This window comes from Pseudomonas sp. NPDC087615, from assembly GCF_044743445.1.
Taxonomy (GTDB): Bacteria; Pseudomonadota; Gammaproteobacteria; order Pseudomonadales; family Pseudomonadaceae; genus Aquipseudomonas; species Aquipseudomonas baetica_A.
In genome coordinates this window covers 1-50,854 of sequence record NZ_JBIUWM010000038.1, presented here as the reverse complement: position 1 = coordinate 50,854, position 50,854 = coordinate 1, and the positions used below count along the sequence as shown (strand labels likewise).

General features: G+C 59.7%; 42 protein-coding genes and 1 riboswitch. Of the genes, 8 read left to right on the top strand and 34 right to left on the bottom strand.

All coding sequences use genetic code 11. The annotated features are described in order from the left end of the window. The first annotated feature begins 45 nt into the window (after positions 1–45). Complete coding sequence (locus ACIOU6_RS18880) at positions 46–1,554, top strand: AhpA/YtjB family protein (protein WP_221731212.1); 1,509 nt, start codon at positions 46–48, stop codon at positions 1,552–1,554. 223 nt (positions 1,555–1,777) lie between these two features. Here ACIOU6_RS18880 and ACIOU6_RS18875 read toward each other — a convergent pair whose 3' ends face one another. The 9 genes from ACIOU6_RS18875 to ACIOU6_RS18835 all read right to left on the bottom strand — a co-directional run bounded on the left by ACIOU6_RS18875 (position 1,778) and on the right by ACIOU6_RS18835 (position 11,135). Continuing rightward, on the bottom strand, positions 1,778–2,485 hold the full coding sequence (locus tag ACIOU6_RS18875) for a membrane integrity-associated transporter subunit PqiC (protein WP_401138599.1): 708 nt from the start codon (positions 2,483–2,485) through the stop codon (positions 1,778–1,780). A 176-nt stretch (positions 2,486–2,661) separates the two neighbouring features. Next, a complete protein-coding gene (parC, locus tag ACIOU6_RS18870; RefSeq protein ID WP_401138598.1) occupies positions 2,662–4,926 on the bottom strand; it encodes a DNA topoisomerase IV subunit A in 2,265 nt (754 codons plus the stop codon). A gap of 7 nt (positions 4,927–4,933) precedes the next feature. Continuing rightward, positions 4,934–5,458: a TIGR02281 family clan AA aspartic protease gene (locus ACIOU6_RS18865; protein ID WP_221731215.1), complete on the bottom strand. Its 525-nt coding sequence runs from the start codon at positions 5,456–5,458 to the stop codon at positions 4,934–4,936. Then, positions 5,455–6,444 carry an esterase-like activity of phytase family protein gene (locus ACIOU6_RS18860; protein WP_401138597.1) on the bottom strand — a complete coding sequence of 330 codons (990 nt, stop codon included), beginning with the start codon at positions 6,442–6,444 and terminating at the stop codon, positions 5,455–5,457. The genes ACIOU6_RS18865 and ACIOU6_RS18860 overlap by 4 nt, the downstream gene beginning before the upstream one ends. Then, on the bottom strand, positions 6,444–8,351 hold the full coding sequence (gene parE, locus ACIOU6_RS18855; protein ID WP_221731217.1) for a DNA topoisomerase IV subunit B: 1,908 nt from the start codon (positions 8,349–8,351) through the stop codon (positions 6,444–6,446). The genes ACIOU6_RS18860 and parE overlap by 1 nt, the downstream gene beginning before the upstream one ends. 41 nt (positions 8,352–8,392) lie before the next feature. Further along, positions 8,393–9,001, bottom strand: coding sequence for a YqiA/YcfP family alpha/beta fold hydrolase (locus tag ACIOU6_RS18850; RefSeq protein WP_221731218.1), 609 nt, complete (start codon positions 8,999–9,001; stop codon positions 8,393–8,395). Positions 9,002–9,159: 158 nt separating this feature from the next. Further along, complete coding sequence (gene cpdA, locus ACIOU6_RS18845; RefSeq protein WP_401138596.1) at positions 9,160–9,975, bottom strand: 3',5'-cyclic-AMP phosphodiesterase; 816 nt, start codon at positions 9,973–9,975, stop codon at positions 9,160–9,162. 99 nt (positions 9,976–10,074) lie between these two features. Further along, entirely contained in the window at positions 10,075–10,527 is a 453-nt protein-coding gene (locus ACIOU6_RS18840; RefSeq protein WP_221731220.1) for a DUF1249 domain-containing protein, read from the bottom strand. Further along, positions 10,518–11,135 (bottom strand): NUDIX domain-containing protein, encoded by a 618-nt coding sequence (locus ACIOU6_RS18835; protein WP_339432297.1) that lies wholly within the window; start codon positions 11,133–11,135, stop codon positions 10,518–10,520. Before ACIOU6_RS18835 ends, ACIOU6_RS18840 begins: the two co-directional genes overlap by 10 nt. A 227-nt stretch (positions 11,136–11,362) precedes the next feature. Between ACIOU6_RS18835 and ACIOU6_RS18830 the strand changes: the two genes are divergently transcribed. Then, the gene (locus ACIOU6_RS18830; RefSeq protein ID WP_221731222.1) at positions 11,363–12,109 is read left to right on the top strand and encodes an RsiV family protein; all 747 of its coding nucleotides are present in this window, start codon (positions 11,363–11,365) and stop codon (positions 12,107–12,109) included. On the opposite strand, the gene cytX is transcribed toward ACIOU6_RS18830, so the two are convergent. Together cytX and thiC are read right to left on the bottom strand one after the other, a co-directional pair. Next, entirely contained in the window at positions 12,078–13,370 is a 1,293-nt protein-coding gene (gene cytX / locus ACIOU6_RS18825) for a putative hydroxymethylpyrimidine transporter CytX (RefSeq protein WP_401138595.1), read from the bottom strand. The genes ACIOU6_RS18830 and cytX overlap by 32 nt on opposite strands. A gap of 140 nt (positions 13,371–13,510) precedes the next feature. Beyond that, on the bottom strand, positions 13,511–15,400 hold the full coding sequence (gene thiC, locus ACIOU6_RS18820; protein ID WP_401138594.1) for a phosphomethylpyrimidine synthase ThiC: 1,890 nt from the start codon (positions 15,398–15,400) through the stop codon (positions 13,511–13,513). Between the two features lie 146 nt (positions 15,401–15,546). Continuing rightward, positions 15,547–15,652, bottom strand: a riboswitch (TPP riboswitch). Between the two features lie 204 nt (positions 15,653–15,856). Between thiC and ACIOU6_RS18815 the strand changes: the two genes are divergently transcribed. Further along, positions 15,857–17,290: a TolC family outer membrane protein gene (locus ACIOU6_RS18815; protein WP_401138593.1), complete on the top strand. Its 1,434-nt coding sequence runs from the start codon at positions 15,857–15,859 to the stop codon at positions 17,288–17,290. A gap of 63 nt (positions 17,291–17,353) precedes the next feature. Here the strand turns inward: ACIOU6_RS18815 and waaA are convergent, their stop codons facing one another. Further along, a complete protein-coding gene (waaA, locus tag ACIOU6_RS18810; protein ID WP_221731226.1) occupies positions 17,354–18,628 on the bottom strand; it encodes a lipid IV(A) 3-deoxy-D-manno-octulosonic acid transferase in 1,275 nt (424 codons plus the stop codon). Between the two features lie 11 nt (positions 18,629–18,639). Next, positions 18,640–19,536 (bottom strand): LysR family transcriptional regulator, encoded by an 897-nt coding sequence (locus ACIOU6_RS18805; protein WP_401138592.1) that lies wholly within the window; start codon positions 19,534–19,536, stop codon positions 18,640–18,642. Positions 19,537–19,645: 109 nt separating this feature from the next. On the opposite strand from ACIOU6_RS18805, the gene ACIOU6_RS18800 reads away from it, so the two are divergent. The 4 genes from ACIOU6_RS18800 (at position 19,646) to ACIOU6_RS18785 (ending at position 23,072) form a co-directional block, all read left to right on the top strand. Then, entirely contained in the window at positions 19,646–19,978 is a 333-nt protein-coding gene (locus tag ACIOU6_RS18800) for a multidrug efflux SMR transporter (protein WP_221731228.1), read from the top strand. 112 nt (positions 19,979–20,090) lie between these two features. Beyond that, positions 20,091–21,266, top strand: coding sequence for an FAD-binding oxidoreductase (locus ACIOU6_RS18795; RefSeq protein WP_221731229.1), 1,176 nt, complete (start codon positions 20,091–20,093; stop codon positions 21,264–21,266). After that, on the top strand, positions 21,263–22,075 hold the full coding sequence (locus ACIOU6_RS18790; RefSeq protein WP_401138591.1) for an aldo/keto reductase: 813 nt from the start codon (positions 21,263–21,265) through the stop codon (positions 22,073–22,075). The genes ACIOU6_RS18795 and ACIOU6_RS18790 overlap by 4 nt, the downstream gene beginning before the upstream one ends. Before the next feature lie 31 nt (positions 22,076–22,106). Continuing rightward, the gene (locus tag ACIOU6_RS18785; RefSeq protein ID WP_221731231.1) at positions 22,107–23,072 is read left to right on the top strand and encodes a metal ABC transporter ATPase; all 966 of its coding nucleotides are present in this window, start codon (positions 22,107–22,109) and stop codon (positions 23,070–23,072) included. Between the two features lie 4 nt (positions 23,073–23,076). On the opposite strand, the gene ACIOU6_RS18780 is transcribed toward ACIOU6_RS18785, so the two are convergent. From ACIOU6_RS18780 to msbA, 5 genes are all read right to left on the bottom strand, one after another. Then, positions 23,077–23,877 (bottom strand): hypothetical protein, encoded by an 801-nt coding sequence (locus ACIOU6_RS18780; RefSeq protein WP_221731232.1) that lies wholly within the window; start codon positions 23,875–23,877, stop codon positions 23,077–23,079. A 13-nt stretch (positions 23,878–23,890) separates the two neighbouring features. Next, the gene (locus ACIOU6_RS18775) at positions 23,891–24,577 is read right to left on the bottom strand and encodes a hypothetical protein (protein ID WP_401138590.1); all 687 of its coding nucleotides are present in this window, start codon (positions 24,575–24,577) and stop codon (positions 23,891–23,893) included. Continuing rightward, positions 24,578–25,552 (bottom strand): glycosyltransferase, encoded by a 975-nt coding sequence (locus ACIOU6_RS18770; protein ID WP_221731234.1) that lies wholly within the window; start codon positions 25,550–25,552, stop codon positions 24,578–24,580. A 130-nt stretch (positions 25,553–25,682) separates the two neighbouring features. Then, a complete protein-coding gene (gene hldE / locus ACIOU6_RS18765; protein ID WP_401138589.1) occupies positions 25,683–27,104 on the bottom strand; it encodes a bifunctional D-glycero-beta-D-manno-heptose-7-phosphate kinase/D-glycero-beta-D-manno-heptose 1-phosphate adenylyltransferase HldE in 1,422 nt (473 codons plus the stop codon). Between the two features lie 433 nt (positions 27,105–27,537). After that, entirely contained in the window at positions 27,538–29,340 is a 1,803-nt protein-coding gene (gene msbA, locus ACIOU6_RS18760; RefSeq protein WP_221731236.1) for a lipid A export permease/ATP-binding protein MsbA, read from the bottom strand. Between the two features lie 154 nt (positions 29,341–29,494). On the opposite strand from msbA, the gene ACIOU6_RS18755 reads away from it, so the two are divergent. Beyond that, complete coding sequence (locus tag ACIOU6_RS18755; protein ID WP_401138588.1) at positions 29,495–31,357, top strand: O-antigen ligase family protein; 1,863 nt, start codon at positions 29,495–29,497, stop codon at positions 31,355–31,357. Positions 31,358–31,436: 79 nt separating this feature from the next. On the opposite strand, the gene ACIOU6_RS18750 is transcribed toward ACIOU6_RS18755, so the two are convergent. The 16 genes from ACIOU6_RS18750 to glnE all read right to left on the bottom strand — a co-directional run bounded on the left by ACIOU6_RS18750 (position 31,437) and on the right by glnE (position 50,513). After that, complete coding sequence (locus tag ACIOU6_RS18750) at positions 31,437–32,339, bottom strand: glycosyltransferase (protein WP_221731335.1); 903 nt, start codon at positions 32,337–32,339, stop codon at positions 31,437–31,439. 14 nt (positions 32,340–32,353) lie between these two features. Further along, the gene (locus ACIOU6_RS18745; protein WP_401138587.1) at positions 32,354–33,511 is read right to left on the bottom strand and encodes a glycosyltransferase family 4 protein; all 1,158 of its coding nucleotides are present in this window, start codon (positions 33,509–33,511) and stop codon (positions 32,354–32,356) included. Then, on the bottom strand, positions 33,495–34,391 hold the full coding sequence (locus ACIOU6_RS18740) for a DUF6625 family protein (RefSeq protein WP_401138586.1): 897 nt from the start codon (positions 34,389–34,391) through the stop codon (positions 33,495–33,497). The genes ACIOU6_RS18745 and ACIOU6_RS18740 overlap by 17 nt, the downstream gene beginning before the upstream one ends. 50 nt (positions 34,392–34,441) lie before the next feature. Continuing rightward, the gene (locus tag ACIOU6_RS18735) at positions 34,442–35,872 is read right to left on the bottom strand and encodes a PIG-L deacetylase family protein (protein ID WP_221731239.1); all 1,431 of its coding nucleotides are present in this window, start codon (positions 35,870–35,872) and stop codon (positions 34,442–34,444) included. An 8-nt stretch (positions 35,873–35,880) separates the two neighbouring features. Continuing rightward, a complete protein-coding gene (locus ACIOU6_RS18730) occupies positions 35,881–36,777 on the bottom strand; it encodes an antimicrobial resistance protein Mig-14 (RefSeq protein ID WP_221731240.1) in 897 nt (298 codons plus the stop codon). After that, positions 36,777–37,907, bottom strand: a complete 1,131-nt coding sequence (locus ACIOU6_RS18725; RefSeq protein WP_401138585.1) for a glycosyltransferase — start codon at positions 37,905–37,907, stop codon at positions 36,777–36,779. The genes ACIOU6_RS18730 and ACIOU6_RS18725 overlap by 1 nt, the downstream gene beginning before the upstream one ends. Continuing rightward, positions 37,891–39,648 (bottom strand): carbamoyltransferase, encoded by a 1,758-nt coding sequence (locus ACIOU6_RS18720; protein WP_221731242.1) that lies wholly within the window; start codon positions 39,646–39,648, stop codon positions 37,891–37,893. Before ACIOU6_RS18720 ends, ACIOU6_RS18725 begins: the two co-directional genes overlap by 17 nt. A gap of 172 nt (positions 39,649–39,820) precedes the next feature. Then, positions 39,821–40,156, bottom strand: a complete 336-nt coding sequence (locus tag ACIOU6_RS18715) for a YceK/YidQ family lipoprotein (protein WP_221731243.1) — start codon at positions 40,154–40,156, stop codon at positions 39,821–39,823. Between the two features lie 220 nt (positions 40,157–40,376). Next, positions 40,377–41,828 (bottom strand): lipopolysaccharide kinase InaA family protein, encoded by a 1,452-nt coding sequence (locus tag ACIOU6_RS18710; RefSeq protein ID WP_401138584.1) that lies wholly within the window; start codon positions 41,826–41,828, stop codon positions 40,377–40,379. Next, a complete protein-coding gene (locus ACIOU6_RS18705) occupies positions 41,828–42,580 on the bottom strand; it encodes a lipopolysaccharide kinase InaA family protein (RefSeq protein WP_221731245.1) in 753 nt (250 codons plus the stop codon). Before ACIOU6_RS18705 ends, ACIOU6_RS18710 begins: the two co-directional genes overlap by 1 nt. Beyond that, the gene (locus tag ACIOU6_RS18700) at positions 42,577–43,311 is read right to left on the bottom strand and encodes a lipopolysaccharide kinase InaA family protein (RefSeq protein WP_221731246.1); all 735 of its coding nucleotides are present in this window, start codon (positions 43,309–43,311) and stop codon (positions 42,577–42,579) included. Before ACIOU6_RS18700 ends, ACIOU6_RS18705 begins: the two co-directional genes overlap by 4 nt. Further along, complete coding sequence (rfaP, locus tag ACIOU6_RS18695) at positions 43,311–44,117, bottom strand: lipopolysaccharide core heptose(I) kinase RfaP (protein WP_221731247.1); 807 nt, start codon at positions 44,115–44,117, stop codon at positions 43,311–43,313. The genes ACIOU6_RS18700 and rfaP overlap by 1 nt, the downstream gene beginning before the upstream one ends. Beyond that, a complete protein-coding gene (locus ACIOU6_RS18690; RefSeq protein WP_401138583.1) occupies positions 44,118–45,239 on the bottom strand; it encodes a glycosyltransferase family 4 protein in 1,122 nt (373 codons plus the stop codon). After that, positions 45,239–46,300, bottom strand: a complete 1,062-nt coding sequence (waaC, locus tag ACIOU6_RS18685; protein ID WP_401138582.1) for a lipopolysaccharide heptosyltransferase I — start codon at positions 46,298–46,300, stop codon at positions 45,239–45,241. The genes ACIOU6_RS18690 and waaC overlap by 1 nt, the downstream gene beginning before the upstream one ends. A gap of 1 nt (position 46,301) precedes the next feature. Then, positions 46,302–47,336, bottom strand: coding sequence for a lipopolysaccharide heptosyltransferase II (gene waaF / locus ACIOU6_RS18680; RefSeq protein ID WP_221731250.1), 1,035 nt, complete (start codon positions 47,334–47,336; stop codon positions 46,302–46,304). Between the two features lie 237 nt (positions 47,337–47,573). Then, a complete protein-coding gene (gene glnE, locus ACIOU6_RS18675; protein WP_401138581.1) occupies positions 47,574–50,513 on the bottom strand; it encodes a bifunctional [glutamate--ammonia ligase]-adenylyl-L-tyrosine phosphorylase/[glutamate--ammonia-ligase] adenylyltransferase in 2,940 nt (979 codons plus the stop codon). Positions 50,514–50,854: the final 341 nt, after the last annotated feature.

The following is a 50,854-nucleotide window of genomic DNA, read 5'->3' as shown; positions in this document are numbered from 1 at the left end:
GCCCCAAACTCCGCGTCAACTACCCGGACAAAACACACGACCACACTGAACCGCCCCACGCCAGTTAAAACCGATAACTTCTTCCTGCTGATCTTCCGTGCACTGCGCCACCGCCGTGTACCGATTGCATTGCGCATTGCCAGCCATAACGTGATCCTCGTCGCTCTGGCGCTGGTGATCTATGCCGGCGTGATGGGTTTGCAATTCAAGCAGGCCATGCACGAACAGGCCGATGCGCTGGGCGAAAGCCTGACCACGCAGACCGCCACCTCCGCCACGGAGCTGCTGGTGTCCAACGACATCCTCAGCCTCAACGTGCTGCTCAACAACCTGACCAAGAACAAACTGGTGGCCCACGCCGCCATTTACAGCGTGGATAACCGCATCCTCGCCGAGTCCGGTCAGCGCCCCAAGCACAGCCTGCTGGGCGAAGCCGAGGGCATGTACGAAAGCAAGATCACTTTTCAGGACGTGACCGCCGGGCAACTGCGCATCAGCCTGGACATGGATCAGTTCCAGCAGCCGATGACCATCAGCCTGCAAAGCATGGGCATCTTGAGTGCGATTCTGTTGGCGCTGTCGTTGGCCCTGAGCCTGCGGCTGGGTCGGCACATCTCCACGCCGCTCCTGCAACTGCGCGTATGGCTGCGCCGGATCGATGAGTACACCCCGGGTATCGAGCGTCAGGACGAGATCGGCGATCTGGCCCGTCAGTTACACGCCAACTATGCCCCCGAGCCTGTTGAGCCCGAGCCAGAACCGGAGCCCGAGTTCGAAGACGACGAGACTGAGTTCGAAGTGCGTAACCTGCGCGACCCGAGCTTCGACGAGAGCCGGCCGGTGGCCGCGCAAAAGCCTGCGGCACGCCGGGTGGTCAGCACCGTCGAGGACGATGAGGACGACGACGCCTTCGCCGACCTGCGCGACGAGTCCTTGAATGAAACCGCGCAACCGCCGATTCGCCAGGCCACACCAAGCGTGCCTCAGCACACGGCAGTGCTGGCCGTGCAACTGGGCTCGCAGGAGCAACTGCGCCGTTTGCCTCGGACCCGTCTGGAGGAGTTGCAAAAGCGCTACCGCGATTGCCTCGATCAAGCCGCTTCGCTGTATCAAGGCGAGATCGAAACCCTGAACGATGGCAGCACGCTGATGCTGTTCCACACCGAGGACAGTGGCGACGACTACCTGACCAACGCGATCTGCTGCGGCGAGTTGCTGCGAGCGCTGGGCCATCAGTTGCAGATTGAAGTCGCGGACAGTGGCATTACCCTGCAATTGCAGTTGGGCCTGACACTGGGTGATGAGTTGTTCGGCCTGAGCCAGATTGATCTGCTGCTGACCGATTCGGCCCAGGACGCACTGGCCTTGTCGCAGCACAGCCGCAATTTGCTGCTGGTTGAACGCAAGATCAGTGATGACGCGCTGATCCGTCAGCGTGCACGGATCCGCCCGATCGCCAGTCCCGAGGGGGCGTGCTGTGTCGAGCGGTTGATGGAGCCTTATCCATCGATGCTGGAGCGGCAACTGGCGCGGATGCATGAGCGCCGGGCCTGAGGCCTGATCCCGCTGTAAAGGAGCCCGCAGATGAGTGATTGTCTGCGGGCTTTTTCGTAGTCTGATCCGGCCTCTTCGCGAGCAAGCCCGCTCCCACAGGGGAATTGAAGCCGTGTGGGAGCGGGCTTGCTCGCGAAGGGGCCAGACGCCTAACCACACATTTCCAGACAGCAGACACAACAAAGCCCGCACAAGGCGGGCTTTGTTTTGACTCAAACCAGACTTAGAAGCGGAACACTTCCATATCGGTGCGAATCGGCGAAGCCATCGGGATCTTAGGCTGCTTGTCAGCATCCGAAGGCGCTGCCGGTTTCGGTGCTGGCTTACGCTGCGCCTCGACCACCGGCGGCTGATTGGCCAGTGGTTTGAGCGCCACCGACAGTTGATCGGCCAACCGCTGCAACAGAATCCCTTGTGCCTGAACCTGCGAAGCCGTGCTACCGGCGTGCAGCTCTTGCAGGTGGACGATGCGGTTATCACGCACTCGGCCACGACGGTCGATCAATCGCCATTGCGCATCGAGAATCGCCGGTTGTTTCTCACCGGAGTCCAGACGCGTGATGGTCAGCAATACCTGCGCATCCGGGGTAAAACCCTGAGTGGCCGGTGCCAGCACGACACGTTGGCTGTCCAGATGGCCGGCAACCTGACGCAGCAGCAACTGGTCGATATCCGACGAAAGGCTGCCAGCCCAACGACCATCGGTCGCCGCTTGCAGGCTGCCGTCCGGTTGACGTTGCAGCAGGGTTTCACGTTGCAGGTAGTCGGCGACGACTACCGGGCCCAACAAAACCGCCATGCCTGCGCTTTGCGCAGGCTGAACCGGACTTCCGCTGTCCAGCTGATACAGCGACACCGGCTGGTGTACGCTGCAACCCGCCAGGCCAAGAACGCCGGCGAGCAGGAAAATAAGGGGGCGCAGAGCAGTCATCATCCCGTCCAGGTGGCCGCCACTCGGCTGACCACAGTGAAAATACTCAATAAATATGAAGAACGCTCGGCCACGCCGGCGCTTGAAAGGCCATATCATCCGTGAATATGCGTTCCGACTCCAGCGCCAAAGCGTCGATCTACGCGTTAAATCGTAGATCGAGCGCTCTGGGACGCCTAATTGAGGTTTTCGACGAGCAGCGCATCGACTCGCTGGAAGCCACGCGGCAGTTTATTGCCACGGCGACCACGCTCACCTTTGTAGTGTTCGAGGTCGTCGGCCTTGAGCGACAGAGTCCGTTTTCCGGCCTGCAACACCAGCGTTGCGCCTTCCGCAAGCACGGCGATGTCCGTGACATATTCTTCGCGACTGGCCACGCGCTCACCGGAAATACCGATGATCTTGTTGCCCTTGCCCTTACCTAATTGTGGCAGATCGCTGATTTTGAATATCAGCAGGCGACCTTCGGTCGTGACCGAGGCCAGCCAGTTCTGTTCACGATCGGTCACCGGACGCGGCGCGATCACTTTGGCGTTGTTCGGCAGGCTCAACAGGGCTTTACCGGCCTTGTTCTTGGCTTGCAGGTCTTCGCCTTTGACCACGAATCCGTAACCGGCGTCGGAAGCGATCACGTACAGCGCATCGTCTTCCGGCATCAGCACGCATTCGAACGATGCGCCCGGTGGCGGCGTCAGACGGCCGGTCAACGGCTCGCCCTGGCCACGGGCCGACGGCAACGTGTGCGCGGCGACCGAATAGCTGCGGCCGGTGGAGTCAATAAACACCGCAAACTGGTTGGAGCGCCCCGCTGCCGAGGTCTTGAAGCCATCACCGGCCTTGTACGACAGGCCGGTGGCGTCGATGTCATGACCTTTGGCCGAACGGATCCAGCCTTTTTCCGACAACACGACGGTCACTTTCTCGTTCGGCAGCAGATCGTGCTCGGTCAACGCCTTGGCTTCGGCGCGCTCCACGATTGGCGAGCGGCGGTCGTCGCCGTAGGTTTCGGCGTCCTTGATCAGCTCGGTGCGCACCAGTTTCTTCAACTTGGCTTCGCTGCCCAGCAGCGCTTGCAGCTTGGCTTGTTCCTTGAGCAGTTCGTCCTGCTCGTCGCGCAACTTCATTTCCTCCAGTCGCGCCAATTGACGCAGACGGGTGTCGAGGATGTAGTCAGCTTGAATCTCGCTGAGGGCGAAGCGCTCGATCAGCTTGGCTTTCGGGTGTTCCTCGGTACGAATGATGTGAATCACTTCATCCAGGTTGAGGTAGGCAATCAACAAACCGTCCAACAGGTGCAGTCGACGCTCGACCTTGTCGAGGCGAAATTGCAAACGGCGACGCACGGTCTGCACACGGAATTCCAGCCATTCGACCAGCAAGGCGCGCAGGTTTTTCAGCTGTGGCTTGCCGTCCAGACCGATGATGTTGACGTTGACCCGGTAGGTCGACTCCAACTCGGTGCTGGCGAACAGGTGCTGCATCAGCGCTTCGTGATCGACGCGGCTGTTGACCGGGATAATCACGATGCGGCACGGGTTTTCGTGGTCGGATTCGTCACGCAGGTCGGCGATCTGCGGCGCTTTCGACGGTTTGGCCTGCATCAGCGCGGCGATCTGCTCCAGCACTTTGGCCCCGGAGACCTGATGCGGCAGCGCGGTGACGATGATGTCGCCGTCCTCGACGTGGTACACGGCGCGCATGCGCACCGAGCCCTTGCCGGTTTCGTACATTTTCAGCAGGTCGGCGCGCGGCGTGATGATTTCCGCTTCGGTCGGATAGTCCGGGCCCTGGATGTGTTCACAGAGTTGCTCGACCGTGGCTTTGGGCTCATCGAGCAAGCGCACGCACGCCGTGGCGACTTCGCGCAGGTTGTGCGGCGGTACGTCGGTGGCCATGCCCACGGCGATGCCGGTGGTGCCGTTGAGCAGAATGTTCGGCAGACGCGCCGGCAATACCAGCGGTTCCTGCAGGGTGCCGTCGAAGTTCGGGCCCCAGTCCGCAGTGCCCTGGCCCAGTTCGCTGAGCAGCACTTCGGAATAACGCGACAGGCGAGCCTCGGTGTAACGCATGGCCGCGAAGGACTTGGGATCATCCGGCGCACCCCAGTTACCCTGGCCGTCGACCAGCGTGTAGCGATAGCTGAACGGCTGAGCCATCAGCACCATCGCTTCGTAGCACGCCGAGTCGCCGTGGGGGTGAAACTTACCGAGCACGTCACCGACGGTACGCGCCGATTTCTTGTGTTTGGAGTCAGCGTCCAGCCCCAGTTCGCTCATCGCATAAATGATGCGACGCTGCACCGGTTTCAGGCCATCGCCGATATGCGGCAAGGCACGGTCCATGATCACGTACATGGAGTAGTTGAGGTAGGCACTTTCGGTGAAGTCAGCCAGCGAGCGGCGCTCTACGCCGTCTAAGCTGTCTGCAAGGATGTCGCTCATGCGGGCCTCATCGGTTCGTTGTCTGGCGCAGCAGCATGGTGCCACCGCGCTGAGTAAATTCAAGTTTGTTCAGGGCACTCATGCCGAGCAGCACCTGATCACCCTGCAAACCTGGCGCCACCAGTGCGCGGACGTCCCGCAGCACGATGTCGCCCAGTTGCAGGCGGTCAATTTTTGTACGATAGCCCTGGCTCAGGCCATTGGCCGTGCTCAGGGTCACACCAAAACCCTCTTGCAGCTTCAAACGCTTGGCCAGATCCGCCGGGATCGCCACATCGGTTGCGCCGGTGTCGAGCAGGAATTCCACCGGCTCGCCGTTGATCTGGCCGCTGGCGACAAAATGCCCCTGGGCGTTACCGGCCAGCTTCACTTCGATAAAACCTTCGCCCTGCTGCGAACTTACCACCACGTTCGGATTCTGCTGGCGTTGCTCCCACTGGCCGAAAAACCGCGTGGCCAGAAAAAGCGCAGCGCACCAGGCCAGGATCATCAGCACTCGCCCGGCGCGCTTGCCTGGCGGTTGCTGGCTCATGGCTTGGCGCTCCAGCCACCGTCAGGCGCGGCGAACCGCCAGACGACCGGCCGAACCTCACCGTCGGCACGCGGACCAAAATTATTGTCGACGCCGATCCACGCCCCCTCAGCATCAACGATCAGTGCCTCTTCCAGCCCGTAGCGCTGTGAGTATTGGCGGTTGACCTGCAACAGTTCGGCCGCATACGACCAGCAACGCTCGACCTTGGCGGTCTGCGCATCGCGCCGACAAACCTGGAAAGCGTTGCGCTCAAGGGTAAACAGTTTGCCGTTGAACAACGAAATATCGGAAAAGTCCCGATCGACCGCTTTGGCCTTGGGAAACTGCGGCGGCTGCATCTCCTTGCCACTCTCGCTGAGCAGCACGCAACGGCCGTCGCAATCCCACACCGTCTGCTGGCGCTTGATCTTCAGCAAGCCACGGCTTTGCCGTTCGGCGGCCAGCCACATCTGATCGCCCGCCGGGTTGATCGCCAGGCCTTCGAATATCGCATTGAAATGCAGGAGCATGCCGCTGGCCCGCGCTTCGCGAACCATCATCGGCGAGATCTTCAGCCAGTTGGCCGGGCCGTTGACTGGCACCTGCAACACTGCTGCATGGCCTTCGCTGACGATGTAGCGATTGCCGGCGCTGTCGCAGGTGATGCCTTCGAAATCCAGATCGCCACCCCGGATAAACGACGCCGCCCAGTTGCGCGAACTCAGACCCCATGGCAAACCGCTGTCGGGCACCTTTGGCACATCGATTCGCACTGTTTCGGCCTGCCAGACCTGATCCGCCGTATTGAGCCGATAGATCTGATCGTCATCGCGGTCAGACACCGTCCACAGCTCATTGCCGCACATCGCTAGCCCGGAGAGATTGCCGCCGCGCAGGCCTTCGACCGGATGTTCGGAGAGCAAGCGCAGCTCCTGCGCAGGCTCGGCCGACGCGGTCATCGCACTCAGCAGCAACGCACCCGCCAAGGCCCAGCCAAACCGCATCAGGCCAGCACCTCGGCGAGGTTGCCTTTGGATTCGAGCCAAGCCTTGCGATCACCGGCGCGTTTCTTCGCCAACAGCATGTCCATCATTTCCGAGGTCTGGGCGAAATCTTCGCCCAGCGTCAGTTGCACCAGACGCCGGGTGTTGGGGTCCATGGTGGTTTCACGCAGCTGCGGCGGGTTCATTTCACCCAGACCTTTGAATCGGGTGACCTGTGGTTTGCCGCGTTTCTTCTCGGCCACCAGACGGTCAAGAATCCCATCACGTTCGGCTTCGTCGAGGGCGTAGTAGATCTCTTTGCCGAGGTCGATACGGTACAGCGGCGGCATCGCGACGTAGACGTGACCGGCATCCACCAACGGGCGGAAATGCTGGACGAACAACGCGCAGAGCAAGGTTGCGATGTGCAGGCCGTCAGAGTCGGCGTCGGCGAGGATGCAGATCTTGCCGTAGCGCAACTGGCTCATGTCCGCCGCGCCCGGATCGACACCGATGGCCACGGCAATGTTGTGCACTTCCTGGCTGGCGAGCACTTCGCTGCCGTCGACTTCCCAGGTATTGAGGATCTTGCCGCGCAACGGCAGGATCGCCTGAAACTCTTTGTCCCGGGCTTGTTTGGCGGAACCGCCAGCGGAATCACCTTCGACCAGGAACAGCTCGGAGCGCATCGGGTCCTGCCCGGCGCAGTCAGCCAGTTTGCCCGGCAGTGCCGGCCCTTGGGTGACGCGTTTGCGCTCGACCTTTTTGCTGGCCTTGAGACGACGGCCGGCGTTGTTGATCGCCAGCTCCGCCAGCGCCAGACCGGTTTCCGGGTTGGCGTTAAGCCACAGGCTGAAAGCATCTTTGACCACACCGGAAACGAACGCCGCCGCTTCCCGAGACGAAAGACGCTCTTTGGTCTGGCCGGAGAATTGCGGCTCCTGCATCTTCATCGACAGGACGAAGGCGATGCGTTCCCAGACGTCTTCCGGCGCCAGTTTCACACCGCGCGGCAGCAGGCTGCGGAATTCGCAGAACTCGCGCATCGCATCAAGCAAGCCCTGACGCAAACCATTGACGTGGGTACCGCCCTGCGCCGTCGGGATCAGGTTGACGTAGCTTTCCTGCACCGCGTCGCCACCTTCCGGCAACCACAGCAGGGCCCAGTCGACCGCTTCTTTATTACCGGCGAAAGCGCCGCAGAACGGTTCGTCCGGCAGGCGTTCAAATTCGCTGACCGCGTCGACCAGATAGGAGCGCAAGCCGTCTTCGTAATGCCACTCGACTTTCTCGCCGGTGCCTTTGTCTTCAAAACTGACCAGCAGCCCCGGGCACAGAACGGCCTTGGCCTTGAGGACGTGCTTGAGGCGGCTGATGGAAAATTTCGGTGAATCGAAGTATTTCGGGTCCGGCGCGAAGTACACGCTGGTGCCAGTGTTGCGCTTGCCGACGGTACCGACGATTTCCAGTTCCGAGGCCTTGAAGCCGTCGTTGAAGGTCATCTGGTATTCGTTGCCGTCACGCTTGACGCGAACCCGGACTTCGGTCGACAAGGCGTTGACCACGGAAATACCCACCCCGTGCAGACCGCCGGAGAACTGGTAGTTCTTGTTGGAAAACTTGCCGCCCGCATGGAGCTTGGTGAGGATCAGCTCGACACCTGAAACACCCTCTTCCGGGTGGATGTCGACCGGCATGCCACGGCCGTCGTCGCTGACTTCCAGCGAGTGGTCGGCGTGCAGGATGACCTGTACTGATTTGGCGTGGCCGGCCAGGGCTTCGTCGACACTGTTGTCGATGACTTCCTGGGCGAGGTGGTTCGGCCGACTGGTGTCGGTGTACATGCCGGGGCGTTTGCGCACCGGGTCGAGGCCCGAGAGGACTTCGATGGCGTCGGCGTTATAAGAGCTAGCGCTGGGAGTGGCCATAGGGTCTCGTCGTCAGTCATTCATGAAAGAGGGGCAAGACTTCACAGTGCGGTGAAATCGATTGCCTGATACACATCGGCGCCAATGCCGGCAAAACTCAACAAGGCTGGCAATTGCCCGGCAAAACCCTGGAAACCATGGTCGCCGCCGGCCTGAATGCGCAAGGCACAGGCTCGGTAATAGTGCTGGGCGAGGCGATAATCCAGTGTTTCGTCGCCGGTCTGCAACCACACCTGATACCGCTGCGCATCGTGGGGCGCCGGCACTTCCAGCTCGGCCAGGGCCGTCACATGGTCATGGGTCAATTCCCAGTTTTCATCGGTATACAGGTTTTTCTGCGTTCCCAGATAGCCGTCGAACATCCGATGCGGACTGACGGCCGGGTTGACCAGCAACGCTTTCAGGCCATGGCGCTCGGCCAGGTGAGTCGCATAGTAGCCGCCGAGTGAGCTTCCCACCAGCAGCGGCCGGCCCAGCTCGGCAATCGCTTGCTCCAACTGACCGATGGCTTGGCGCGGATGGTGATGCAGGGCCGGAACCCGCAGTTGCCCGCTCAAACCCAGCCGCTCCATCACCGCGACCAGCTCACAGGCCTTTTTCGAGGCCGGCGCGCTGTTGAAACCGTGGATATAGAGGATCGAACCGGACATTTGAGCTCCCTGAGTGTCGGCGAAAGATAGCGGAGTTTACAGGGAGTCGGGGGGATCGTGGGTGTTTGTAAGGATGCCTTCGCGAGCAAGCCCACTCCCACACAAGGAAAGCATTGCACTGTGAGAGCGGGCTTGCTCGCGAAGGCGTCGGTGCGGCCTCAGTAACCGTTTGAACCGTAATCGACAGTGAAGGCGAAATCAGTGACCCGCTCGACGCCAGTCTCCAGCCGCCCGTCTGGCAACAACCGCAACCAGCGATACCCCGGCGCCTGATCCCCGACCTTGAAGTCTTCACTGCCCGGCTCGAACTGAATGCAGGTCGACGGCGAGGCCAGCAACCTTACGCCATTGCGCTCGCGATCAATCTCCTGATGCACATGCCCCCACAACACGGCGCGGGCCTGTGGAAAACGATCCAGCACCTCGAAAAAAGCCTCGCGATTACGCAAACCGATCGGCTCCATCCACAGGCAGCCAATCGGCACCGGATGATGATGGAAGCACACCAGGTGATGGCGCTCCGGCGCTTCGCTCAACGAGCGGGCCAGCAGTTGCAATTGATCGTCCTGCAAATACCCCGGCACCGACCCCGGCACGGCGGAATCGAGCAAGGTCACGCGCCAGTTGCCGACATCGACCACCGACTCCAGCAGCGCACTCTGCACTGCCGCTTGCGCCATGATCTGCGGTTCGTCGTGATTGCCGGGAATCCAGCGCGCAGGAGCATTGATCTGCGCACTCATCTGGCGAAACTGCTGATACGACGCCAGTGTGCCGTCCTGCGAGATATCCCCGGTGGCCAGCACCAGATCGATCTGCGGTTGCTGCGCCAGCACCAACTCAATGACTTTTTGCAGGCTCTGACGCGTGTTCATGCCCAGCAGCGCACCGTCCGCTTCGGCGAACAGATGGCTGTCGGACAACTGCACCAGCAACGCCGGATCGGCGGTGGTCAACGTGGATACGCTCGGCAAGGCGTTCTCCCAAGGCAAAAGCACGGAATCGGTCAAGTGCCGCAATTATGCTGGGGGATCACTGAAAGAGGAAACCTGTGAACCGGACGCAGTTCACAACTAGCGTACGACTTCGTACTCATGCCCCAAGGCCAGGCAGTGACTCAACCACTCCCCCAGAAACAGATTGAGTTGAGCCTTTTCGTCTGGCTGATGCATCGCGGCGTTCGGGTAAGGATAGATGCCGCGAAAGCGTCGTGCATGTTCAGCGCTGATGACCTCGGCCATGCGCGCGTCGTGATAGACCTGCACTTCCAGTTGCGGCACTGGCAGCCACGGCAGGCTGTGTTCCTGGCGCACCTGCAACGTGGTGGTGTAAGGACAGGTTTGCAGCACTTCAAGGGCCAGCACTCCGAGCATCTGCTCGCCCTGAGTCACGGCGATGCGTCGCGCCTCTGGGTCGTTACGCATGTCCGGCACCAGCCGCATCAGGCGCGCGTAGTTGGCCTCGCAGGCGGCTTGCAGCCCCACGAGGTCGACTCGATAACGATCGCGCAGCTTGTTTACAACCATAACCCCCTCACTTCAGCGCGGTTCAGCGCCAGCCATTGCAGAGCGATAATGCTCGCCGCATTGGCAATACGTCCGTCGCGCACAGCCTGCAAGGCATCTTCAAACGCCCAGACCGTGACGCGGATATCTTCAGCCTCTTCCTCCAGCCCATGCAGGCCGCCGACACCTGCGGTTTCGCAACGCCCCAGATACAAATGCACGAACTCGTTGCTGCCGCCCGGCGACGGGAAATACTTGGTCATCGGCCACAGGGCCTTGATGTCCAGCCCAGCTTCCTCCTGCGCCTCACGGTGAGCAACTTCTTCCGGTTGCTCGTCCTTGTCGATCAGACCAGCGACCAGCTCAACCAACCAAGGGTTGCTGGCCTTGCCCATGGCGCCGACGCGAAATTGCTCGATCAGCACCACTTCGTCGCGCTGCGGATCGTAAGGCAGCATGCAGACCGCATCGTGCCGCACGAACACTTCACGATTGATCTCGCGGCTCATGCCACCCGCGAACAATTCATGGCGCAGATGCAAACGGTCGAGCTTGTAAAAGCCCTCGTAGCATTTTTCGCGCCGCACGATATCGACGGCGGTCGGAATGGCGTTGGCAAAGTCAGTCATGGGCATCCTCTTTTCTGCAAATCCATTACGAGGTTCCTTTTTGTGACATGCAACCTCGACTTCGCGCCATCCTAACGCGCCCGCACCGTTTGATGCAGCCCTTTACCGTCAGCGGGATGGACGGTGGAGGCGAAACCCACTCTAATTAGCTTAGTGGCGAACTGACTGCTTCGGTGAGAGTCGAAGCGGATATCTTTTTGCCTTCCCCTGTTTCAGAAAGGACGCCCATGTCGCTTTTCAAAATTGCCTCCGTGGCCGCCATCGCCCTGACCTTGGGCGCGTGCGCGAGCCTGTTCCAGCCCAACTACCGCACGCCCCTGGAAACCACCCGCGATGCGTCGGAACAGCTCAAGCCTGGGTGTTCCAACCCCGACTGCCCGCTGGTGAATATCGATACCGTACATTTCGCGGCAGAGCCTGCCCTGGACGGCATCATCGAAAAACGCCTGCTGCAAATGACCCGCACCGAACAGAACGCATCGGTGGCGCCGACCCTGGCGGCTTACCGCGAGCAGTTCTTGAATACTGCCGGTCCACGCAACAGCAGCTATCTGCAAGCGAAAGTACGCGAGCAGCATGACGGCTTGGTGATCATCGAATTGTCGAGCTACCTCGACACCGGCGGCGCCCATGGCACACCGGGTCGCGGCTTCATCAACTATTCGCGCCAGCAGCACAAAGTGCTGAACCTGTCGGACATGCTGATGCCGGGTCAGGAAGACGCGTTCTGGAAGGCTGCGCAGGTTGCGCACAACAGTTGGCTGATCAGCACCAAGCTCGATCAGGAAGCGGAATTCGTTTCGAGCTGGCCGTTCAAGAAAACCCCGAACGTGGCGCTGACCTACGGCGCGGTGATCCTCAAGTACGACGTGAGTACCCTCGCGCCTTACGCGCTGGGTCACGTCGAACTGAAGATCCCTTATCCGCGCCTGAACGGCATTCTCAAGCCTGAGCTGTTCCCCGGCCGTAACTGAAAGCCCGACCGAGCACGAGTTGCAGCAACCCTGCCAGCACCAGCGCTGGCAGAGTTGCGCCGACATCCGGATACAGATTCGCCAACAAGTGGTAGGTGCTCACGCCACCGAGCCAGGCCAACAGCGCCGGCCAGCGCAATGCGGCTGACGCGACCTGAGTGCTGCGCTTGCGCAAGATGAAGTGATCCACCAGCACCACGCCGAACAGCGGCGCAAACACCGAGCCGATCAGCAGCAGGAAATTCTGGTATTGCGCCAATGGCGCCAGCAGTGCGATCAGCGTGCAGATCGCGCCGATGGCCAAGGCCAGATGCTCGACTTTCAAGCGCAACAGAATCCCGCTGGACACCGCGGCCGAGTGAATGTCGGCGAACGCGTTTTCCGACTCGTCCAGCAAAATCAGCAACAACGGAATCCCCAGACCGGCGCCAGCCAAGGCCAGCAACAGCGCGTTGACTTCACCACTCGGCGCAAACGCCAATGTGTAAGCGACGCCCAGGCTCATCAGCCAGAAATTGCCGATGAAGAAACCGATGGCGGTGCCGCCGAAGACACTCTTCGCCCGTTTACCGAAACGCGAGTAGTCGGCAATCAGCGGCAACCACGACAGCGGCATCGCGATGGCAATGTCCAAGCCCACGGCGAACGGCATCGAACCATCGCCGGCACGCGCCCAGAGAGCAGCCAGATCAGCCTTGGCGAACAGGTTCCAGGTCAGCCAGAGGCACGCGGCCAACAGCAGCCAAATGCCCCATTTACGCAGGATCTTGCGCACGAACGTCAGCGGCCCGCTGACGGCGAGCAATGTCGCCAGAGCGCCGAAAACCAGCGTCCACAACACCGGGTTCGAAACCAGCGAACCTTCGCTGAACGTACGGGTGCCAAGCAGGCTGGCGGCGTCGCGCATGACGATGATTTCGAACGAGCCCCAACCGATCAGTTGCAGCAAATTGAGTAGCGCCGGCAGGCTGGCGCCTTTGCTGCCCAGGCTAAGTTTCAGCGCGGCCATCGACGACAGGCCAGTGTCGCTGCCGATCACGCCGACCGCGGCCAGCAACAGCACACCGACCAGCGTGCCGAGGAAAATGGCCAGTAGCGAACCGGACAGGCCCAGACCCGGCGCGAGCAATGCGCCGGTCTGCAAAACCATCAGGCCGATGCCTAAGGAAAACCACAGGGAAAACAGATCACGACCGCCGAACACACGCTTGTCGGCGGGCACGGCGAGGTCGGGGGAGTAAGTGCTGGGTTGAATGCTCAAGGGTGTTATCTCAGAGGGACATTTGTTGTTGTGTTGACCGCATTCGCGAGCAGGCTCGCTCCCACAGGAGAATGCATTCCAATGTGGGAGCGAGCCTGCTCGCGAAGGGACCCTTGCAGGCGCCACCTTCTCAGGTCAGATCAAACCTTCTTGTACAGCTGACTGCCTTCCTTCTTGAACCGCTCGGCCTGTTCCGCCAGGCCTCGGGCGACGTCCACGTCGACCGCTTCGATACGCTGGTTGGCCGCGTACTCACGGACTTCCTGAGTGATCTTCATCGAGCAGAATTTCGGCCCGCACATCGAGCAGAAGTGCGCGACCTTCGCCGAGTCCTTCGGCAGCGTTTCATCGTGATACGAACGGGCGGTGTCCGGGTCCAGACCGAGGTTGAACTGGTCTTCCCAACGGAATTCGAAACGCGCCTTGCTCAGAGCGTTGTCGCGGATCTGCGCGCCCGGGTGCCCCTTGGCAAGGTCGGCGGCATGCGCGGCGATCTTGTAGGTGATGATCCCGGTCTTCACGTCATCCTTGTTCGGCAAACCCAAGTGCTCTTTCGGCGTCACGTAGCACAGCATCGCGCAACCGAACCAGCCGATCATCGCCGCACCGATGCCCGAGGTGATGTGGTCGTAGCCCGGCGCGATGTCGGTGGTCAGCGGGCCGAGGGTGTAGAACGGTGCCTCGTCGCAGCACTCGAGCTGCTTGTCCATGTTCTCTTTGATCAACTGCATCGGCACGTGGCCAGGGCCTTCGATCATGGTTTGCACGTCGTGCTTCCAGGCGATTTTGGTCAATTCGCCGAGGGTTTCCAGCTCACCGAACTGCGCTGCGTCGTTGGCGTCGGCAATCGAGCCCGGACGCAGGCCATCGCCGAGCGAGAAGCTGACGTCGTAGGCCTTCATGATTTCGCAGATTTCTTCGAAATGCGTGTAGGCGAAGTTTTCCTTGTGATGCGCCAGGCACCACTTGGCCATGATCGAACCGCCACGGGAGACGATGCCGGTGACGCGCTTGGCGGTCAGTGGCACATAACGCAGCAGGACACCGGCGTGAATGGTGAAGTAGTCGACCCCCTGCTCGGCCTGCTCGATCAGTGTGTCGCGAAACAACTCCCAGGTCAGGTCTTCGGCCGCGCCGCCCACTTTTTCCAAGGCCTGATAGATCGGCACGGTACCAATCGGCACGGGCGAATTACGGATGATCCACTCGCGGGTTTCGTGAATATGTTTGCCGGTGGACAAGTCCATGATGTTGTCCGCGCCCCAGCGAATACCCCAAGTCAGTTTCGCCACTTCTTCTTCGATGGACGAACCCAGGGCGCTGTTGCCGATGTTGCCGTTGATCTTCACCAGGAAGTTACGGCCGATGATCATCGGTTCCAGTTCGGTGTGGTTGATGTTGGCCGGAATGATCGCGCGGCCGCGGGCGATCTCTTCACGGACAAACTCGGGCGTGATGATTTTCGGCACACTGGCGCCAAAGCTATGGCCGGCGTGTTGCTGATCGAGCAAACCGGCCGCACGCGCGACTTCGAGTTTCATGTTTTCGCGGATGGCGACGAATTCCATCTCGGGCGTGATGATGCCTTTGCGCGCGTAGTGCATCTGGGTGACATTGCCGCCGGCCTTGGCGCGACGCGGGTTGTTGACGTGGGCGAAACGCAGCTTGGTCAACTCAGGATCAGCGAGGCGCTCGCGACCGAAGTTCGAACTCAGACCGGCCAGACGCTCGGTGTCGCCACGGTCGTCGATCCAGGCCGAACGCACATCGCCCAAACCTTTACGCACGTCGATCACCACGTTCGGGTCGGTGTACGGACCCGAAGTATCGTAAACGGTGACCGGCGCATTGATCTCGCCGCCGAAGTCGGTCGGGGTCACATCGAGGGTGATTTCGCGCATGGGCACGAGGATGTCCGGGCGTGAGCCCTGAACGTAGACTTTTTGCGAACGGGTGAACGGTTTGACCGATTGCTCGTCGACCTTGGCCGAGTCACTCAGGTTGATCGCGTTTTTTGATTTTGTCGTCATCACGGGCTCTCCAGACAGCATCCAGGCAGTGGATTGTCGGAGCAGAACCTGAAAGGCACGGACGCACCAGGACCGGTGCTGTGCATCGTCGTCGAGCGTTCGATTGTCGAACAATATCCCGGACGAAGCACAAGAGGACTCGCCGGGTGACGAGAAATCTTGTTCCCTACGCAGGCGCTAACCTGATCAGGTTCAACGGGATCCGAAATTATTCGATCTCAGCCTCATAGCAAGGCACCCCGACAAGAACCCGGCCAGTCTAGACACAAGCGGCAAAGAACGCCAACACCGCGGCAAACACCATGATGAATGGCGCAATTGCCGGTGCTTGCAGGATTGTTGCAGCCCCAATGCCCAACTACACTCGCTACGCCATGCTGCGCCTTGACGCTGCATGGGCCGCGCCTTACCTTTGGCGCCCGGATTATTTCCATAATATTTGCTAGGGATCGCCTCATGCTGCGCAAACTTTCACTGGCTCTTGCCGTGTCTTGTGCGTCCAACGCAATGGCCTGGGCAGCAGAAGCGCCCTTGTCGACCAAAACCGATCTGGTCAGCGTCTATCAGGAAGCGGTCGACAACAATGCCGACCTCGCCGCCGCTCGCGCCCAGTACGGTGCACAGAAAGAAGTCGTACCGCAGGCCCGCGCCGGGCTGCTGCCGAACCTGTCCGGTGGGGCAGAAGTCGCCAACGTGCGCACCTCGATCGACCAGCCTTCGGCCACCGCCAGCCGCAGTGCCCATTCCTATCAGGCGACCCTGGCCCAGCCATTGTTCCGCGCTGATCGCTGGTTCCAGTACCAGGCCGCCAAAGACGTCAACGAACAGGCGGCGCTGCAACTGTCTGCCACTGAGCAAAACCTGATCCTTCAATCGGCCGAAAGCTACTTCAACGTGCTGCGCAGCCAGGACAACCTGGCCTCGACCAAAGCGGAAGAAGCGGCGTTCAAGCGCCAACTCGACCAGTCCAACGAGCGCTTCGATGTTGGCCTGTCGGACAAGACGGACGTGCTGCAATCGCAGGCCAGCTACGACACCGCACGGGCCAACCGGATCGTCGCCCAGCGTCAGGTCGATGATGCATTCGAAGCGCTGATCACCCTGACCAACCGTCAGTACAACTCGATTCAGGGCATCGTCCACACGCTGCCGATCCTGCCGCCAGCGCCAAACGACGCCAAGGCCTGGGTCGACACGGCAGCGAAACAGAACCTTAATCTGCTGGCCAGCAACTACGCCGTCAGCTCCGCCGAACAGACCCTGAAGCAACGCAAGGCCGGTCACTTGCCGACCCTCGACGCCGTGGCCAAATACGAAAAAGGTGACAACGACGCCCTCGGGTTCTCCAATCCGAACGCCTTCGGCACGCCGTACCGTGGCAACGTCGAACAGAGCACGCTGGGGCTGCAACTGAACATCCCGATCTACAGCGGCGGGCTGACCAGCTCGCAAGTGCGCCAGTCTTACGAGCAACTGAATCAGAGCGAACAGCAGCGCGAATCCCTGCGCCGGCAAGTCGTCGAGAACACTCGCAACCTGCACCGTGCGGTGAACACCGATGTCGAGCAGGTACAGGCGCGCCGCCAGTCGATCATCTCCAACCAGAGCGCGGTGGAAGCCACGGAAATCGGCTATCAGGTGGGTACACGCAATATCGTCGATGTGCTCGATGCCCAGCGTCAGCTGTACACCTCGGTGCGCAACTACAACAACACCCGCTACGACTACATCCTCGACAACCTGCGCTTGAAGCAGGCAGCAGGCACGTTGAACCCGGGTGACTTGCAGGATCTGACGCGCTATCTGAAAGCCGACTACAACCCGGACAAGGACTTCTTGCCGCCGGATCTGGCCAAGGCTGCTGAGGCGCAGCTCAAGGCGCGGCCTTAAAAAACAAAAGATCACAGCCTGCGACGTGAGCTGTCGCAGGCGGCGATCTTTTTTTGTGTAGGGTTACTTGATCAAGCGCCCCAACCCATCCAACAAACGCTGCAACGCCCCCTGATTGCGGCGCATCACATTCAGCCCCGCCTCAGCCATGCGCTGCGCATCGCGCGGCAGTTCGAACAAGCGCCGCACTTCCACTGCCAGCCCTTCGGCATCATCCACCTCAACCAACGCGCCGGCTTCACGCATCTGCGCGGCGATGTCGAGGAAGTTGAACAGGTGCGGGCCGCTGATTACAGGTTTCGCCAATGCGGCCGGTTCCAGCAGGTTGTGCCCACCGTTCGGCACCAGGCTGCCGCCGACAAATGCACTGTCGGCCAAGGCATAGAGAAACAGCAACTCGCCCATGGTGTCGCCGAGCAGCACCGATGTTTCAGCCGCGACGTTAGCGTCGGTGGAGCGGCGCACCGTGGCGAAGCCTTCGCGCTGGCACAGTTCAAGCACCGAGTTGAAACGCTCCGGATGACGCGGCACCAGAATCAACAGTGCATTCGGATAGCTGGCCAGTAACTGACGATGGGCGTTGAGCACCACTTCGTCTTCGCCTTCGTGAGTGCTGGCGGCGATCCACACCGGACGTTCCAGCGCTTGCCACTGGCCGCGCAATTCGGCAGCGCGCTGCAGCAGTTGCGGGTCGATGGTCAGGTCGAACTTGATCGACCCCGTCACTTCGACCGTTTCAGGACGCGCGCCCAGATCACGGAAGCGCTGGGCTTCCGCTTCGGTCTGCACGGCAAAAAAACTCATCTCGGCGAGCATTGGCGCGGTCAGCTTGCTGAAGCGGCCATAACCCCGGGCCGAACGTTCAGACAATCGCCCATTGGCCAACGCCACTGGAATGCCGCGTTTGGCGCACTGATGAATGTGGTTGGGCCAGAGCTCGGTTTCCATGATCACCGCCAGCTTCGGCTGCGCACGCTCCAGAAAACGCGCTGCGGCACACGGCAAGTCATACGGCAGGTAGCAATGCTGGATGCGCGGTTCGTTGGCGAACAGGGCCTGAATTCGCTCCGAGCCGGTCGGCGTCATGCAGGTCACGGTCATCGGCAATTGTGGATAACGTTGCAGCAAGGCGCGAATCATCGGCGCCGCCGCAATGCTTTCGCCCACCGACACCGCATGCACCCAGATGCCACCGGGTTGCAACGCCGGCATGCCATAGGAGAAACGTTCGCCAATCCGTTTGGCATACGCCGGTGCTTTTCGCGCCCGCAGCCATAGCCGAATCGCCACCAATGGCAGCCCCAGGTAAAACAGCGCGGTGTAGAGAGTTCTATTCATGGCGGCGGAGTTTATCGGCTTTTGTCGCCGATGGCCCGCAAGTGCACGGCAAAACGCTCTGCCAGCCAGCGCGCGGCCGGGCCGAGCGGCTCGTCGCGGCGCCAGACCAACTCGACCACCAGCGCCGGCGGCGTCCATTCGCTGTCGAGCTCGACCATCAAGCCCTGATAGGCCGAATACTGCACGACATGCCGTGGCAACCACGCCCAGCCCAGGTCGCGCACCAGCCACTCGGCCATTACATAGAAGCTGTCGGCGCGCCACACCTGCGGGCTGGCCGGATCGTTGCCGGGGTAAACACTGTTTTGCGTCGACATCAACAGTTGCCGATGTTGCGCCATTTGCTGGCAGGTGACGTAGGACTGCGCCGCCAAGGGATGATTGATCCCGCAGACGGTGACCATCTCCACGCGCCCCAGTACCCGACGTTCCAGTGCCTCGGGGATTTCATCGTGATAGAACAGCAACCCGAGATCGGCGCGGTGCTCCACCAGTTTGCGCGCCACTTCGCCTTGGGCGGCGCTGGTCAGTTGCACTTCCAGGCTGGGGAAATGCTCGGCCAACGCGCCGAAACTCTCCACCAGCGCCTGGTACGGCATCGCCTCATCCTGAGCCACGCGTAATTGCGCCTCCTGGCCGCGCATCATCGCCATGGCCCGACCATTAAGGCGCTCGCATTGCCGCAACACTTCCCGCGCCTCTTCAAGCAGCGCCTCACCCGCTTCGGTGAGGCTGGGTTGACGCCCGCTGCTACGCTGGAACAGGCTGACCCCCAAGTCGTCCTCCAGCATCGCAATCGCGCTGCTGATGGCTGACTGCGCCTTGCGTTGCCGCCGCGCTACGGCGGAGAACGAGCGCTGCTCAGCGACGTCGACAAACACCCGCAACTGATCGAGATTCCACTGCATGCTGATCCACCAACCTATCTCTAGAACAGATAGGTAATGACTTTACCCCATCTGAGGAGTCACTAGAATGCCGCCTCAGCAAGCAACATTTTCCATGAGGATTTGAACCATGAACGCCTACGTCTACCTGGCCATCGCCATTTGCGCCGAAGTGATAGCCACCGTTTCGATGAAGGCGGTCAAAGGCATCAGCACACCCCTGCCACTGATTCTGGTGATTGTTGGCTACAGCATCGCTTTCTGGATGCTGACGCTGGTGGTGCGAACGGTGCCGGTGGGTGTCGCTTACGCCGTTTGGGCCGGAATGGGGATCGTCATGGTCAGTGTCGCGGCGCTGTTCGTTTACGGGCAGAAGCTGGATCTGCCGGCGATGCTGGGGATGGCGTTGATTGTCCTGGGTGTCGTCGTCATCCAGCTCTTCTCGAAAACCGCCGGCCATTAACGCCAACCTCGCTCCCACATTGGTTTTGCGTCAGCCCTGTTGATCATCGACAAATCCCGCTCTTTCCCGAGTCTGTATACTGCGCCCTCGTCTTGAACACTGAGGTCGCTGCATGCCATCCGTTATTTCCACCGACGTTCTGATTGTCGGCGCAGGTGTCGCCGGCCTCTGGCTGAATGCACGCCTGCGTCGTCAGGGTTTTTCGACCGTGCTGGTGGAAAGCGCCAGCCTCGGTGGCGGGCAGAGTCTGAAATCCCAAGGCATCATCCACGGCGGCGCCAAGTACGCGCTGCACGGTGCGCTGACCGGCGCCTCGGAAGCCATCGCCGATATGCCACGGCGCTGGCGTGAAGCGCTGGCGGGTAACGGCGAGCTGGATCTGTCTGGCGTGCGCTTGCTGTCCGAAGCTCACTACCTATGGTCGCCCGGCACCCTCGCCGGCAACCTCACCAGTTTCTTCGCCAGCAAAGCCGTGCGCGGCCGTGTCGATCAGGTCAAAGGCGAACAACTGCCTCCCGCCCTGCAAGACAAGCGTTTCAAGGGCAAGGTCTATCGTCTCGCCGAACTGGTGGTGGATGTGCCGGGCCTGATCCAGCGTCTGGCCGATCTGGCCGGCGATGGCCTATTGGCCGGACGCACCATCGAGCCTCTGCTCGAAGCGGGCGTGCTGGTCGGCCTGAACGTCGACGGTCGCGAAATCCGCGCCCAGCGCATCGTCCTCAGTGCCGGCGCCGGTACCGCTGAACTGCTCACAGCTCTGGGCCTAAGCCAACCGGCCATGCAACGCCGTCCGCTGCACATGATCATCGCCAAAGGTCCGGGTCTGAAACCGCTGTACGCCCACTGCCTGGGCGGTGGCACCAAACCGCGCATCACCGTGACAACCCATCCGGCCGCAGACGGTCAGTGGGTCTGGTACATGGGCGGCGACATCGCCGAAAGCGAAGGCGTGGCTCGAGAACCTGCCGAGCAGATCGCCACGGCGCAAAAAGAAATCGCTCAGTTGTTGCCGTGGATCGACCTCAGCACCACGCAATGGGCGACCTTGCGCGTCGACCGTGCCGAACCGCTGCAAACCGGCCTGACGCGCCCGGACAACGCCTTCCTCGCCGAAGAGGGGCGCCTGTTGGTCGGCTGGCCCACCAAACTGGCGCTCGCACCGGACTTCGCTGATCGCGTGATCGCTTCGCTGCAACGCGACGGTATCCAGCCGCAAGCCGCCGAGCCATTACCGCCGCTGCCGAAACCACTCATGGGCGTTCCGGCCTGGGAGCAACTGCTGCCATGACGATTGCAACCCTGCACGACTTGCTCCGCCCATTGGGCAGCGCGGGCCTGATGGTTTCGCCGTTGGGCCTGGGCACCGTCAAACTCGGCCGTGATCAAGGCGTGAAATACCCCAACGGCTTCCAGATTCCCGACGACGACGACGCGCGCAGGCTGCTCAAACTTTCTCGGGACATGGGCATCAATCTGATCGACACCGCCCCGGCCTATGGGCGCAGCGAAGAACGCCTCGGCCCACTGTTGCGTGGTCAGCGTCAGGACTGGGTGATCGTCAGCAAGGTTGGTGAAGAGTTCGCCAACGGCGAGTCCCGCCACGACTTCAGCGCAGCGCACACCCGGATGTCGGTGGAGCGCAGCCTGCAACGTCTGGAAACCGATTTCATCGATCTGGTGCTGGTGCATTCCGATGGCAACGACATCGCCATCCTTGACCACGAAGAGGTTTACGCCACGCTCGCGGCGCTCAAGGCTGAAGGCAAGATCCGCGGCTTCGGTTTCTCCGGCAAAACCGTCGAAGGCGGTTTGAAAGCACTGGAGCAAGGCGACTGCGCGATGGTCACCTACAATCTGAACGAACAAAACGAGAAGGCTGTCATTGACTATGCTGCTGCTCACGGCAAGGCCATCCTGGTGAAAAAAGCCTTGGCCAGCGGTCACGTTTGCCTGAGCCCGGGCGTGGATCCGGTGCAGGCCAGCTTCGAGTTGCTGTTTGCCCAGCCTGGCGTAGCCAGTGCTATTGTCGGGACGATCAATCCGCTGCACCTCGCCCATAACGTTGCGACCGTTGCCCAAGTCCTTCGTGGTCATTGACGCCGCTTCGCGGCCTTAAGCAGGAGCCGATATGGCGCGCACGCTCATCAGAAAGAACCCGAGCAACTTCAAGACGCTGCCACTGTTCGTCGAAGCAACGCCCGAAGGCCTGACGTATCAGAGCGTCGGTATGCCGCTGAATTTCACCCAGACCTTGCAGCGGCGCAAACCGGTCAGCGTGGCCGACACCGAGCGCTTCTCACTGGAACTGGCGAACCTCGGGGTGTCGGTGCGACTGACCCTGCATTGGCAGGGTCGCGACTATTGGGTATTGGTGCGTCAGCGGCGCCAGGATCGCGGCGACGTGGTGCTCAAGTTGATTTCCGGTTACGTGCCGGCCCACGAACTGAACATCCCGCTGCACACCGCCATTCAAGAGATCGCCGAAGAGTGTCTGCTGGAAACCCCGGAAGGCTGGCTCGGCGGGCGCTTCAACGATACGTGGCTGCCGGCGCCCTACTCAGCCGCGCTGCATTATCGCGAGGCCCTGCCGTTTCGCCTGACGCCGCTGTCCGGCTCGGCGCGGCCCATTCGTTGCGCCAATCTGCAATTGCTGGAACGTCCGCGGGCGTATGTGCATTTGCCAACCGCGTCACTGCAATTGATCTATGACCTGCGGCTGGAGGTGCCCAAGGAAGCCAAATCCCTGAGCCTGTTCCACGTCGATGAGCGTTTGGAGGGTGATCAACTGGTAGCGCGGCTCGACCGCAAACGCCCGGACCTGTACTTGATGCCGCTCAAGGACGGCGCGCCAGTGGCCGAGTTGTACACCCTCAAGCGCGACAAACTCATGCCGGCCAGCACCCGCGGACTCTACCTGGCCGAGAGCTTTGCGAGCCAGGAAGGGTGGGTCGTGCGCGAAGAGCGGATTCGCTGGAAAGACTGGCTCGTGCAGCAGGGACTGCAACCGGCAGAGCCCCCTCGCCCAGGACTCAAGCAATTGAGTCTCAAGGCTCTGCGTCTGGTGGGTATCGGCAAGAAACGCGCGAGCAAATAGCCAACTAGCGACGACGATCCATCCATGTGCGCAGTGTTGCGAAGAAATGGAAGTAACGATTTTCGCGCTTGCCCATGCCGCGCTTGGCCGAAAACGATTCTTCGGCAAAGGCGCCGGTGATCCGAACTCGGGAGGCCTGGGTCGGTAGCGTACAAATCTTGGTGCCCGCCTGCTGCAATGCATATTTGAGCAGGCGCTCGGAGTGCAGCTTTCTTCCCGTCGCGCGGCAGAAGTCGAAGATGCGCTCGATCCGTTTGCCATACGCGACGTAGGTATCGCGCCCACAAATGGCAAATCGATCATTCAGCCCGCCCCACCACTGCCAGTCAGGAATGTAGGCATTGTGCCGTCTGGCTTCCTGGTGATTGAACACATAGGCGGGAAGCGGGTTGTGGAAAAAATTGTCTGGTCGCACGAAGACAACGAAATCCGGACTGAAGGATTCGATCATCGTAGTGACAGTGTGCAGTGAGTTGAGCTGAAAGATCAGGTTGCGCAGCGATGCATAGTCATCAGCCCAGGTATCGCCCTGTGCTTTGACCTGCTCGAAATCCCAACGCTCCAACACGTCTTCAGTGGAAGTCAGCGCTCCCGTCATCGTCTCGAACGGCTGATAGTTGTCAGCCGCCAGTTCGCCTTTCTCGCCAGATCGCGTGTTCTGCACTTCATCGATTTTGTACAGGTGATAAAAGCACTTTACGTCGCTGCCAACAGGCAACTGCGCCAGTACGTTCTGCTCGATGGAAGGAAAGCAAATTTGCGAGTTTCTCGGGATCCCGAAAAAAGCCACGGCAATTTTCAACACTCAACAGCACCTTTTATTTTTGGCGAAGCAGCTTTTGCCACCAGCGACGTGGCTGCAGAGGGACCACGAAGACGTCCGACGCCCGTAGCCAGTCCCGCTCATAATCCCAGGCATGGCCACCCCACAATTTTCCGGCCTCGTTGGAAAAACCCAGGGTCATGAGCTGATAGGTATAACCGGTATGGCCGCGCAACCAATCGAACAGCACCAGCGTGTTGAAACCCGTGGAGGGCCCGACGTAACGCTTGCCTCCCGGACGATCGACCGGATAGTGCCATAGCGGCGGCAAGGGGATGCGATCCCAGTACATGGCTACCCGCGGCAACGGACACATCGGCGCGGCGCAGCCCACCAGCAAGGTGAAACAGCGCTCACTTGCCTGCTCGAACAGCCGCTGCACATCCGGCCCGTAGGGAAGGCCGAAAAAATACGCATCCGGTGCGTTGTACCCGTGCACGAAGACATTCACGCTCCGCGAGTCGAGCAGCGGAGCCTTGATGCAGGTATTGAAGCTGACCACGACATCGTCGACGCCAAGGTTAAGCGCCTGAAAATCCGCCACAGTAATAGCCGGATTGTTGGCGATCAGTACGACACGAGCGGCACGGCCCAAGCACTCGCGCAAAGGCTCAGGCAACGCGTCCAGAACAGACTGGTCACCGCCGGGTAGCGCGTCCAGCGCCATGTGTTCGTCCATCATTCAGAACGGCACCTTCATCCCGTAACGTAACTTCACCCAGAACCGCGTGAGCGCCGAAGGCGATTGCCATGGGCGCATCTCGCGCTGGATTTCAGCAGCCAACGTCTGACCCACACGGGCAAAGGAATAGCGACTTTGTGCGAACACCTGTCCATTGCTGGCGATACGTTGCGCCAACTCCGGGTCGTCCTGCAGCAGTTTGATCTTTTCCAGTGCTTGCGCTTCGCTGCGATAAAACACCGTGTTGTGCATATCTTCGAAGCCGAGCAACTGGTCTTCTTCGCCCTGACTCCAGGCCAGCAATACGCAACCGCAGGCCATGGCTTCAAAGTTCTTGATCATGAATTCGTTCATGCCGATGTCGGCGCTGACAAAAATCTTGATGCGATTGAGCGTTTCCAGATACTCCGAGCCCGATTCGGTCCGGGTCACCAGCATGCCGGTACGCTGCGCCAACGACTCGAGCAGCGCTTTGCGCTGGGCATACTCGGTACTTTTCAGGCTACCGAGAAAGCCGATGGGAATGTCCCGCTCGACACCGGTGTTGTGCAGCATCTGTTCGTCGTAACCCTTTGAAACGAACGCTGTATCAATGCCTTCAGCCAGCATTTTGCGGGCAACCACGGCACCGGACACCAACGCCCGACAACTCGGAAGACGACGATAGAGACGCGAATACACGCCACGGTATTTACTGGCAGGCATGTAGTTCTGGTACGCGTCGTGTTCGAGAAAGATCAACCCGGGAATGCACTTGAGCACCCGCAATTGCCTGGTCAGGCGCTTGACCCGGGAGAAGATCACCACACGATCGAAGGTTTGATAATCAACCGAGGCCAGAAACGGCCCCAGGTTCATCTGTTGCTGCTTGCTCAAACGATAGATGAAACACTCATCACAATTCTGCTGAACGATGTCGTAGAGCCGGTCGAGAATGACCCGCTGCTCGTCCATCACCAGGAGCATGACTTTCATAAGTTAATTGACCACGCGACGTAAGCGGGCAAGCGCAGCGGACTCAACTTTGCCAACATCATCGGAAACGGCTCGATCCCCAAGGCAAAATCCGTTCACACGCAGTACACAACGGCAAAAATTCATCTGATCAGCGACTGCGGATTTTTTCGACAATCGCCGTTGTCGAGCTGTTTTCCACGAGCCCCAGCACTTTCACGGTGCCGCCATAAGCCGTCACGATGTCCGCGCCGACCACTTGGTCGATCCCGTAATCGCCCCCCTTGACCAGCACATCCGGTTTGACTTCGCGTAGCAGGTTTTCCGGCGTGCCTTCAGGGAAGCTGATCACCCAGTCCACCGCCCCAAGACCAGCCAGCACGGCCATGCGCCGATCGACACTGTTGATCGGGCGACCCGGCCCCTTCAGGCGACTGACCGACGCATCGTCGTTGACTGCGACGATCAGTCGATCGCCTTGGGCCCGTGCCTGTTCCAGATAGGTCACGTGACCGGCATGCAGAATGTCGAAGCAGCCATTGGTGAACACGATCTTTTCGTTATGCGCCCGTGCATCGGCCACTGCGAGCAGCAACTGCTCAAGACCTAACACGCCGCGCTCGGCCCCCTCTTCACGCTGAATCGCGCGCCGCAATTCCGGGGCGCTGATGGCCGCCGTACCAAGTTTGCCAACGACAATGCCCGCTGCCAGGTTGGCCAAAGCCACCGCGTGGGGCAGATCTTCGCCGGCTGCGATGGCTGCCGCGAGGGTGGAAATCACAGTATCACCGGCACCGGTCACATCGAATACCTCACGGGCCCGGGCAGGCAGGTGCAGCGCTGGCTGATCAGGGCGTAGCAACGTCATGCCGTGCTCGCCCCGTGTTACCAGCAAGGCGCCGAGTTCCAGGTCGTGCATCAGCGTCGCACCCTTGCTGACGAGTTCGTGCTCATCGACACAACCGCCGACGATGGCTTCGAATTCACTGAGGTTCGGGGTAATCAGGCTGGCGCCACGATAGATCGAGAAGTCCTTGCCTTTCGGGTCGGCCAGCACCGGGATGTTTTTGGCGCGTGCCGCCTGGATCAGGGCCTGATGGTTTCTCAATGCACCTTTGCCGTAGTCGGACAACACCAGCACTTTGACGCCTTCAAGCAAGTCATCGACCTGCGAGCCAAGGGCAAGTGCGTCAGTGGCGAACGGTTCTTCAAAGTCGATACGCAGCAGTTGCTGGTGCCGGCTCATGACCCGCAGCTTGACGATGGTTGGCTGGTGCGCAATGCGCTGGAACAAGGCACGTACGCCCGCGCCCTTGAGACTGTTGCTCAGGCTGTCGGCGGCTTCGTCGTCACCGGTCACACCGACCAGGGACGCCGGCGCACCCAGCGCGGCAATGTTCAAGGCAACGTTAGCGGCACCGCCCGGACGATCTTCGATTTGCTCGACTTTAACGACCGGCACCGGAGCCTCAGGGGAAATCCGTGAGGTTCCGCCATGCCAGTAACGGTCGAGCATGACATCACCGACCACCAAGACTGGGGCTTGATCGAATCGCGGCATGGACAACTTCATGGAGCAACCCACATACAAAATGAACAGGGGCGCGATATTAACACAGGGTTGGCGCAGGCTTGTGTGCGGGCTGCAACAGGATGAAACAGCTATTGCCTTTGCTTGTTTTTTGAGCAAATGGGCGGCGAATTGCCGGCCTGCCTCGGACAACTCGAGATTTTCGGTATCGATCCGACACTCGACAGCAGCGGTACAGACAGTGCTTCACCCATAAGCGAGCAGTTCGTAATCACGCTGATAAGCCCGCCGAACCCAGCGTTTGGTCCACAGAAGCAGAATTCTCGGGCCGACGAGGAAAACCTGAACGCCACGGCAAACTGCGCCTGGAATTGATCTTCGTACCCGTACGACGGGCGCCAGCTTTTGAACACCGCGAAGCCTACGCGGCTGCCAGCGCATTGGGGCACATCAATGAACGAACAGGAACGCTGAGTCAGGCGATGTCTTCGGCCGGGGCGTCGAGCCCCATCGCGTTCAGACGCGCGTAATAACCGTTTTGCGCCAATAGTTCATCGTGAGTACCGCGTTCGACGATCCGCCCCTGATCCATGACCAGAATCAGATCGGCTTTTTCGATGGTCGATAAACGATGAGCAATCACTAACGTGGTACGGCCCTTCATGACCTGATCCAGCGCCGCTTGAATGTGCCGTTCGGATTCCGTGTCGAGAGCCGAGGTGGCCTCATCGAGAATCAGCAACGGTGCGTTCTTGAGCAATGCACGGGCAATCGCCAGGCGCTGGCGCTGGCCACCGGAAAGCAATACCCCGTTCTCGCCGACTTGGGTGTCCAGGCCTTCAGGCAGTTGCGAAATGAAGTCCATCGCGTATGCGTCATGCGCAGCCTTCTCGATGTCTTCACGCGGTGCGCCAACCAGATCGCCATAAGCGATGTTGTTGGCCACGGTGTCGCTGAACAAGGTCACGTGCTGGGTCACTTGGGCGATATGACGGCGCAGGTTAAGCAGTTTGTACTGCTCGACTTCCACACCGTCGATAAGGATTTCGCCCTTGTCGTGGTGATAGAAGCGCGGAATCAGATTGGCCAGCGTTGACTTGCCGCTGCCCGAACGGCCGACAAGCGCCACCATCTGCCCGGGCTCGACCGAAAAGCTGATGTCATCGAGCACCTGACGTTCAGTGTCCGGGTAGGTGAAGCTCAGGTTACGCACATCAAGACGACCGGTCACCGAATCGCGCTCGACCGTACCAGTGTCGGTTTCAGGCTTGACGTCCAGTTGCTCGAAAATGCTTTCGGCACCGGCCACGCCTTTCTGAATTGTTGAACTGACTTCCGACAACTGACGGATGGGCTTGGGCAACAGGCCGGCCAGAGTGATATAGGCGACCATGTCACCGGCCGACGCGTCACCGCGCAGGAACAGCACCAGGAACATCAACACAGCCATGGCGCTGTAGATCACCAGTTGCAGCAACGGCGTGTAGATCGCACCGGTGCGGGTCATGCGCAGTTGCTTGTCGGTGTTGCCCTGGCTGGCATTGAAGAAGCGCTTCTGTTCGTAGACCTCGCCGCCGAAGCTGCGCACGACACGATAGCCCTGGATGGTTTCCGAGGCCACGTGGGTAACGTCGCCCATGGCCAGTTGGATCTTCTTGCTCTGCTTGCGGAATTTCTTGCTCGCGGTGCGCACCATCAGAGCGATGAGCGGCAGGATCGCGACCATGACCAACGTCAGCTTCCAGTTCATGAACATCAAGGAGACAAACAGGAAGATCACTGTCATGCCTTCACGGATTACGACCTTGATCGCATCTGTCGCCGCCCCTGTGACCATGGTCACGTTGAAGGTAATGCGCGAAATCAGATGACCGGAGTTATGCTTGTCGAAATAGCGGTTGGGCAGGACCAGCAGGTTATTGAACAGCTGCACCCGCAAGTCATGCACCAGGCCGAGGGATACCTTGGCCAGAAAATAGTTACCCAGATAAGAACCCAGACCCTGCCACGCAGCAATCAGGATGATCAGCAGCGGCACAGCCTGCAGCAGTTGCAGGTCACGCAGGTAGGGCACGGAGGGGAACAGCACCGCTTCCGGGTTCGACAGGCCGTCAACAAAATACTTGAGGATGTAGCCAAGCATCGGCTGCGTCGAAGCGAAAATCAAAAAACCGACAATGCTGATCAGGAACAAACTGATGTACGGCCTGACGTAGCCGAGCAGGCGGAAGTAGATTTTCAAGCTCGAAGGGCTTGCGGCGAGACTGGAGTCGGTCATATCACGCGAAAGTCGATAAAAAGGACGCAGACTTTAGCACAGCTTCTCAAGGGTTCTGGCAATCGGTGAAAGGCTGTTATTGTTAGGCATCTTTTTCAGCATCAAATAGCCATCACCCGAATGGCCGATCAACTTCAGGATTGAATCTCACAGCATGCAACTTCGCGGCTTCAGCAGTACGTCCAATCGAGTTTTCGATTTCATTAGCCGGTGGATTCTTCCAACCGGCTATTTCTTGCTCCTCTGTGCATTTTTCTTTTTGCCGGGCCGAAGTCAGCTTCACAAACTGTATTACGGGCTGTTCAGCATTCCGGCGCTGATTGCGCTGTGCCTGCGCCCTCGTGAACTCAGGGCGCTGCTGGGCGAACCGATTTTCATCGCAGCCATCGTGTTCGTTGCCTGGGCCTTGCTCAGTCTTGCCTGGGGACCGTCGGATGAACCCTTCGACGGGAAGCTCAAACCGCCATTGCATACACTGCTGCTGTTTGTCGGTTGCTATCTGTTGGTGCGCTATCGCAGCGACATCCTGCAACCCTTGCTGTTCACCGCCGCATTGGTCGCACTGATTGCCACGACTTTCTTTCTGTTCACGTTTGCACGAGTGTATGAACCGGGCATGCGCCTGATCGGGGGTGGGGCGTTCGACAATCCACTGCTCAGTTCGCATCTCTTCGGTTTTTTCAGCGCCTACTGGCTGAGTGTGACCATGACCTGCAAGCGCCGCCAGATGATGTGGCTCAGCGTGCCGGCGATGGCGATCATGTTTATCGCCGTAATCGGCACCGGCTCCAGAACCCCACTGGTCGCTCTGACGCTGGCCGCTTTATGGCTGTGCTTGATCTGCTGGAATCGGCGCTCACTGGGCCTGTTAGCGGCACTGTTTCTCAGTGGCGTTGCCGTGCTGACAGTGTTTTCGCAAATGATCATTGAGCGTGGCGATTCATACCGGCTGGAAATCTGGCGGCAGGTTCTGCTTAAGGTGGCCGAGCATCCATGGATCGGCCATGGCTACAGCGCAAGCCTCAGCGTCGACCCCGGCCTTGGGGTGAACTTCGAGGAACCGCACAGTTTTGTGCTGGGTGTTCTCTATTACGTAGGGATATTCGGTTTGCTGCCATGGCTGTTCTACCAGGCGTGGGGACTGCTGAGCAGTTGGCGCTTGCGTGTGCAGCCGTTGCTTATCATCGCTTCGACCTGGCTGGTGTTCGGCATCGGGGCCGGGCTGACAGAGGGTGGAGGGATCATCTCACGCCCCAAGGAACACTGGTTTCTGCTGTGGATACCATTGGCACTGATCGCTGCGCTGAGTATCAATCAGCGCGCACGTCGTCTACTGACAATACCGGTTCAAAAACTGGCACCGGCCAACTTTCAGCAACTGAGCAGCGACGCTCAAATAGTTGAAGAAGACGGTCTTGGCCCCAAAGTCCTGTGCCTGAGCGATGGCAGCTTCCTCAAGCTGTTCCGCCGTCGTCGCTGGTACACCTCTGGCAGTTTCAACCCGTACTCCGAACGCTTCGCCGTCAACAGCGAACAACTGCGCCTGATGGGCATTCCAACACCACAAATCCTGAACCTGTATCGCCTCGACGACGGCAGCAGTGCTGTGCACTATGCGCCATTGCCAGGGCACACGCTGCGCCAGGTATTGCAGAGCATCACCGCTCCCGCTGTCCGCCAGGCCCTGGTGGAACGCTTTGGCAAGTTCATGGCGCAATTGCATGAAAAAGGCGTGTATTTCCGCTCATTGCACTTGGGCAACGTACTTGTGCTGGAGGATGGCGAGTTCGGGCTGATCGACCTGGCGGATCTGTGCATCTACCCTTCAGCATTGAGCAACTCGCTGCGCCAGCGCAATTTGCGCCATATGCAGCGCTACACCGTAGACAAACGCTGGCTGTTCGAGGATCACCTCGATGCGCTGCTACAGGGATATGCCACGATGGCGTCGCCATCCGCAGTGGATAAATTGCAAAAGCAAGTGCTGGCAAGCAATGGGCCAACAGGCGAGCATTGAGGACGAAGCCGGTTCGCCGGATTCACGATCAACTTGCCATGCCAACGAAGCCGCTCACTGATCGCGAGCGGCTTGTGACTCAGTCTTTTTCCAGCGGGGAAAGATACATCCGCGCCAATCCGCGCCAGGTCTTCTTGTTCCATGCCTTGAATGGAATCTGCGCCAGCAGTTCCCTGGCCAGCTTGCGATCGCGGTTGGACGCTTTGAGGAACATGGAACTGAGAAACCTGTAGCGCACTTCGTCGTACAGCGGGTGATCACTGAACAACGCGTAAGTGCGCAGGATGTTTTCGATCATGAAGCGATGGTTCTTGTACGAATTGGTGGCGTGCTTGCGGTAGCGCGCCATGACGACGCTCAGGCCATCGATAAAGTAGCCGGCCCGGGTCACCTTCAACTCGATCAACAAGTCCTCCAGACGAATCGTCGGATCAAAACCACCGACCGCTTCCAGCGCCTCGCGACGGATCATCAGGGTCGGGGCCGGTGGGTACGGCTTGCGCTCAAGGAACATGTCATCGAAATCCAGGCGCCGGAATGGCACATCCCGGCGCTGGCGCTTCTCTGGATAGAGGTTGCCGTCGGCATCGATCAACTCGATGTTACCGGCGCAAATTCCCACTTCCGGCTTACCGTCCATGTAGGCCACCTGGATGGCAATACGATCAGGGTACATGATGTCGTCTGAACCGAACGGCACGATCAGGCTGCCCTTGGCACGCGCGATTGCACCATTGAGCGTATTGGTCAGCCCCTGATTCTGCTGCACGCGAAAATCGAATCCGTGCTGCGCCTGCAACGCAGTGATGCGCTCGACGCTGTCGTCCTTCGAGCCGTCATCGATCACCAGCAATTCGATGTTTTTGTAGGTCTGGTCAAGGACGCTGAGGATGCTCTCCTCAATGTATGGACCGTGGTTATAAGAGGCAATGATGACGGTGACGAGTGTTTGCCGGTCGCTTGCAGTTTGTTCTTCGCGCATGGTTTGTCCTTCGCTCACGGCTGCTGCTCCTTGCGGGCCTGTTCCAGGCCGGAGTCGATCAGGTCCAGGTACGCCTGACGGAACACCTCAATGTCGTGTTGCTCCTGCAGATAACGGTAGGCCTGCTCGCCCTTGGCCTTGAGTTCGTCATCCGACAGTGCGAGGTAGGTATCGAGCGCCGCGACCAGGCTCGGTACGTCCTTGGGCATGGTCGCCAGACCACCGGCACCTTCGATCAGCGGCAACATGGCCGGTACGCTCGAGGCAATCACCGGCAGGTGACCGCTCATGCCTTCGAGTAGTGCCAGGCCCAGACCTTCGGCCAACGATGGCATGGTCCAGATATCGAAGGCGCGCACGTATTGCAGGGCGTTTTCCTTGAAACCCAGCAGGTGCGCACGACCACTCAGACCCCGTTGCTCGATCTCGGCAGCCAACGGCTCCTGCAGGCGGCCGGCACCAATGATCGCCAACTGAGTATTCGGATACTTGTCCTTCAACGCCGCGAAAGCCTGCAACAGATAAGTGTGGCCCTTGACCGATACCAACCGCCCCAGCGCGCCGATCAGCCGCACATTCGAGTCGATCCCCAATAGTTCGCGCGCTCGCTCGCGGCTATGCTGCAAGCCTTCGGCCTGTTCGATGTCGATTGCATTGGTGATGGCGTAAGTATTCCGGTCGGTGAAACCGCAGTCGCAATCGAGCAGGTACTGTTTGACTGCCGGTGAGACACCGACGAACCGCCAGTGCCGATCGATCAGGCGCTGGGTCTGGCGGCGTCGATAAAAGCGGTCGTATTCGCCGAAACCGTGGGAAATGCCAATGCACAACGGCACCTTCAGCCAACGATTGAGCGTCAACATCATGTTCACCGGTTTGAAGCGATTGCAGATCACCACATCGAACTTTTCACGGCGGCAGAACTTGTACAACTGCCACATCGCCCGCAGACGCATACCTTTAAGCGACTTATCGGAAAACTCGAAATACACCGAATGATCAGAACGGCTCACCGGTTCGCCGGGTGCGGGTTTACCGCGCAGAAACGCTGCAGTGACCTCATAGCGATCCGTCGGCAGGGCTTTGACGATCTGCTCGGAGAGATCGGCAAAGTCATGTGCCTTGATGTTGTAATCAGGCTGCAGTTGCAGGACCTTAGATCGTTGACTCATAAGACCCCTCGTGGAAACCCGTTGCATTGATGATCCAAGCATGACCGGCGGCAATGCGCCTGATTTCGGCCTTATCCGGTTGAGACAATCGAGACCATTCGTTGCGTTTCCAACAAACGAAATGGAAATACGGAAATGGACGATCGCCATCACGATCATTAATCAAGTTGCCATCGCGCCAAAACCATTGCTGCGGAAAATCGTCCGTGCCGTCGTGCCACTTGATGCAACCACCCGGCGTGCTAAACGCCTCAGTGAATTCGCTGCGCCGACGCCATGGATTGAACTTGCCCACTAGCGTGAACAACGGTTCAGGAAAATTTTTGCGCCAGAGAAAGATGCGGCTGAATGCGCCTTCGTCCAACGCATGATGTGTCTGATCAGTAAACCGTTGCCGCCAGTCCTTGATTTTCATGAACAGTTCGCGCTTGCGCGCAGTGTTGCGCATCAGACACAAATGCCCAGCTACCCGGCGCTCATGAGTCGAAAACAAGTCATAGCTAGCCAGCCGATCCGCAGTGAAATAACTGCGCAGGTCACCATAGACCAGGTCTATATCGCCAAACGCCCAAAAATCATATCCGTCGAGGCAATCAGCATGAATGTACCCGAGCGCAGGTTTGATATCGCAGAGCTTGTATGCGGCCTTCGGAGCAAAGTCGAGCCCCAGTCGTTGGGACACAAGGGCACAATATTCATGGAACGTCATGGACTTGATTGTGACATTAGGCGGCAGATCCTGTGGCGTACCGCAGTCACTGAAAAGCAGCCAGTCGATGTCGGCATTACGCCGGCAACTCTCAAGGAAAAACGGCATCCAGAAAGGCCACTGACCAAAATACGGAATCAGAAAAAGAATCCGCGGGCATGGATCAATCACGATAAATCACCAACAATTTCGAACATGGCAAGTCCAGTCTGCGAATGTCATTAACGCGGCTTAACAGGAGTGTCACCACGCCTGAGAAGCCAGAACAACTCCTGACGCCTGACCGCTTTCCTGAAAAATTCATTCTCGCCGTAGACCGACGGCACTCTACTGGCCAACTGCCACTGAATCAATCGTCGCAGGCGACGCTTGAGTGATGCCGGCGGTTGCAAGTCATGCATCATGCCGAGCGCCATCGCCTTGTCGCGTTGTTGCTCTATGGACAGAGGCAGACACAGTGGCTGCATCGGAACGGCCGGATCGAAGGCCGGCGGCAGCGCAATTCCCTGCCCTGTGTCGCCCATCGGCCAACGGTCGTTGTCGTGCAGATGGTTGGCGTAACCGAGCAGCGTCGGTTGCCAGTCAAGATGGCTCAAGGCTTCAACCACGGCTTGCTGGGCGCAGATGTGGTCGGGATGCGGATCCAGCGTCGGGTGCGGCAGCACGATCACATCCGGGCGTGCGCGCAACAGAACCTCACGCAGGTCAGCCAGCAGATTGTTCCAGGTCGGCGCACCGTCGGCATCACCGGGCAAGGTGAACGGGTTCAACTGACGAAACAGTCGCGTGTCATTCAGATCGGCTTCACGCGAGCCCACGGACTGATTCGGCGCGGCTTGCATCGCTGCCAGTTGCAGACAGAAATAGCCGAGCTGCACGCAGTGCTCCTGCGGCACACCGGCCCAACGCGGCACGGCCAGACTGTCCCAGGCGCGCAGACGGCCCTTGAGCCTGGCAGCCTCGACCTTGTTCATGCCCATCTGCTGATAATGTTCGGCTTCGATCTCACCAGCCGTCAGGGTGACAATCCAGGCTTCGTCGGCCTGACTATACAAACCGTAGGCCGCCAGTTCAGCGTCGTCCGCATGCGGCGCGATCACCATCACGCGCTGACGACGATAATCCGGTTGCTCCAGCACCCACAGGACCGCCTTGCCGGCCACCCGGCAGAAACGCCCCCGCAAGCGCAGCCGCCCCTGCGAAAGGGTGTGTGCATGACCACTGAGGTTCAGATAACGCTGGCCGCTGACGCCACGCTCGAAGGTTTGCGAATCAGGGTGAGCGCCACCGACCAACTCGATCCGAGGGTCAAGGAAACGTCCCAGCCAAGTGCTTTTGACCCGCACCTGCAGAATCAACGTGGCATCATCCACCAGCATCACGCCGTCATCCAAACGCAACTGTTCGCCGTTCAAATGAACCTTGGGTTGTGGTGTGAATGGTGGAAAGCTGTACTGATAATCGTCTTTCGGCGAATAGAACAGATGATCGGCAAACCAGGCCTCATGGGCGATCCAGCCGACCACCGCGAGCAACAATGGCAGCCACCAAGCAACCAGCACGCCGACTGAGATCATTACGATCAGCGCCACCAGCAGAGCGATACGCTTGTTGCGCCGGTGGCGTTTGAGCAATTGCTGTTTACGGCTCATGGGCTGACTCATACGGTGAACACCGGCACAGGATTGCACCACCGATCCTTATATTCACGGTCGGCACGACCGAAAGAAAAACGCATCGGTTTGTCCAGCGCCCGAGCATGCTCCCAGGCGCTTTGCGTATTGAGGAAGCTCAGTACACTACCGGGACTGAATTCACGGGTCTGGGGATCAACGCCACCATTGACGTACTCAACACTGATCCATTGCGGCGCTTCAACGCGATAGACCAGTTGAATCGCAATCGGCGCGTCGTTGAGGAAGATCACCGAGCCGATCAACAGATCGCGCAACAGCTCGATGACCTCCGCCATGCGCGCCGCGCCGGTGGCCGGAAAACCCCAGCGACGCTGAAACAGATCGCAATAGATCGCCGCCAACTCGGCACTGGAAAACTCGCCGACCGGACGCACCACCCCGCCCGCTTCTTCCAGCAGACGCAATTCGCGGCGCTGGTTGTAGCGAAATTTCTTCGACAGTTCTTCGGGCGTACGGGCCATGGCCAGTTGTTCAGTCTGCAACTTCATACCGCTGAAGCGGTTTTCGTTGAGCGCCGACAGATAACGGGCGCGATGACGCAATGGAGCCTGAGCATCAGCGGCAGCCGGCAAGATCAACTCAGCGTTGCCGAGGTCGAACAAGCCTTTTTTCCCGCTGCGCTTGAGTACGTCCTTGGACAAGGCCAGATCGCGGCCCCAGGTCGGGATCGCGGCTTTGACTTCACCGTCCTGCTCCCACGCCAGATAGCGCACCGGGATACCGGCCAGATCGGCCAGACGCTCAACCACCAGCGGGTGAGTCGCGACGCTGCCGCCAAAACGCTGCCAGGCTGTTGCATAGGTGGAGGCGTCAACGGGCGACCAGCCACGTTCGCGCCAGCCTTGAAATCGGTTGAGCATCAGCCCCTCGGTGCCAGATCGGTAACTTGCGGCAAACGCCAGAAGGTGTCGTACACCGCGCTGTCGGAGAAACGCTCACGTAAACGCTCGAGCATCAGCTCGGCGCACTGAAGACGCTGTTGATCGTTCATTCCCGCCAGATGTTGCAGGCCTTGTGCAAGGTGTTCGGCATCGCCCATAGGGAACAGAATGCCCACGCCTTCAACCACTTCCTTTGCCCCACCACACGCAGTGCTCAGCAATGGCACACCGGCGGCCATCGCCTCCAGCAGCACCATACCGAACGGCTCGTGATCAGAACTCAGGGCAAATACGTCAAACGCGCGGAAGTAATTGCGCGCTTGCGACACTTGACCGAGAAACATCACGCGGTCGCCAACACCCAGCTCGCGAGCCAGTTCCTTGAGATCTTGCTCCAGACGGCCCTCGCCGAGGATCACTAACTGGCTGTTGTCCGGCAGACCGGGCAAAGCCGCGGCAAAACCGTGCAACAGCGTGGCCTGATCCTTGTCCGGGTGAAGCCGTCCGACGTTACCGACGATAAACGCATCCGCCGCCAGCCCCAGTGTCTCCCGAGCCTCGCCGGCTGACATCTGAGAAGCTTGCAAGGCAGCCACGTCGATGCGGTTGTACAACGTCTGAATCCGCGTTGCTGGCCACTTCGGCAGATATCGGCGCATATCGTCACGCACCGCATCAGACACCCCGAGCAGACTCAGGCGCTTACGAAAAATATGCGCGAACAGCTTGCGCGTGCCGCGTTTGTAATCGTCGAACGCGTGGTGTACGCCAATCACCGGCAGCGAAGTACCCAGTAAGGCGATGTAAATCGGCTTGAAACGATGGGCAATACAGAAACTGAAGTTGCGTGAAGCGGCGATCTTTCGCAGATCGCCGATGGCGCCCAGCTTCAGGCCACGAATAGCCTTGGAACTGTATTCCATGAACAACACTTCATCTGAAGCACTCGCCGCGGCTACTTCGCTATCGGCGACTCCGGTCAGAAAGACCGTGGTCACCCGATAGCCTGTGCCCGCGAACAGGCTGGCGTACTGCCGCGCGCAGTCGAGGAACGGCCCGTCATAGCCGTGACAGAACTGCAGCACATGGCGTTCAGCCGAGCGTGTCATAAGCGTTTGTGCCTTCTTTGACTACCAGAATATCTTCCATGATCAGGTATTCCAGATCGGAGCCAAAAAACATGTTCAGCGCGTCGGTCGGCGAGCAGATCATCGGCTCTCCACGACGATTCAAAGAGGTGTTCAGCGACACACCGTTGCCGGTCAGGTTTTCCAGCGCCTTCATCATGTCGTAGTAGCGCGGGTTGTATTCGCGCTTGAGTACCTGGGCCCGGGAAGTGCCATCTTCGTGGACGACTTCCGGCACGCGGGTCTTCCACTCTTCAGCCACTTCAAAGGTGAAGGTCATGAACGGCGCCGGGTGATCGATCTTGATCATCTGCGGGGCGACGGTGTCGAGCATCGACGGGCAAAAAGGCCTCCAGCGCTCGCGGAACTTGATCTGATGATTGATGCGGTCGGCGACACCGGGGACGCTCGGGCAGCCAATGATCGAACGACCACCCAGCGCACGCGGACCGAACTCCATGCGGCCCTGGAACCAGGCCACCGGATTGCCGTCAACCATGATTTTGGCAATCTGCTCGGGCATGTTGTCGAGCTTGCGCCAGACCGGCTTGCTCTCGTGACGGGCGCAGGCGGCGATCACGTCTTCGTTGCTGTAAGACGGGCCGAGGTAGACGTGTTCCATCTTCTCGACCGGAACGCCACGGGCGTGGGACACATAGGCGGCTGCGCCGACCGCGGTGCCGGCATCGCCGGACGCCGGTTGTACGAACAGCTCCTTGATGTCGTCACGAGCAATGATTTTCTGGTTCAGCTTGACGTTCAACGCACAGCCACCGGCAAAAGCCAGTTTGCCGGTTTCCTTGAGCACGTCGCCCAAGTAATGGTCGATCATCTGCAGCGCCAGTTTCTCGAACAGCGCTTGCATGCTCGCGGCGTAGTGGATGTAAGGTTCATCAGCGATGTCACCTTCACGTTTCGGCCCGAGCCATTCGATCAGCTTCGGCGAGAAGTAGAAACCTTTGCCCTTCTCTTTGTAGCGACGCAGGCCAATCACGTTAGCGTAGTCGGTATTGATCACCAACTCGCCATTTTCGAACGAAGCCAGGCGCGAGAAATCGTATTTGCTGGCATCACCGTAAGGCGCCATGCCCATGACCTTGAACTCGCCGTCGAGCATCTCGAAACCGAGGAACTCGGTGATCGCGCCATACAAGCCGCCGAGGGAGTCAGGGTCGAAGAATTCCTTGATCTTGTGGATCTTGCCGTTTTCGCCATAACCGAAGAAGGTCGTGGCGTACTCGCCCTTGCCGTCGATACCGAGGATCGCGGTTTTCTCTTTGAAACCGGAGCAGTGGTAAGCGCTGGAGGCATGAGCCAAATGGTGTTCGACCGGCTCGATCTTGATCTTTTTCGGATCAAAACCCAGTTGTTCCAGGCACCAGACAATCTTGTTGCGATAGCGCTTGTAGCGACGGTTGCCCATCAGGATTGCATCAAGCGCACGATCAGGGGCGTACCAGTAACGCTTGGCGTAGTGCCAGCGCGCCTTGCCGAACAAGCTGATTGGCGCGAACGGGATCGCCACCACATCAACATCGGACGGTTTGATACCGGCCTGTTCAAGACAGAACTTCGCCGATTCGTAGGGCATGCGGTTCTTTGCATGCTTATCGCGTACGAAGCGCTCTTCCTCAGCCGCCGCCACCAGCTTGCCGTCGATGTACAAGGCGGCTGAAGGATCATGGCTAAGGGCGCCGGACAGGCCAAGAATCGTCAATGCCACAGGGGTCTAGCCTCTTTAGTCTGCGTTCAGGCGCGATGCGCCTTGAAGATTTATGTGTCCTCACTCCGGGCGAGAGACAGCTAAAGGGCGGGATTATAGCGTAAACATGACGGGAATTACCCTGTGCGAATTGACCCACAGCGAATGGTTTGGATAAACCTTGCCAGAAGACTCAATAACCGCCCTTGCGCCAGTAAATACCGATATTGCCTTCAGTGGCCTGACGATAAATCGTATAAGGCAGCACAACGGTGTCGAACACCCCGGACAAGGGCAAGTCCAGCAACACGAACGGGACAAGATGGCCGCCTGGATCAGGCGGTGCGTTCAACACGCAGAAATCGTACGCCAACCCACTGTAAATGCGCGGAATGGACTGGCAGTAGGTTTTTTGCTTGCGCATGTCCCGTGCGACGTCGGCATCATCCTGCAATACGGTCAAGGCACTGCCACAACCGGCCAAAACCCACGAAAAAGCACCCAGCGTCACAGCCTGTTTTATGGTCAAGATTCGCCCTCCGAAGTCGTCAGGCAAATTAGCATCGGGGCTGCAGCGGGCACAGTTCATGGCTTCTGATGACGCTGTAGGACAAGTCAGTGATGCTTGTCCGCTGTTGCGCACACTGTGTTCTTAGCGGTTTTTTGGCCTCTTCGCGAGCAAGCCTGATCCCACAGGAGAAATGCATTCCAAGGGAGGGGCTTGCTCGCGAAAGGCTCGAAGAATCTATTCAGTCAACGCTGGAAATATCTTTGGGCAAACGCTGATCGATCACCTGATAGAGCGCGCTACTCTGCGGCCAGTTACGCATGAACCGCGCCCGGTCTCGCGCATAAGCCCCGGCAAAGGTGCCCACCGAGGAATGCTGGCACATGGAGTCGAGATCAATCAGCGCCCAGCGATCATCCTGCCAGAACAGGTTATGACCCTTGAAGTCGCCATGACTGATGCGTTCTGCAATCAATCGGGCAAACAATTGATCCAGCGCCACCAACTCGGACTCCGGCGCCTCGCCACTTTCAACGTACGGCGCAAAGCGCTCGATGATGTCCGGCCCGGGCAGGAACTCGGTCACCAGATAGGCGCGACTGCGCAACCAGAGGAAGCGTTTCTCCAGCACCGCCAGTGGTTTGGGCGTGGCAATACCGAGAAACGCCAGGCGATTGCCTTCGCGCCACGAATGCCAGGCACGACTCGGGCGCCAGAACCGCTTGAGCCAATGGGCAAATCCCTTGATGTTGTAGCGTTTGATCACCAGCGTGCGGGCGCCAACTTCGACCTTGCCGACGCTCGCGGCGCCGCCAGTCTTGTAGAGATGCCCCTTACCAAGCAACGCATCGGCCTGCTCAAGCACCGGCACCAGCGCCGCCTCTTCCTCGCGACGGACTGCGCGCAAGCCGAACGCACCACGCCGGACGGCAAACAGCGTGCATTCACGGCCGACCTTGATCAGGTAATCCTTCAGACGCCAGCGGCGCACCTTGTCGATCTGTTTCTGCAAGGCTTCCAGCGGCAGCGCGTGCTCGCTGTTGCTCAGCAAGTAATACACCAACAGTTCTTCGGTAAACGGCTCCAGCGCCTTGGGCAACTGGGCGAAAAACACCCCGAGATTTTCCAGAACCTTTTGTCGCGACAACGGCTGACCGGCGGTTTCCACACACATGCCAGCACCGTCGATCAAGTACAACTGACCGCCGTGACGCAGCAGATTGTCCAGATGCAAATCTTCCTGCCAGAGCCCCTTGCCGTGCAGCTCGCCAATGGCGCCAAGCGCCTCGGCCAGCACCGCAGACTGTTCATCCGCCAGCACCGGCAGCGACTCGACTTTCGCCCAGGCATCGCCAAGGCTTTCGGCGCCTTCAAGGAACTCGAACAACAGCCAGCCACCCTCACCGTCCTTCAAGCCATCGGCCAACAGCAACGGCGTGGTCATGCCTTGGGCGGCCAGCAAGCGCACGCCGTCCAGCTCACGCTGAAAATGCCGGGACGCCTTGCTCCCGACCAGCAATTTGGCCAGCACTGGCCGGCCGCGCCAGACACCAGCGCCGACGTAGCGCTGCCCCGGCAAGACCCGCAGCAGACTCAGCAACTGCAAATCCGCAACACCGGCCGCATCGGCCAGGGTCACCGTCAGTGGCAGTTGCGGGGTTCGCCCGGCACCGGCCAGCTCGGACAATTGCATCAGCGAGTCTCCTTGTGACTGCGGCGCGCGGTCAGACGGACGAGCCAATGATCGAGCAGCGTACTGGTGGTCGGTTGATCAAGATAAGCCGCCAGCAATTCACGCAGTTGCGGCTCGCCCCACGCCGTTGCGCGACGTTGCAGGGGCTCCAGATCCTTGATCCGGTCACGCATGCCGAACAACAACGGCCGGGTTTTCTCCAGGTCGATCAGTTGCGCCTGATACCCGTCACCGGTGGCCCGCAGAAAAATGTGTTTGGGGTAGAAGCAGCCATGCACCTGACGCACGCCGTGCAGATGCCGAGCCAGCAGCCCGCAGGCCTTGAGGATGGCCGAATGCTGGGCGGTGCTGAGCTGTGACCAGCTCGCGAGCAGCGATTCCAGATCGTTCCAGCCGTCCAGCGCACGCGTCAACAGGATCGCCCGCACTTCACCATCGACTTTGCGCTCACCGAAAAAAGCCGCTTGCAGCGCGGGAATGCCCAACTTGCGATATCGGCTGATATTACGAAACTCGCGCGCAAAGCTTGGCTCGCCAAAGGGCGCATGCAGGGTGCGCGTCAGGTAATTGCTCTGGCGTTTAAGGTAGTAACCCTGCCCTTCCAGATCCAGACGGAAAACACTGCTCCAGCCGCCACGGGCCGTATTCGGTTCATCTACCGCTTCCAACTGCTTGGCCCACAGCGCGTCAAAAGTGCCCAAGCCATGGCGCTCAAGCAGCGCACGGTCTTCTTCGGCCAGAAAATCAGTCATTCACGTCCCTCGAAAAATCTCACCACGTGCCGAATCCGTTTCTTATCGGCCGCATTCAGCCGGTCGCACTGGCGGTATTGCTTATAGAAACGCAGGCGCTGGGTATTGGACAGGTGATATTTGGCGAGCTTGTCGAGACAGGCCAGATCCTTGGTGATCCGATATTTGAGCCAGAAGCCGCGCCAGAACTCGCCATTGGGGCAATCGATGAGAAATATGCGCGCTTGGTCGTCGATCAACAGGTTGCGCCATTTCAGATCGTTATGGGTAAAACGGTGATCGTGCATCGTGCGGGTATAAGCGGCCAATTGCCGGCTGACGCCATCGACCCAGGCACGATCCTTGAGTTTCGGATCCTTGCGCTCGGCGAGTGCCGAGAGGTCTTCAGTGTTGTCCAGCTCGCGAGTGATCATCGCCCCTCGATCGTAAGCCGCGCCACGGCGCTCCAGCCCCCAAGCCACCACTTCGGCAGTGGGAATGTCCCACTTGGCGAAGCGCTTGAGATTCTGCCACTCCATCTTCACCCGCGGCTTGCCAAGATACCGGCGCAAGCCTTTACCGGCGCCGACGTAGCGTTTGACGTAATAGTTGACGCCATTGCGCTGTACGCGAATGACCTCGGACAGCGGATCGCGGGTCAGGCGCTCGCCTTGCAGGGCAAATACGGCTTCGAGGCTGCCGAAATCTTCGGCGAGATGACTGTATTGCGGCTCAAGAGTCCAACCCGCCATCAGAGCGCATCCCCGTAACGCTGCTTTCGCTCGTAGAGTTTGTTGGCCTTGCCTTCCAGCCAGCTCAGCAACGGCGCTTCTTCAGCCAGAATCTGGCGCAGCGGTTGCTGGAAATAGCCTTTGAGAAAGCGCAGTTTGTCGCGACGAGTCAGACCGATGTCCAGTGCGGAAAAGTACAGCGCCGCCAGATCCTTGTTGCGCCAGCGCTGAGTGATCTTCGCGCGGGTCTGGGCACGGTGCAGGTCGATCACCGAGAGCTTGAAGTCCTCGGCCGTCACCGGTTTGTCGGTGTGCAGCAGGAAGTGGCAGATGTAGCAGTCGCGGTGATTGACGCCGGCACGGTGCATCATGCCGGTCATCCGCGCCACCTCGGCGATCAGCGCCTGCTTGAGTTTCGGCTGCGGTGGCTGCTTGACCCAGTCGATGCTGAAGTCTTCCAGACTGATAGTCGGCGCCAGCTCTTCGGTGACGATAAACGAGTGTTGATCGGCCGGGTTGCTGCCCTTCTCGCCGTAGGCAACGGCGGTCATGGTTGGCACGCCGACTTCCTGCAAACGCTGGATGGCCTTCCACTCCTGACCCGCGCCGAGCACCGGCAGCTTGGCGGTCAGCAGGTTCTTGAAGATCTCGCCCCAGCCGATGCCGCGGTGGATTTTGACGAAAAATCCGTTGCCGTCGACTTCCGTGCGTAATGTCCGGCGGGCTTCCAGCTCGCGGTAAACCTCGCCCTGCAAGCCTTCGACTTCAGTGAACGGGTCGCGTCCAGCCCAGAGGCTCTTGAACGGTTCAGCCAGCATCAACTTCATTTAAGCGTGCTCCGCCAGAATCACATCGGCCGCGTGCTGCGGCATGCTGTAAAGGTCGGCCGTCTCGGCGAAGGCCACACCGTGGCGGCTCCAGGCCGCGCGTGCAGCATCGTCGTTCAACATATCGGCCAGGTACTGCGTCAGTTGCGCCTGTTCCAACGGCTCGTCCAGCACCCGCCCTGCATCCGCCTCAGCGATGTAATGGGCGTAACCGCAGACCGCGCTGACCAGCACCGGCAAACCGGCCACCAGCGCTTCGAGCAGCACCGTGCCCGTGTTTTCGTTGTACGCCGGGTGGATCAACAGATCGGCGCCGAGCAGGAACCGCGGGATATCGCTGCGGCCCTTGAGAAACGTCACGTTGTCGCCCAGGCCCAAAGTTGCACTCTGCATCTGGAACAACTTGGGGTCATCCTGGCCGATTACAAACAGCCGGGTACGTTTCTTCAGCTCAGCGGGCAACGCGGCCAGCGCCTTGAGGCTGCGATCCACGCCCTTGGTCTTGAACCCGGAGCCGATCTGCACCAGCAGCAGATCGTCGTCCTTGAGGTTGAATTCAGCGCGGAACCCGGCGCGAATCTCACCGGCATCCGCCGGGCGCCGACGATCCTGGGCAATGCCCGGCGGCAGCAGATGGAAGCGTTCGATCGGCGTGTCGTAATGCTTGATGAACAACGGTTGCTGGACTTCGGAAATCATCAGCACTTCCGTCTTCGCGTCTTTGGCGAACACCGCACGCTCATACTCGGCGAAGTGGCGATAGCGGCCCCAGCGGCGATACAGCGAGTTGCGCAGGTTCTGCGCCTTGTCTTCGAAGCAACCGTCAGCGGCGTAGTAAACGTCCAGACCCGGCATTTTGTTGAAGCCGATCAGGCGATCCACCGGCCGCTTGGCCAGATCGGCCTCCATCCACGCGGTGAGCTTTTCGTTGCGCCGATGGTTGAAGAACGCCTTGACCGGCGCCACCAGCACTTCGAAACCGGGCGGTACATCGCCTTCCCAGATCAGGGTGTAGACGCGAATCTGGTGGCCGCGCTGCTGGCATTCGAGGGCGATGCGCATGAAGTCGCGCTGCAAGCCACCGAACGGAAAATATTTGTACAGGACAAATGCCAATTGCATCAGCGCAGCTCCTCAGCCATTAACAACGTGCTCAGTCGGCTGGCGACACGCTCGGGATTCACACGCGTGAAGCACAGAGGCTGCTCGCGTTTCAGGTCAAACTGACGGGCATCCTGCGCAGTCGGTTGGTAGGTACATTTCTTTTGCAGGCACGGCGCGCACGAAAAGTCGCTGGCCAAGTGAATCTGCACTTTGCCATAGGCGCCAGTCAGGCCCGGATTGGTCGGGCCGAACAGCGAAATCGTTGGGACATCCAGCGCCGCGGCCAAATGGCCGAGACCGGTGTCCACTGCCACGCAGGCTTGGGCGCCGGCCAACACTTTGCCGACACCGGCCAGGTTCAGCTTCGGCAAGACTTCGGCGTGCTTGAATCCCGCGGCGATACGCTCGGCACGGGCCTTCTCCAGCGGATTGCCCCACGGCAGCTTCACGCCGACGCCGAGGTAACCGACACCTTCGGTCAGCTCACGCCAATAGGCTTCCGGCCAGTGTTTGGTGTCCCACGTCGTGCCATGGAGGAACACCACGAAAGCACTCTTGCGCGGCAACTCCACCAGTCGCTCGACACTCAGGCCGTAATCGCCCAGGCCCTTGGGCAGGTCATAACCGAGGGCGATGGCGAACAGCTGACGCACCCGCTCAACGGCGTGCTGCCCCCGCGCCACGGCGAGCTTTCGATCATAAAAACGCGCCGCGATCGGTTCACGCGCTGAACCTTTATCGAGACCGGCCACAGGTGCCTTGACGTAGCGAGTCAGCCAGGCACTTTTCAGCAGGCCCTGGGCGTCGATCACCAAGTCGTACTTGCTCGCGCGCACGCTTTGCTTGAAGCGTTTCCACTCGCCGCTCTTGAGGGTCTGCCAGAGATTTTTGCGCCAGCGGCGGATCGCCACCGGAATCACCTTGCCAACGGCCGGGTGCCAGGTCGGAATCTCGGCGAAGCCTTCTTCCACCACCCAGTCGAACTTGATCCCGGGAATCGCCCGAGCTGCGTCGGTCAGCGCCGGCAACGCGTGAATCACGTCGCCCAGCGATGAAGTCTTGATCAGCAATACCCGCAACTTAATGAACCTCGACCACAGAGCCCTGCAATTTCTGCAAAGCATCGTTGACCGCGTCCGGCATCAATTGGCGCAGGCAGTTGTAATGGCCGAACCGGCAAGTGCGGTCGAAGCACGGGCTGCATTCGAGGCCCAGACGGACGACTTCGACATGCTCAGCCAACGGCGGAGTAAAGCCTGGCGAAGTCGAACCGTAGACCGCCACCAATGGCCGGTTCAGCGCGGCGGCGACGTGCATCAGACCGGAGTCGTTGGACACCACCGAATCGGCGCAGGACATCAAATCGATAGCCTCGGCCAAGGACGTGTCACCGCTGAGGTTCACCGATTCCTCACGCAAGCCGGGAATCAGTCGCGCGCGAATGTCTTCGCCCACCGCATGATCGTTCTTCGAACCGAACAGCCACACCTGCCAGCCCTCACGAATGCGCGCCTCGGCAACCTTGGCGTAATGCTCCGACGGCCAGCGCTTGGACTCGCCGAACTCGGCGCCGGGGCACAAGGCCAACACCGGGCGATCAAGGGTCAGGCCAAATTTGGCCAGTGCCGCTTCGCGGCTCACCGGATCGATTTGCAGGCTCGGACGCGGATAAGGTTTTGGCAGCTCGGCGTTCGCGTCATAAGCCAGAGCCATGAAGCGCTCGATCATCAGCGGATAACGCTCTTTGTCGAGCGTGCGCACGTCGTTGAGCAGGCCGTAGCGGAACTCGCCGCGCCAACCGGTACGTGTCTTGATGCCGGCAAAAAACGGCACCAGCGCCGACTTCAGCGAGTTGGGCAACAGGATCGCCTGATCGTACTGACCGGCCAGAGATTTACCGATACGCCGACGCGTCGCCAATTCCAGCGCGCCGTGGCCGAGCGGAAAGCTCAAGGCCTTGCGCACTTGCGGCATGCGCTCAAGGATCGGCCGGCTCCACTCAGGGGCCAGTACGTCGATTTCGCATTGCGGGTGGCGTTGCTTGAGACACTGAAACAGTGTCTGCGCCATCACCATGTCACCGACCCAACTGGGCCCAACGATCAGAATATTCATGTGGTTTCCAAAAACGAACCGGGGAGGCATTACGCCTCCCCGCCTCGAGAATCACAGCAGGAACACCGGCGGCTTGCGATGGGTCATTACCTTCAACATGACTGTCGAGTGTCACTCCACTATCGCGAGCAGGCTCGCTCCTACAGGGTTTTGCATCTGTTCACATATCTGCGACTCACCGCAGATCACTGTGGGAGCAGGCTCGCTCCCACTTTTGAATCTCATTATTGGCGCACTTCAGCTTAGCCCCAACTCGCGCCAGATCCGCACTACCTGCCGACGTTCATCGGCAAACTGGTCACCCGGGATCACCCCGGCATCCTTCTGCAATGCCTGTCGGTGGGCGGCGGAGCGGTAGGCTTTATACGCCTCACGCAACAGGCTGGCATCTTTGGCAGGCATCAGCCCTTCGTGTTCCAGCTCTTCCAGAATGCGGATGTTATCGGTCCAGCGCAGCAGTGGCGGATGGCTTTGCGACCACGCCAGGGCCGCGTATTGCACCATAAATTCAATATCGACGATACCTCCGGCGTCCTGCTTGAGGTCGAACGGCGCCGTGGCCTCGAAGGCATTTGCCGCCGTACCGGCCGCGGTGCTCTTGCTGCCGAGGTTGTCGCGCATCTTCGCACGCATTTCGCTGACTTCCTGTTGCAGCTTCGCCAGATCCCGCGCTTTACCCAACACTTGAGCGCGGACTTTCTCGAAGGCCTGACCGACATCCTGGCTGCCGACCAACACCCGAGCGCGCACCAAAGCCTGATGTTCCCACGTCCATGCTTCATTTTCCTGATAGCGGGCAAACGCGCCGAGCGAACTCACCAACAGCCCGGACGCACCGGACGGACGCAGACGCATGTCCACTTCATAGAGCTGGCCGGAGTTGGTCTGCGCCGTCAGCAAGTGAATGATCCGCTGGCCGAGTCGGGTGAAGAACTGCGCCCCATCAATCGGTTTCGGACCATCGGTTTCGGCCTGCGGGTCGCCGTCATGGATGAACACCAGATCCAGATCGGAACCATGCCCCAACTCCAGACCGCCGACTTTGCCATAACCGACAATGATGAAGCCGGGATCGCACAAGGTGCCGTCGGTGCGCAGCGGCGTGCCGTATTTGGCGATCGTTTGACGCCAGGCCAGGGCCAGCACTTGTTCGAGAATGGCCTCGGCCAACCAGGTCAGGTAATCGCTGACTTTCATCAGCGGTAAACTGCCGGCGATTTCCGAAGCCGCGACGCGCAAGCGGTGCGCCAGTTTGAAGTGGCGCAGGGCTTCCATTTGTTGCTCAAGGTCGTCTTCGGGAATTCGCGTCAGACGCTCGCGCAACTCAGCGGCCAATTCCGGCGCCAGCGGCGGCTTGAACAGCCGACCTTCGTTGAGCAATTCGTCAAGCAGCAGCGGGAAACGGGTGATCTGCTCGGCAATCCACGGGCTCGCCGCACACAGCGTCAGCAAACGGCGCAGCGCGCCGGGGTTTTCGGTCAGCAACACTAAATAAGCCGAACGCCGGGCAACGGCCTCCACCAGTGGCAGCACACGTTCAAGCACCAGATCCGGGTTGTCATGCTCGACCGCTTGGGCGAGCAAACGCGGAATAAACGCATCGAGACGCTCACGCCCCAATCGCTGCATCGCGCGCAATTGCGGACTGCCGCGCAGACTCGCCAGTGCCTTAAGCGCTTTGCTCGCATCGCGAAACCCGCCCTCTTCCAACTGACGGCACGCCGCCTCTTCGTCCTGCGCCTCTTCCCACAACGGCAGCCATTCACCGCCCACCACCACTTCGCTTTCGGCGCCCTCTTCCTCATCGGGATCGGCGATCACCTGCGCAAAGTGCCAGGCCACGCGGCCGCGCCAGAACATCAGTTTTTCGTGGAAAGACGCCCAGTCAGCAAACCCGAGCATGAAAGCAATTCGCGCCTGATCCTGAGCGCCGTCCGGCAGCATCTGGGTCTGGCGGTCGGCAATCGCCTGAATCGCGTGTTCGGTGTAACGCAAGAATTCGTAACCTTCGCGCAACTCGCTGATCACCGCTGGCGGCAAGTACCCCTGCCCTTCCAGCGTGCTCAGCACCTTTAATAGAGGACGCTGTTGCAGACTCAGATCGCGGCCACCGTGAATCAGTTGAAAGGCCTGGGCGATGAACTCGACCTCGCGGATGCCACCCGAGCCCAGCTTGATGTTGTCGGCCATGCCTTTGCGCCGCACTTCCTGCTGGATCAACTGCTTCATGGTGCGCAGTGCTTCGATCGCCGAGAAATCCAGATAACGCCGGTAAACGAACGGCCGCAGCATGTCGAGCAACTGCTCACCGGCCACTTGATCACCGGCCACCACCCGCGCCTTGATCATCGCGTAGCGCTCCCAGTCGCGGCCCTGATCCTGGTAATACTGCTCCAGTGCGTTGAAGCTCAGCACCAGCGCGCCGGACGAACCGTAAGGGCGCAGGCGCATGTCGACGCGGAACACGAAGCCATCGACGGTCATCGGATCGAGCGCCTTGATCAGACGCTGACCGAGGCGGATGAAAAATTCCTGGTTATCCAGCGCGCGCTTCACGCCGACGGTTTCGCCGCCCTCGGGGTAGGCGAAGATCAGGTCGATGTCCGAGGACAGGTTAAGCTCGACCGCGCCGAGCTTGCCCATGCCGAGGATGACCATTTGCTGCGGCTCGCCGCTGCGACGCCCGGTCGGCGTGCCGAATTGCTGGCAATGGCGGCTGTACAGCCATTGATAAGCTTGGTCGATGCTGGCGTCGGCCATGTCCGAAAGGTCGCGACAGGTCTGCACCAGGTTGGCCTGACGGGTCAGGTCACGCCAGATGATCCGCACTTGATGGCGCGCACGTTGACGACGCAACACGCGTCCGAGCTCATCTTCGGTCTGCGCAGCATTTACGGCAGTGGCAATCTGCGTGCACAGTTCACCCGGCGCATAGGAGCGGTCGAGTTCGCCGGATTGCACCAGCGACAGCAACATCAAAGGGTCACGAACGCTCTGTTCAATGACAAACTCGCTGGCCGCGGTGACGCGAGCGAATTGCGCCCAGCGCTCAGGCGTCCAGGTCGAGAAGCCGCGATCGTCTTCCAGCGAAGCGACGGCCGTACGGAACGACTGCTCGGATCGGCTGACCAACGGCAGGAGAATGGCGGGCAGTTCGGCAAGCACGGGCAGGGTCATGGTCTATCCTTGATCGGCGTGGAAATGGCCGTTTGTAGTGAATAATGAAAACCCGCTACGCGAAGGACTGTCGAACAAAAGTTAGAAATAGCTGATATTTCTTTTTCTTTGGCAGCCAACATCAAACTTTCACCTTTTCTGGATGGTAATCGACCAACCTTAACGATTATTCTCACAACACAGTCAGAGGCCACAAGCCTTTCATCTGTAGTTTTACTACTCGTCTATACATCCGAAAGGCTGAAATGCCGGAAGATTTGTAGTAAAACTACACGCCGCCGGAACAACCTGTCGGCAATCCTTGAATTTTTAATCGTCTGCCCACTAGGCCAGACGCAACC

Bases quoted from the DNA above. Each gene is read 5' to 3' on its own strand.
- ACIOU6_RS18875 (WP_401138599.1), bottom strand. From the start codon at position 2,485: ATGACTGCTCTGCGCCCCCTTATTTTCCTGCTCGCCGGCGTTCTTGGC.
- parC (WP_401138598.1), bottom strand. From the start codon at position 4,926: ATGAGCGACATCCTTGCAGACAGCTTAGACGGCGTAGAGCGCCGCTCG.
- ACIOU6_RS18865 (WP_221731215.1), bottom strand. From the start codon at position 5,458: ATGAGCCAGCAACCGCCAGGCAAGCGCGCCGGGCGAGTGCTGATGATC.
- ACIOU6_RS18860 (WP_401138597.1), bottom strand. From the start codon at position 6,444: ATGCGGTTTGGCTGGGCCTTGGCGGGTGCGTTGCTGCTGAGTGCGATG.
- parE (WP_221731217.1), bottom strand. From the start codon at position 8,351: ATGGCCACTCCCAGCGCTAGCTCTTATAACGCCGACGCCATCGAAGTC.
- ACIOU6_RS18850 (WP_221731218.1), bottom strand. From the start codon at position 9,001: ATGTCCGGTTCGATCCTCTATATCCACGGTTTCAACAGCGCGCCGGCC.
- ACIOU6_RS18840 (WP_221731220.1), bottom strand. From the start codon at position 10,527: ATGGTTGTAAACAAGCTGCGCGATCGTTATCGAGTCGACCTCGTGGGG.
- ACIOU6_RS18835 (WP_339432297.1), bottom strand. From the start codon at position 11,135: ATGACTGACTTTGCCAACGCCATTCCGACCGCCGTCGATATCGTGCGG.
- ACIOU6_RS18830 (WP_221731222.1), top strand. From the start codon at position 11,363: ATGTCGCTTTTCAAAATTGCCTCCGTGGCCGCCATCGCCCTGACCTTG.
- thiC (WP_401138594.1), bottom strand. From the start codon at position 15,400: ATGACGACAAAATCAAAAAACGCGATCAACCTGAGTGACTCGGCCAAG.
- ACIOU6_RS18815 (WP_401138593.1), top strand. From the start codon at position 15,857: ATGCTGCGCAAACTTTCACTGGCTCTTGCCGTGTCTTGTGCGTCCAAC.
- waaA (WP_221731226.1), bottom strand. From the start codon at position 18,628: ATGAATAGAACTCTCTACACCGCGCTGTTTTACCTGGGGCTGCCATTG.
- ACIOU6_RS18805 (WP_401138592.1), bottom strand. From the start codon at position 19,536: ATGCAGTGGAATCTCGATCAGTTGCGGGTGTTTGTCGACGTCGCTGAG.
- ACIOU6_RS18800 (WP_221731228.1), top strand. From the start codon at position 19,646: ATGAACGCCTACGTCTACCTGGCCATCGCCATTTGCGCCGAAGTGATA.
- ACIOU6_RS18795 (WP_221731229.1), top strand. From the start codon at position 20,091: ATGCCATCCGTTATTTCCACCGACGTTCTGATTGTCGGCGCAGGTGTC.
- ACIOU6_RS18790 (WP_401138591.1), top strand. From the start codon at position 21,263: ATGACGATTGCAACCCTGCACGACTTGCTCCGCCCATTGGGCAGCGCG.
- ACIOU6_RS18785 (WP_221731231.1), top strand. From the start codon at position 22,107: ATGGCGCGCACGCTCATCAGAAAGAACCCGAGCAACTTCAAGACGCTG.
- ACIOU6_RS18775 (WP_401138590.1), bottom strand. From the start codon at position 24,577: ATGATGGACGAACACATGGCGCTGGACGCGCTACCCGGCGGTGACCAG.
- ACIOU6_RS18770 (WP_221731234.1), bottom strand. From the start codon at position 25,552: ATGAAAGTCATGCTCCTGGTGATGGACGAGCAGCGGGTCATTCTCGAC.
- hldE (WP_401138589.1), bottom strand. From the start codon at position 27,104: ATGAAGTTGTCCATGCCGCGATTCGATCAAGCCCCAGTCTTGGTGGTC.
- msbA (WP_221731236.1), bottom strand. From the start codon at position 29,340: ATGACCGACTCCAGTCTCGCCGCAAGCCCTTCGAGCTTGAAAATCTAC.
- ACIOU6_RS18755 (WP_401138588.1), top strand. From the start codon at position 29,495: ATGCAACTTCGCGGCTTCAGCAGTACGTCCAATCGAGTTTTCGATTTC.
- ACIOU6_RS18750 (WP_221731335.1), bottom strand. From the start codon at position 32,339: ATGCGCGAAGAACAAACTGCAAGCGACCGGCAAACACTCGTCACCGTC.
- ACIOU6_RS18745 (WP_401138587.1), bottom strand. From the start codon at position 33,511: ATGAGTCAACGATCTAAGGTCCTGCAACTGCAGCCTGATTACAACATC.
- ACIOU6_RS18735 (WP_221731239.1), bottom strand. From the start codon at position 35,872: ATGAGCCGTAAACAGCAATTGCTCAAACGCCACCGGCGCAACAAGCGT.
- ACIOU6_RS18730 (WP_221731240.1), bottom strand. From the start codon at position 36,777: ATGCTCAACCGATTTCAAGGCTGGCGCGAACGTGGCTGGTCGCCCGTT.
- ACIOU6_RS18725 (WP_401138585.1), bottom strand. From the start codon at position 37,907: ATGACACGCTCGGCTGAACGCCATGTGCTGCAGTTCTGTCACGGCTAT.
- ACIOU6_RS18710 (WP_401138584.1), bottom strand. From the start codon at position 41,828: ATGCAATTGTCCGAGCTGGCCGGTGCCGGGCGAACCCCGCAACTGCCA.
- ACIOU6_RS18705 (WP_221731245.1), bottom strand. From the start codon at position 42,580: ATGACTGATTTTCTGGCCGAAGAAGACCGTGCGCTGCTTGAGCGCCAT.
- ACIOU6_RS18700 (WP_221731246.1), bottom strand. From the start codon at position 43,311: ATGGCGGGTTGGACTCTTGAGCCGCAATACAGTCATCTCGCCGAAGAT.
- rfaP (WP_221731247.1), bottom strand. From the start codon at position 44,117: ATGAAGTTGATGCTGGCTGAACCGTTCAAGAGCCTCTGGGCTGGACGC.
- ACIOU6_RS18690 (WP_401138583.1), bottom strand. From the start codon at position 45,239: ATGCAATTGGCATTTGTCCTGTACAAATATTTTCCGTTCGGTGGCTTG.
- waaF (WP_221731250.1), bottom strand. From the start codon at position 47,336: ATGAATATTCTGATCGTTGGGCCCAGTTGGGTCGGTGACATGGTGATG.
- glnE (WP_401138581.1), bottom strand. From the start codon at position 50,513: ATGACCCTGCCCGTGCTTGCCGAACTGCCCGCCATTCTCCTGCCGTTG.